Genomic DNA, 57,671 nt, shown 5'->3' with positions numbered 1-57,671 from the left:
TGGTGTCGACCCAGGGGGAAATGAGCCCGTGCAACATGAAACTCAAGGACCTGGCCGAGCAGGCTAAGTTCGGCATCTATGGCAACGGTGGTACGCCGCGTGAATTCAATACCATCTCCGTCTCCGACGGCCTGGTGAATGGTCACAGCGGCATGCACTACTCACTGATCTCACGGGAAATCATCGCCGACAGTGTCGAAGTGGTGGTGCGCGGGCATCAGTACGATGCCCTCTATTGCATCGGCGCCTGTGACAAAAACTTTCCCGCCATGATGATGGCGATGGTGCGTCTGAACGTGCCGGCCATCTTCCTCAATGGGGGTACCGCCATTCCCGGGACTCACAAGGGTGAGCGGGTGGAAATCAAAACCATGGCCGAAGGTCTGGGACGCTATGTGAAACAGGAAATGAGCGCCGAGGCGCTGGAAGCCGTCTCCCGGGATGCGTGGCCGGCACCGGGCTGCTGTCCGGGACAGTTCACCGCCAATACCATGGGCATGGTGGCCGAAATCCTGGGCTTGTCGCTGTTGGGTTCATCGGCCATTCCTGCGGTTTACTCGCAGCGGTTGGCGGTCGCCCGCCAGAGTGGTCAGGTGTTGATGCAGGTGGTCAACGGCAATGGTCCGCTGCCGCGCGAGCTGGTGACACGCAAGAGCCTGGAAAACGCCTGCGCGGCCGTGGCGGCCACGGGCGGCTCCACCAATGCGGTGCTGCACATTCCGGCCATTGCCAACGAAGCGGGTATTGAATTCGATATTGACGACATCGCCGAAGTGTTTGCCCGCACCCCATTGATTGCCAACCTCAGTCCGACCGGTCCTTACCTGATCAAAGACCTGCACGACGTGGGTGGTTTTCCGGTGGTTTTCAAGGAGCTGCTGCGCGGCGGCTACCTGCACGGCGATTGTCTGACCATCACCGGTGACACTCTCGCCGAGGCCCTCGCGGACGCGCCGGCGCCCGACGGTGAGGTGGTGCTGACCCTGGATAAGCCCCGTTCCGAAAGCGGCGGTCTGGTGGTGCTGAAAGGCAACCTGTGTCCAGAAGGTTCTGTTCTCAAGTGCGCCGGCATGGAGGTTACTCACCAAACCGGTATTGCCAAAGTGTTCACGTCTGAAGAGGCGTGTATCAAAGCGCTGTTGGGCGGTGAAATCAAACCGGGCATGGCCGTCATCATTCGCGGTGAAGGGCCCAAAGGCAGTCCCGGCATGCGTGAGCTGGTGACGGTTACCGCGCTGATTTGCGGTCTGGGCATGGAGCAGAGCGTCTTTTTGTTGACCGATGGTCGTTTTTCGGGAGCTTCACGCGGTTTCTGCATTGGCTATGTCACCCCGGAAGCCGCACTCGGTGGCCCCATTGCCCTGATTGAGGACGGCGATACGGTGGAAGTGGATCTGCTGGCGTGCGAAGTCAATCTGCGCATCTCCGCTGAGGAGTGGCAACAGCGGGACGCGGCACTGCAACAGCAGCCGGTCCAGCCGAACCTGATTGCCACCACCGGTGTGGCCAGCAAATACGTGCAAGCGGTCGGACCCGCCAGCAAGGGTGCGGTGACACACCAGGGTGGTAAGCCGTGGGCACTCGAAGAGAGCGCGCTGTAATGGCGACTCCACTGTTGTGTTTTCGTGCTACAGCAAGGCCGTAAAACAAGCCCACATGCAAAATGACGAGAGGAAAACGGTATGAGTAATTCGATGGTAAAAGCCCTGCAGGGCGATAAGCCCCTGATAGGCTCCTGGTGTGCCATTGCCAACAGCCTGACGGCGGAAATTACCGCTCGCAGTGGCTTTGACTTTATCGTGATCGATATGCAGCACGGACTGTTGGATTATCAGGACACGGTCTCCATGATGCAGGCCATGGATGTTTCCACTACCCCGCCGGTGGTGCGCGTCCCGTGGAACGATACCGCCATGATTGGCAAGGTACTGGACGCCGGCGCCATGACCGTGATTGTCCCCATGATCAACACCGTCGAGGACGTCAAAGCGGCGGTGGCTGCTTGTCGCTACGCCCCGGAAGGCGTGCGCAGTTTTGGCCCGATGCGTGCCATGTTGTCAGAAGGTGCCGATTACCCGCTGCGCGCCAATAAAGAAATTTCGCTGTTCGCCATGATCGAAACCCAGGAAGCGCTGGACAATGTCGAAGCGATTGCGGCGGTGCCCGGTGTGGCCGGCCTGTTTTTGGGGCCTTTCGATTTGTCCCTGAGTTTGGGCCTGGCACCTGGCAACAACGACGGCGAGCAGGTGTTCGATGAAGCCCTGCAGCGCGTGCTGAAAGCGGCCAAAGCCAACAACCTGTCGACCGGTATCCTGGCCAATGAGGCGCTGGCGGTACAGCGTGTGCAGCAGGGCTTTGATTTCGTGGTGATGTCCACCGACTTTATGACCCTGGCTGGCGGCCTGCAAATGAACCTGGCGAAAGTTCGCACCGAGCTTGACGGCGATGCGGCTGCATCCAGTCAGGGCGGTGGCTACGGCGCTTAATAGCCGCGCGGTCAGCCCGTTCAGACTTTTCAGAAAATCACAGAATTAATGAGGGAAATCCAATGTTGTCAGATGCTACTCGCAAAGAAATCGCCGCTAAACTGATTGAGTGTTTGCAGGAGAAAAAACAAATCGGCCTGCTCACCAAAGACTACCCCGAAATCGAGGTGGAGGACTCCTACCGCATTCAGGAATTCATCATCGATTCTTTCAAGCAGCAGGGTGACGCGGTGAAAGGCTACAAAATCGGCCTCACGTCCAAAGTGATGCAGGAAATGGTCGGCACCCACGAGCCCGATTTCGCCACCATGACCGACCGCATGTTCGAGTTGGAAGCCAGCACTCTGCAGTACGCCGACTGGATTGCGCCACACGTCGAAGTGGAAGTGGCGTTTGTCATGAAAGACGAACTGCGCGGACCGAAAGTGAATGCTGCGGATGTGATTCGTGCGACGGATTTTATCCTGCCTTCCATTGAACTGGTTGACCTTCGCGTGGCCATGGCCCCGGGCATGGACGTGCGCGATACCATCGCCGATCTGGCGGCTGTTGGCGCGGTGGTGCTGGGCGGCAACCCGGTGCGCCTGGACGATGTGGATGTGCGTCAAATCGGTGGTCAGCTGATCATCAATGATGAGGTGAAAGAAGAGGGTATGTCGTCGGCGGTTCTGGGTAACCCGGTGAATGCGGTGGTGTGGCTGGTGAACAAACTGTCCGAGTTCGGTGTCGGCTTCAAACCCGGTGATGTCATTTTGTCGGGCTCGTTTGTCCGTGCTTTGCCGGTGTCTCCGGGTGACCGGGTGGTGGCGCGCTTTGACAATGGACTGGGTGACGTTGCGATCGACTTCGCTTAACCAACCGGGTAACTGAGGATTTTATTTTGAACTATCGCAAAGTCTTGATCACCGGTGCCGGTGGTGACCTTGGAACAGAACTCTGTCGACAATTCGCCCAACAGGGGACGGCCATCGTGGCCGTTAACCGCTCGCGACAACCGATTGAAACATTATCGCAATCACTGCCTGCAACGGCAGAGTTTCATCCCTATTTTGTCGATCAATCGGATTGTGAGGCGACGGATGCGCTGCTGCCGACCATTCTGGCCGAGCACAGTGACATTGATCTGGTGTTGCTGAATGCCGGCATTGATAAGCCGCAAAAGCTGACCGACTTTGACTGGCGTTTGGCCAAGCAACATTTTGATATCAATGTGATCTCCAATTATGTGTTCCTGGCTCATCTGGTGCCTTATTTCCTCCGTCGTGGCCAAGGCCACATCGCCGCGGTGTCGAGCCTGGCCGGTTACGCGGGCTTTCCCTATGAGCATGTCTATAACGGCTCCAAGGCGGCGGTGCGTATGATGGTGGACGGCATCCGGATTGAATTGCAGGGCAGCGGTATTGCGGTAACCGGAATTTACCCGGGCTTTCTCGAAGGCCGCATGGCTGAAGGTAACGCCTGGCAGGTCGATGGCTACCTTTCTCAGACTGAAGCGGCCGCGACCATCATCGCCGGACTGCAGCAGGGCAGTGCCGAGATTGCGTTCCCCGCCGCTCAGGCCGAACAGGTCGCCCAGGTACTGGCGTTGCCACAGGAGGAACGAGACTCACTTATTGCCCAAATGATGGCGATGGACTGACGACGGTTCAGCGCCCACCCACACACTTGTCATGGCTTAAGGAAAAACACCCATGCTCCACACTCTGTTCGTCAGGTCTTTGCGTCAATCACCCGCAGCTTTGCTGGGGGCGATGTGTCTGTTGTTGTCGGCCTCTGTGACCGCCGCTGCGTCGGAAAAGCCCAATATTTTGGTCATCATGGGGGATGATATTGGTCACACCAACATCAGCTACCTGAGTTTTGGTATGATGGGGTATCGCACGCCCAACATCGATCGTATCGCCAAAGAGGGGATGTACTTCACGGATTATTACGGCGAACAGAGTTGTACCGCCGGGCGCTCGGCGTTCATCACCGGCCAGAGTCCGGTGCGCACCGGGCTGACCAAGGTCGGTATTCCCGGTTCGCCATTGGGCATCCAAAAAGAAGACCCGACGCTGGCGGAACTGCTCAAACCTTACGGTTATGCCACCGGCCAGTTCGGCAAGAATCATCTGGGCGATCGCGACGAATATCTGCCCACCAACCACGGCTTTGACGAGTTCTTTGGCAATCTGTACCACCTGAATGCCGAAGAAGAGCCGGAAAAGCCTCACTACTTTAAAGATCCCAAGCTGGTCAAAATGTTTTCCCCGCGGGGGGTGATTCACTCCTACGCCGATGGCCGTGTGGAAGACAGTGGTCCGCTGACCAAAAAGCGCATGGAAACCGTGGACGAAGAGTTTCTGGATGCCAGCCTTAACTTCATCGACAAAGCGGTGGCCGCCGATAAGCCCTTCTTTGTCTGGTTCAATTCCAGTCGTATGCACTACAACACCCATGTGCCGGACGAGTACAGCGGTCGCTCTGGCCTCAACTTTTACGCCGATGGCATGTTGCAGCACGACGACCACGTCGGTGTGCTGCTGAATAAGCTGGATCAGTTGGGTGTTACTGACAACACCATTGTGATTTACACCACCGACAACGGTCCGCAGCTAAATGAGTGGCCCGATGCCGGTATTTCGCCTTTCCGCGGTGAGAAAAACACCAACTGGGAAGCGGCCTATCGCGTGGTGTCGTTTATCCGTTGGCCCCACAAAATTGCCGCCGGTTCGGTGTCCAACGACGTGGTTGCGCATTTGGACTGGGTGCCGACACTGATGGCCGCGGCGGGTAACGATAAGATCAAGGCAGAGCTCAAGCGCGGCAAGCGCATCGGTGACCGCACTTACAAGGTGCACCTGGACGGTTACAACATGCTGCCCTACATCACCGGCAAAACCCAAGAGGGACCTCGCAAAAACTTCTTCTACTTCAGTGATGACGGTCTGCTCACCGGCCTGCGCTACGACGGTCGCTGGAAGCTGGTGTTTGCCGAACAGCGCGCGACGCAAATGCAGGTGTGGCGTGAGCCGTTCGTGAAATTGCGCATCCCGCTGATTTTCGACCTGCGTATGGATCCTTACGAGCGGGCCCATCACAACTCAAACCAGTTCAATCACTGGCAAACCCAAAACCAGTATCTGGCCATGCCGGCTTTCCCGGTCGTCGGTGAGTTCATCAGCACCTTTAAAGAATTTCCGCCGCGCCAAAAACCGGCGAAATTTAATGTCGATGACATTACCGCCGCCATGTACCAGACCATGCAAAAGTAGCGGGCTTGCCCGTTGGGCAGGGGCGGTCATCATGGCCGCCGCTGTTGTGTTTGGCCCCCGTTATTGACGCGGGCTGCACGGACTTTCGCCGCGAATTGTGGACTTGGGACTGTCTTCAATCCGACAGTCAGCGGTGCAGCAATACGCTACTCTTACCCACTAAAATAGATAAGTTGATGAGGTATGCCCTATGACTCAGCCCGTAATTATTGCCAGCCAGCACTTGCCCGAGGCTCTGCTGGGGCTGCTTGCCCAGTTTGGCGATGTTCGTCGTGCCGGTAACGACAATATGAACGACGCGGTGGTGTATCTCACCAGCGCACTGGAGCCGGTATCAGCCGCCATGATTGAGTCTTTTCCCGACAGTTTGGGGCTGATTGCCAACCTCGGTGTGGGCACGGACAACATCGATCTGGCCGCAGCCCAGGCGCGCTCAATTCTGGTCAGCAACACACCGGTGGTGACGGAAGATACCGCCGATCTGGCCATGGCTTTGCTGCTGGCGACCTGTCGCCGGCTGACGGTCAGTGAGCGTCTGTTGCGCGAGGGCGATTGGGCCGGTTCCAAGGCGCATTTGGGCAACCGCGTGCACGGCAAGACCCTGGGGATTGTGGGTTTCGGAGCCATTGGCCAGGCGGTTGCCCGCCGCGCCCGCGGCTTTGACATGGACATTCTCTACCATGGGCCGTCCGCCAAACCCGAAGCTGAGCAGGCCCTGGGCGCCCGCTATTGTGAGAGCTTGAGCGACCTGCTGCAGCAGGCCGATGTGGTGTCATTGCACTGTCCCCTGAGCGACGCCAGTCGTCACCTGATGAACGCTGCCACCCTGGCGCAAATGAAACCGGGCGCCGTATTGGTGAATACCGGTCGTGGCCCCCTGGTGGATGAAGCGGCTCTGGTGGCGTCGCTGGAAAGCGGTCATTTGGGCGGGGCGGGGCTGGACGTGTTTGAGTTTGAGCCGCAGGTCACTCCGGCACTGTTAGGCTTTGATAACGTCACGCTGTTGCCGCACATTGGCAGTGCCACCGGGGAGTGTCGCCAGGATATCGCCCTGCGGGGGCTGGCCAACATTCGCGAGTTTTTGGCCTCGGGCAACGTCATTGACCGAGTGGGGTCTTAACCCAGGCCGTGGCATCGAACCCTCAGTACAGCCACCGGGCAGTTGCTGTACTGAACGGGCATGGGTGGTAGTTCCACAGATGTAAACGATTGCCACAGATACAAAATAGTTCTACAGATAAAAAAGTGCCACAGATACAAAATTCAGTGGTTCAAAGTGTGTTGATCAAATACGTGTGTTGATCGAATAAAAATTTAAACCGATAAGACTAAGCAGACGGATGGAGAGCGATGATGAACGGTGCAGAATCCTTATTAAAAACCTTGATTGATGCCGGCGTGGAAGTGTGTTTTTCCAACCCGGGGACCTCAGAAATGCAATTTGTGGCCGCGATCGATAACTGCGAAGGTATGCAGCCTGTATTGGCGTTGTTCGAAGGGGTCGCTACCGGTGCCGCCGATGGTTACGGTCGCATGGCGGAAAAGCCCGCGGCGACCCTGCTGCACCTCGGACCAGGGCTGGCTAATGGTATGGCCAACCTGCACAACGCCAACCGTGCTGGTACCCCAATTGTCAATATTGTCGGTGATCACGCCACCTACCACCTGCCCTTCGACGCACCGTTGACCTCGGACGTGAATGGCTATTCCAACCTGGTTTCCAGCTGGGTTCGAGTGAGTGACTCCGCCGATGATCTGGCCGCTGCGGGCGCCGAAGCGGTGGTGGCCGCGATGGAAAAGGCTGGCCAAATTGCCACCCTCATTGCCCCGGCCGACCACGCCTGGGAAGAGTCCCAGGGACCTGCCGCTGTGCTGCCGCAACCGACCCTGGAACAGGCTTCGGATGAGGTGATACAGCAGGCCGCCGACGCTCTGCGTTCGGGTGAGGAAACCGCCATCTTCCTGGGGGGCAAGGCCCTGCTGGAGCCCGCTTTGACCGTTGCCGGCCGCATTGCCGAAGCCACGGGCGTGCGTTTGGTGTGCGAAACCTTCCCCGCCCGTATGCAGCGCGGTGCCGGTCGAGTGATGGTGGAACGTCTGCCTTACTTTGGTGAGATGGCGGCCGATTTCCTCAAGGATTTCAAGCGCATCATCTTGGTGGGCAGCAAGTCACCGGTGTCGTTTTTCGCCTACCCGGGCAAGCCCAGTTGGCTGAGCCCTGACGATTGCGAAACCACCAATCTGGCGGCGCCGGGCATGGATGTGCTGACCGCACTGGAAGCCCTGGCGGCCGCTCTGGACGTGCCGGCGGAGCCAGCGCGCATTCAGCCTGCAGCGGTACCGCCGATCCCCGAGGACGGTAAACTGGACCCGATGGGCATCGGCGCGGTGGTGGCGAACCTGATGCCGGAGCAGGCGGTGGTGTCTGATGAAGCGGCCACCTGTGGCCTGACGCTGTTTCCGTGCACGGCGGGTGCCGCCCCCCACGACTGGATGATGCTGACCGGTGGCGCCATTGGCCAGGGCCTGCCGCTGGCGGTGGGTGCCGCCGTGGCCTGTCCGGATCGCAAGGTGCTGGCATTACAGGCCGACGGCAGTGCCATGTACACCGTCCAGGCACTGTGGACCATGGTGCGCGAAGACCTCGACATCACCACCGTCATCATCAACAACGGCAGCTACGCCATTTTGAACATCGAACTGCAGCGTGTGGGGGTGGAAAACGCCGGCCCTAAAGCCTTGTCGATGCTGGATCTGACCAACCCCGTGATCGACTGGGTGTCACTGGCCGAAGGCATGGGCGTGCCCTCCACCCGTGCGACCACGGTGCAGGAATTCCACGACCAGCTGCGCGACGCCATCAATCACAAGGGTCCACGCCTGATCGAAGCGATTATTTGATCGGACGTGGCATGCTTGGGGGCTGTCCCGGGACCGCCTCGTTGATAATTATTAAAGGATATTCTCATGCCTACTTACAACTTGGCGCCGGTGACGACTCTGGATTATCGGCGTTTGGCGGAGCGGCGACTGCCCCGTTTTTTGTTCGACTACATTGATGGCGGCTGTAATCAGGAACAGACCATGGCCGCCAACTGCAATGACTTCGCCCGTATCGGTCTGAAGCAGCGGGTCATGGTCAATGTCGAGAGCGTGTCGACGCAAACCACACTGTTGGGGCAGGATATGTCCATGCCCATCATGCTGGCGCCGGTGGGCATGGCCGGTATGATGGCACGGCGCGGTGAAGTGCAAGCCGCGCGCGCGGCGGAAAAGGCCCGGGTACCCTACACGCTGTCGACCATGGGGGTCTGTACCCTGGAGGAAATTAACGCCCAGGTGGACAAGCCCATCTGGTTCCAGTTGTATATGCTGCGCGATCGCTCGGCGGTGGAAACCTTGTTGAAAAAGGCGCTGGATAACGGTTGTAACACCCTGGTGTTTACCGTGGACCTGGCCGTTCCGGGTGCGCGTCACCGGGACTATCGCAACGGCATGGTGGGCAAGGTGACGCCTAAAGTGGCGGTTGGCAAGGCCTGGCAACTGCTGACGCGTCCGCAATGGGTGTACAACGTCGGCCTCAAGGGCCAGCCCCACGGCATTGGCAATCTGCGCGAGCTGGTGCCCAATCCCAACAGCCTGAGCGACACCAAAGACTGGATTGACGATCAGTTCGATCCCTCGGTGACCTGGAAAGACATCGAATGGCTGCGCAAGATCTGGCCGGGCAAACTGATCATCAAGGGGGTAATGGAAGTTGACGATGCCCGCGCCGCGGTGGACGTTGGCGCTGATGCCCTGGTGGTGTCCAACCACGGCGGTCGTCAACTGGATGGGGTGGCCTCATCGATCCGCAAGCTGCCCGACGTGGCTCGTGCGGTAGGTTCACAAGCCGAAGTGTACGTCGATGGCGGCATCCGTGATGGTGTGGATGTGTTTAAGGCGCTGGCCCTGGGGGCCAAAGGTGTCATGATCGGTCGCCCCTGGATTTGGGCTGCCGCCGGTGCCGGCGAGCAGGGTGTCTACGATTTGTTGCAGGTCTTTCAGTGGGAGCTGGAAACGGCCATGAAGCTCGCCGGTGTGGTCAGCCTGGATCAGATCAACGCCGATGTGCTGGATGGCGAAGTATTTCGGGCCATCGGTGATTGAGCCGCGCTCGATCGCTCATTGACGGGCAACGCCCTCCGGGTCGCTGGTTCACTTCACGGCGGCCCGTTTGTTCTTTTCTTCTTCTCTTTACTTCTCTTCCGCTTCTCCCCGCTTCCCTTCCCTCTGTCTTGAAAAAAGCTGGCGCAACGCAGAAAAAAGCCAGCGGCACTCCGCCGCCGGTTAGCCGGGCGCACCGTCAGGTCGGGGGGAAAACAACACCGGTGCATAGGCGATGACAAACATGCCATAAGCCGCTGCCCAGAGCCCGCCGGACGCCAGAATACTGATGGCGATAGCGTCGAATACCAAAGGGGCCAGCACGCGCATCAAAAATGCCAGGACGATGATGAGCAGCGACAGGGTGACCCACGCGTTGGCCGCAATCAGACGGCCGGTGTGGCCCAGCGACACCCGCGACATCATCGATAATATCATCACGCCCATGCCGCCGACGGTGATGGCATGGTAAGCCGCCGAGGTGTGACTGAAGATACCCAACTCGACCAGCCCCAACAGCGCGAGTCCCAGCGACACGGCCCAATAACTGAGGTGCAGTGACCAGACCAGCGGCACCTGCAGGGTGACCCAGATGCGCCAGCGCAGCGCGCGAGCCGCGTTGGCGATACCGGCCAGCAGAAAGACACTGCCCTTGAGGGTGGCGGGAACGTCAACAACCTGCAGACTTAACAGAACGCACAGGGCGGTGGTCAGGATGGCCAGCTTTTCCAGCCACGGCCAGGGCGCTACCCGCGCGGTGTGGGTGCCATTGGCGGTAAACATGGGGAATACCCGGCCGCCCATGATACACATCACCAGGGCCACCAACAGGATCATGGTGTGGGCCACTGCGGTGAAGCTCAGTGATGTCGGCTGCGTCAAGCTGGCGTGCATCATACCGTTGAGAGCCGCCATGCACAGCAGGATCGGCACGAACAGCAGGTTGCGCCACAGGCGTGCCTTGATAATGGGGCGCGCGAGAAACATGGCCGCCAGAGGTAAAAACAGCAAGTCGGTGGTGCTGATGAGCTGAGCGGGCAGCCAGTGCGGCAACAGCATGAACAGCCGGGCCAGCAGCCAGAGTGCCACCAGTGCTATTAAGGGTTTGCCTTTGAGGCCGGGGACCTTGGTCCAGGTCTGCACCGCCGTCAACAAAAAGCCCACGATGATGGCCGTGACAAACCCAAACAGCATTTCGTGGAGGTGCCAAAAGTAACTGCCGCCGTAGGGTGTCAGAGGCATGCCGAGGCTGTAGTGGGCTGACCACAGGGTGAGGCTGATGCTGCTAAAGAGCGCACCGAGCCAAAAAAACGGGCGAAACGCCAAGCGGAAAAACGGCCACGATCGGTCAGTTGACGCAGCCTTTACTGAGACGTCGGGTGACGGGCTATTGGGCGCTGAAACTTGCGCGAGTCGGTTGTTCATTGGCGTTACCTGTTGGGCTGGCCCTCGGTGGAAAGGCCAGCCGCGTGTTGCGGGCTGATTAGGCCGGTGCGTCTTCGGTCCCGCTGGCAGAGGTGGTAGTGACTGAGCTAGTACTGGCAGAGCTAGCACTGGCGGGCGTCAGTATTTCCGCCGGACCGAAAAATTCATAGTGCAGCTGGCTGGGCGCAATCTGCAACTCGTTGGCCAGTTCATTCACCGCGTTCATGAACGGCTTGGGTCCCAGAAAATAAAAGTCCACATTGCGATCGGCCGGTAACAAGTCCTTAAGTATGGCTGCATTAATGAAGCCGGTGGCATCCGGTGTGTCATCCGCCAAAGGTTTTTCATGGATGGTGAAGGTGCGCAAGTTGTCGTGCTGCTGGGCCAGCGTGTGCACATGCTCGGCAAACGCCTGGTGACGGCTGTCGATGGCGGCGTGAATGAAGGTGATGGGGCGTCCACTGGCGACGCAGCTGTTGAGCATGCTCATCGCCGGAGTGATGCCGACGCCACCAGTCACCAAAAATAGGGGTCGTTGCGGGGCGCCGGGTGAGGTGTCGAGCACAAAATCGCCGCAGGGTGCCGTCAGTGTCAGGGTGTCGCCCACCTGCGCCTGAGAGTGCAGAAAATCGGACACCTGGCCGCCGGGTTCGCGCTTGATGCTGATCCGCAGTCCGGCTTTGCCCGGTGCATCGGAGAGACTGTAGTTGCGACGCACACATTGCCCGTCAATGGTGAGTATCACACCGACATACTGACCGGGGATAAAATCAATCACCGTCTCGCCTTCACAGGGGAGCAAATAAAAAGACGTAATCACGTCGCTTTCCTGAACCCGGTCGGTGATGCGGAACTGTCGCTCGCCACGCCAGCCGCCGCGCCGTTGCGTGTTGCCCTGATACAGTTGCTCTTCGACACCGATGAGAATGTCCGCCAGTTGTTGGTAGGCCGCCCCCCAGGCATCGGCGATTTCCGCCGTGACGGCATCCCCCAGCACCGCACCAATGGCCGCCATCAGGCACTCGCCAACAATCGGGTAGTGCTCGGGCTGAATGTCCAGCGAACAGTGTTTGTGGGCAATCAGGCCGACGGCATCGCCCAGTTTCTCAAGTTGGTCGATGTGGGTGGCGTAGGCGACCAGGGCGTTGGCCAGCGCCTGGCGCTGGGTGCCCTGCTGCTGATGGGCCTGGTTGAAAAAGGCTTTGACCTCCGGGTAGCGCTCGAACATCAACGGGTAGAAATGTTCCGTGATGTCGCGCGCATGGGCGCCGACAACGGGCGCGGTGGCTTTGATGATGGCAGTTTGTTCGGGGCTGAGCATGATGAATTCCTTTGTTATCGGTTTGAGGGTAGACCATGGTCGTGTTCTCCGGCCGTGCACCAGGGCTTTCAGCGGGAAAAGTATGGTTGAGCCACAGGGGGTCTTACCGTGGGAGATATACCAAGATACGTGCCAACTGTTAACTTATTGAAAACAAAGAATAATTTATTTTTTGTGGTCAATATGACACGTTCCCGAGGCTGTCATATTGACGGCAATGTGGTAGATTTGACTGCATGACACTGGAACACTACATCCCCGTTATTGAAGACCTGAGTCGCGACCTGCCGGCCGAGGTGCGCTACCGACGTTTGCTGGATGCGATTCGCCGCTCCATTCCCTGCGACGCGATTGCTTTATTGCGCCTGGATGGCGATCAGTTGCGGCCGGTGGTATTCATCGGGCTGCGTGAAGAGACGCGCGGGCGCCGCTTTCGGCTCAGCCAGCACCCGCGCCTGAACGCCATCGTTAACAGCCGTCAGCTGGTGCGCTTTGATGCCGATTCAGAGCTGCCAGATCCCTACGACGGACTCATGTACGTACCCGATGGCGGCTTGCACGTCCATGACTGCATGGGGGTGTCCATCTACATTGAAGAGCAGCCCTGGGGTGTGATCACGCTGGATGCGGTGCGGCCCGGCCAGTTTGACGACGTGGTTCCCCGCCAGCAGGAGTTGGCGATCTCCCTGACGAGCGCAGTGATTACCGCCGCTGAGCGTATCGTGCAATTGCAGCAACAGTTGCGGCACGGCCATCAGGTCACGGCCGAGCTCAATCGTGAGTTGGCCACGGCCGAAATGATTGGCAGCGGTGCGATAATGCAGCGGTTGCTGGAGGAGGTGGACGTGGTGGCGGCCACTCCTCTGACGGTGTTGATTGAAGGCGAGACTGGCGTGGGTAAAGAGCTGATTGCCCGCCGGTTGCACCTCAAGTCGGATCGCTTTGATCAGCCGTTGATACAGATTAACTGTGCGGCGTTGCCAGAATCCCTGGCGGAGGCCGAGCTGTTTGGTCACACCCGCGGCGCCTTCACCGGGGCCATTGAGGCCCGAGCCGGGCGCTTCGAACTGGCCGACGGCGGCACCCTGTTTTTGGATGAAGTGGGTGAGCTGCCGCTGGCCCTGCAGGCGAAATTACTGCGCGCGCTGCAGGAGGGGGAAGTGCAGCGCATGGGCAGCGATCATGCGATCAAGGTCAATGTCAGAATCATTGCCGCCACCAACCGCGACCTGGCCGAAGAGGTGGGCGCAGGGCGCTTTCGTTCCGATCTCTATCACCGTTTGAGTGTGTTCCCGGTAACGGTGCCGCCTCTGCGCGACCGCGGGCAAGACATCTTGCAGCTGGCTGAGTTTTTTCTGGAGCGTGATCAGCATCGTTTGAATATTCAAAAGCTGTTGCTCGATGACGGCGCGAGGCAGGCATTGCTCCATTACCGTTGGCCGGGCAATGTGCGCGAGCTGGAGCATCTGCTTAGCCGCGCGGCACTGAAGGCCGGTCAGGAGCGGTCGCGCAGCGGCTGGGTGCGCATCGGTACCCGGCATCTGGACTTGCTGGACTCGGTTCCGTCGAGAGCAGCCCCGCTCGCCGTGGCTGATGACGCGCCGGCCGGATCCCTCAATGCACTGACCCGATCTTTTCAGGCACAACTGATCGCGGCCGTATTGAAAAAACACCGCTTTAATGTTGCTGCCGCCGCCAGGGAGCTGGAAGTGGACCGCAGCAATTTACTGCGTCTGATCAAGCGATTGGGGATCGACGCAGGGCGTTGATCGTTGGGGGGTTGTGCGCGGCTATCCCTCTGTCGCCACGGACCCTATACCTTTTCCCGTCACGGCTCTCCCGTCCCGGGCTTTGCAGCTCTTCCTGTCATGGCTCTATAGCTCTTCCCGTCACGGGCTTGGCAGCTCTTGCGGTCACACCGGCCATGGACTCCTGTCGCCGGTAGCTGGGCGCCTCGCCCGCAGGCAAAACTTGATGTTGATCAATCACCCCTGAAAAATCGCAACGCCACCCGCGGTTGCAATATTTTCTGCACCCTCGGCCTGCTATAAACAGACCATTTCGGCAGCTCCTGCCTGCGCCGCTGCTTGCCACTCGCCGTCCGGGTGAGGGGGCTTACCGGTTCGGCCCACATTCAAAATTGCAGGCTGCGACAGGCTGACCCATGCTTAAGGCTAGGTTTCTAGGTTTGCAATGCTTAAGACTAGGTTTTGCAATGCTTAAGGTTGGGGTTTGCATTGCTGAAGGTTTGGGGTTTGTCATCTGGCCCGGCGATGGATCAAGGGGTAAAGGCGGTTGTTCGACAGGTATTGTGACTTAACGCGTCAAGTTGGCCCGAACTTTGTTTGCAGATTCAACAACATTACTGGCAGGGTGGTGCAGTGAATCATCTGGAAAGGTTGATGTACCTCAGTGGCATAGCTGCGGATTATCTGGACTATGGCGGCCACCATATCACGGTTCCCTGGGAAGACCGGCTGCAGGTATTGCAGTTGATGGGCTTTGACATCGACTCACCCGAGGCGGTCGAGGCCGAGGTGTTCCGGCTTGATCCCGGTACCTGGCTGCGGTGGCTGAAACCCGTGCATATTGCCCGCTTACAGTCACCGGCGCTGGAGTTTCGCTGTCACCCGGATGAGTTGGCGCAAGTCCTGACTTACCGCATCACCTCTGAACATGGGGAGGTCATCAGCGGCACGGTGATACCGGGTCAGTGCCCGGAGGCCGGCGAATACTATCTGGAAGGCGTGCGCTACTCGGCGCGCGCTCATGAGCCGGGCGACCTGCCTATGGGCTATTACACGCTGCAGCTCAGTGACGGTGAGCGCCAGGAGAGTGGCTGTCTGGTGGTCGCACCCGAGCGCTGTTTTGAAGCAGAAACCCTGCTGTCCGAGACTGCCAGTGCCTCAAAAGTGAGCACGCCGGCGCGGCGGTCCGACAAATTCTGGGGCGTCAGTTGTCAGCTCTACACGCTGCGTTCACAGCGCAGCTGGGGGGTGGGTGATTTTGCTGACCTGAAAGAGCTGATTGAAGCGGCGGCGGCCCAGGGGGCAGACCTCATCGGGCTCAACCCGCTGCATGCGCCACGCACTGACAGTCAGGACTGCGCCAGTCCCTATTCGCCATCTGACCGGCGTTTCCTCAATCCGATTTATATTGCCCCCGATCTGCTGCCCGAATTTTCTCAGTCGGGCGCCATTGCCGAGCTCCTGGCCAGCCCCGACTTTGGCCAACAACTGCAGAGTCTCAGGGCCGCGGAATGGGTCGATTACGAGGCGGTCCAACCGCTGAAATATCGGCTCTACGAACTGCTTTATCGGCAGTTTCTGGCCAACCAGCAGGCCGGTGTCTGCGATCGCAGTCGCGCCTTCAGCGATTACGTGGCGCATGAAGGCGAGCCTTTGCAGCAGTTGGCCGAATACGAATGCCACCATAACATCCACGCCCGCAGCTATCGCAGTGAGACCGGTTTTTACTGTTTCCTGCAGTGGGTTGCCCAGCAGCAGCTGGAGGATTGCCAGCAGCGCGCCGGCCAGGTAGGGATGCGAGTCGGCATCATGGGCGACCTGGCCGTGGGGGCCATTCCCGGCGGTTGTGAGGTGAGCCAGAACAGCCATCTCTATGTGCCTGAAGTCTTTGTCGGGGCGCCACCCGACCCGTTCAGTGACGATGGCCAGAACTGGGGGTTGCCGGTGCTTAACCCGGTGGCGCTGCGCGAAAGCCACTACCGGCATTTGATCAACCTGTTGCGCGAAAACATGGAGCATGTCGGCGCTCTGCGCATGGATCATGCCATGTCGCTGATGCGGCTGTGGTGGTGTTTGCCCCGCACTGACCCAGAGGAAAAGGCGCACGGGCTTTACGTTTACTATCGTATTGAGGACATACTGCCAATACTGGCGCTGGAGAGTCAGCGCAACCGCTGTCTGGTGATTGGTGAGGACCTGGGGGTGGTGCCCGATGAGTTCCGCCAGGCCATGGGTGAGACCGGGGTGTACGGCAACGATATTTTCTACTTCACCCAGCACTGGGATGGCCGTTTCCGGGCCCCCCACGAGCTGCGCCCCAATGCCTTGCTCTCCATTACCAATCACGATGTGCCCACCCTGTCGGATTGGTGGAGTGAAGACGACATTGGTCGCCGTCTCGACGTGGGGGTGATTGTCGACGAGGCGGCTGCCCAGCCGGTGCGCGAGCAGCGTCGTCGCGACAAGCGCTGCCTGCTGCAGTGGTTGCAGGACAACCGCGAGCTGCCGTCTGACTGGCAGCTCGAGGACCTGGATAAACCCTTTGATTTCAATCTGTGCCGTCAGATCCACAGGCTGACAGCGCGCAGTGCCTCAAAGTTTGTCTTGTTACAGTTGGAAGATCTGCAGATGATGAAACTACCGGTCAACATCCCGGCCACCAGTCGCGAGTACCCCAACTGGCGGCGCAAGCAGGCTGCCAATACCGATGAGATTTTTGCCCGTCCGGAAGTGATCCAGCTGCTGGCGCAAATACACCAGGAGCGTCAGCGGTCCGCGGACACACAGCACGAGGATAGCATGACGTGACCAAACAGCCGGCGACGAACCCCGCCCCCGCCACCCTTGGCCCGGAAACGATCGCCACCTTGGTGGCGGGCCATTATGACGATGTCTTTGGGGTGCTAGGCATGCACGATCACCCCGACGGGGGGCTGGTGGTGCGCTGCCTGTTGCCCTGGGCAGAGAGTGTCGAGCTGCTGGATGGCAAGAGCGGCCGCAAGTTGGGCGACCTGCAAAAAGTGCACAAGTCGGGCCTGTACGAGTTGTCCTTCAAGCGCCGCAGGAACCGTTTTGCCTACCGCTTTCGAGCCACTGGCTGGCAAGCGAGCGTGGAGCTGGAGGATCCCTACCGCTTTTCATCCTGCCTGGCGGAGTCCGATCTTTATCTGTTCAACGAAGGGACTCAAGAGAAGACCTACCGCTGGATGGGCTCACACGCCAAGTGCCTCGACGGCGTTGACGGTGTGCATTTTGTGGTCTGGGCGCCGGCCGCCAGGCGGGTGTCGGTGGTGGGGGATTTCAATGGCTGGGATGGCCGCCAGCACATGATGCGCAAGCACCCGGCCGCGGGCGTGTGGGATATTTTCATTCCCGGGGTGCAAGACTTCGCCCTTTACAAGTATGAGATTCTTGATGGCGACGGCCATCTGCTGCCACTCAAGGCCGACCCCTACGCACGCTCCATGCAGCACCCGCCGGAGACCGCCTCGCGGGTGCTCAAGTCCGAGAGTTTTCCCTGGTGTGACAGTGAGTGGCTGGCGTGCCGTGAACGCGGCGGTCAACTGCAGCAACCGGTGAGTATCTATGAGGTCAACCTGGCCTCCTGGCGGCGGGTGCCGGAAGAGGGCAACCGCTACCTCAGCTACGCCGAGCTGGCCGACCAGCTGATTCCCTATGTGCTCGACATGGATTTTACCCATATCCAGTTGATGCCCGTGTCCGAATTCCCCTTTGATGGCTCCTGGGGGTATCAGCCCATCGGTCTCTATGCGCCGTCGATCCGTTTTGGGACACCCGATGAATTCAAGGGCTTTATCAATCAGTGCCACAAGCGCGGGCTGGGGGTACTGCTCGACTGGGTGCCCGGGCACTTTCCCACCGACATTCACGGCCTGGGTCGCTTTGATGGCACCTGCCTGTACGAGCACATGGACAAGCGCAAGGGCTTTCACCCCGACTGGAACACCCTGATCTACAATTACGGTCGCCGCGAGGTGATCAGTTACCTGCTCAGCAACGCCAATTTCTGGATTGAGGAGTACCACATTGATGGTCTGCGGGTGGATGCCGTGGCCTCGATGCTGTACCTCGATTACAGCCGCGAACACGGCGAGTGGGAGCCCAATGAGCAGGGCGGCCGTGAGAATCTGGAAGCGATCGAGTTTCTGCGCACGGTCAACACCCGTCTCTATCAAAGTCACCCCGGCATCCTGATGATTGCCGAAGAGTCCACCGCCTGGCCGGGGGTTTCCAAGCCCGTCGACCAGGGCGGACTGGGCTTCGGCCTCAAGTGGAACATGGGCTGGATGAACGACACCCTGCGCTATATGGAGCGCGACCCCATTTATCGCCAGCACCATCAGAACGAGATGACCTTCGGCATCATGTACGCCTGGAGCGAGCACTTTATTCTGCCACTCAGTCACGACGAGGTGGTGCATGGCAAACACTCGCTGATCGACAAGATGCCTGGCGATGACTGGCAGAAGTTTGCCAACCTGCGCGCCTACCTCGGTTTTATGTGGGCGCACCCCGGCAAAAAACTGCTGTTCATGGGCGGAGAATTCGGCCAGTACCACGAGTGGAATCACGACAAGAGTCTGGACTGGCACCTGCTGCGTGAGCAGAAACATCGCGGGGTGCAGTCGCTGGTGCGCGATCTCAACCGGACTTACCGCTCGCTGTCCGCGCTGTACCGGCTCGACAGCGACCCCGCCGGGTTCCAGTGGCTGCAGCTCAATAACCACCAGCTGTCGATTCTGGCGTGGATTCGCTGGGGGGGCGAGAGCACCCCGCCGGTGGTGATCATCAGTAATTTTACGCCCGAAACCTATCGCGACTATCGCGCTGGCGTGCCCTGGCCGGGGCGCTACATCGAGCGCCTCAATACCGATGGCTGCGAATACGGCGGCAGTGGCCAGGGCAATGGTGGCGCAGTGGTCACCCGTGACACGCCCTGGGACGATCAGCCCCAGTCGCTGCAGCTGACGCTGCCGCCGCTGGCCACACTGGTGCTGGAGTGGCAGTCGCCTGATACCGGGAGCATATCGTGATTCCGATCGAGCCCGGCTACCCCACGCCGCTGGGGGCGACCTTTGATGGTGAAGGCACCAATTTTGCTATTTTTTCCGCCAACGCCACCGGCATTGAATTGTGTCTTTACGACGAACAGGGACAGGCGGAGTCGGGCCGTTACTGGCTGCCGGAGAAAACCCAGGATGTCTGGCACGGTTACCTGCCCGGCGTCCGGCGGGGACAGGTGTATGGGTATCGGGTGCACGGCCCTTACGATCCTGCGGCCGGGCACCGTTTTAACCCCAACAAGCTGCTGCTCGACCCTTACACCCGCCAGATGCACGGCGCCTTTCAATGGCACTCGGCCCATTTTGGCTACCGCCCCGACGATCATGCCGCGGACTTGTCGTTTGATGACCGCGATAATGCCCCGTGGGTGGCAAAATCGCTGGTGACCGAAATCGCGCCGTCCTGCACACCGGGCCACTGGCATCTGGTGCCCTGGCAGGAGACCGTCATTTACGAAACCCATGTGCGCGGTTTTACCTTGCTCAACCCCGAGGTGCCGCCCGAAATGCGCGGCACCTTTGCCGGTATGGCCCAGCCCAAAGTGATCGACTACCTCAAGTCGCTGGGCATTACCACAGTCGAGCTGATGCCCATTCATTCGTACCTGGACGAATACTTCCTGCACCAGCGGGGGCTGAAAAATTACTGGGGCTACAATACCTGTTCTTTCTTTGTGCCGCACCGCAACTACCTGTTCAAGCGCGGCAGCAACGAATTCCGCGAGATGGTGGACCGCTTCCACGACGCCGGGCTGGAGGTGGTTCTGGATGTGGTCTACAACCACACTTGCGAAGGCAATCAACTGGGACCGACGCTGAGCTTCAGGGGCATCGACAATGCCTCCTACTACCAGCTCATGCCCCGTGACAAACGCAGTTATGTGAACGATACCGGCTGTGGCAATACGCTCAATCTGCGCCACCCGCGTGTCGCTCAGCTGGTGATGGACAGCCTGCGTTACTGGGCAGGGGACATGGGCGTCGACGGCTTCCGCTTCGATCTGGCCACCATCATGGGGCGCGAGGAAAACGGTTTCAGTGACCGCGCGCCGCTGTTGCAAATGATCGCTCAGGATCCGTTGCTGTCGACCCGCAAGATGATTGCCGAGCCTTGGGACCTTGGGCCCGGGGGCTATCAGCTGGGGCATTTTCCCACCGGCTGGGCCGAGTGGAACGACCGCTACCGCGACACCGTGCGGCGTTTCTGGCGCGGTGATAAAGGCATTGCTCCGGAGCTGGCGCGGCGCCTGCACGGCTCCAGCGATATTTTTGAACAGCGCGGTCGTCGTCCCTACGCCAGCATCAACTTCATCACCAGTCACGACGGCTTTACGCTGCGCGATCTGGTCAGCTACAGCCGGCGCCATAACGAAGCCAATCTGGAAAACAACAACGACGGCCACTGTGAAAATCACAGCAGCAATCACGGCGCCGAGGGGCTGAGCAATGATCCGCACATTGAAAGTTTGCGTCGCCGTCAGCAGCGCAACTTTCTCGCCACCCTGATGCTGTCACAGGGCGTGCCGATGCTCCTTGCCGGGGACGAGATGGGTCGCACCCAGCTGGGTAACAACAACGCCTACTGTCAGGATAACGAGATCAACTGGCTCGACTGGCGGTTGCGCGATTCGCCCCAGTCACTGGTGCCTTTTGTGCAAAAACTGCTGGCCATGCGCCGTCGCTTTCATGTGTTGCAGCCTAATCGCTACCGCCATCAGCCCAACCACAACACCCCCGAGGGCATCCAGTGGCTCAATGCCGAAGGCAAACTGATGCGCGATGAGCACTGGCACGAGTCCCACAATCAATTACTGGGGTACATGCTCAGTGAGTGGCATGAAACCGCCGGCAAGCGCATGCTGCTGGTGATTTTTAATGCCAGTGATCTGGAGCGTCCCTTTACGCTGCCGCTGTTCGGCAAGGGCAAGTGGAGCCACTTGTTGAACACCGCCATGGAACCGGTGGATCCCGACCAGCCGGAGTTGATGGCGGGCAGCAAGCTGGACGTCACTGAACATTCGTTGCAGGTACTGGTGACGGAGTGGTTGCCATCTGCATTAACGGTTGGGGCTAATGCCTAACAGGGCCCAATAGGAGATCTGCCGTGATCAACACATCTGCCAGTCACAGTGCACACGCCCCCATCAGCAAAGAGCTGAGACGCTATCTCGACCTGACGCTGGGTAAAGACGAAGGGGATGATTCTCACCACTACCTCTATCGCGCTCTGGTGCACACAGTGCGTGACCAGCTGCTGGCACGCTGGCGCGAAACCCGCCGCCAGAGTCTGGAAAGTCCGCACCGCATCGGTTATCTGTCGCTGGAATTTCTGGTGGGGCGCAGCCTGCACAACGCCATCCTCAATCTGGATCTGGAAGAGCCGGTGCGCGAGGCACTGAAAGAGTACGCCTGTGGCCTGGAGCAAATCGAAAGCGAAGAGATGGACGCCGGTTTGGGCAACGGCGGTCTCGGCCGTCTGGCCGCCTGCTTCCTCGACAGCTGCGCCAGCATGGACATTCCGGTGGTGGGGTATGGCATCCGTTACCAGTACGGCATGTTTCACCAGCAGATTGAGGACGGCTATCAGGTGGAAAGCCCCGACCTCTGGCTGCGCAAGGGCAACCCCTGGGAGATCGAAGCGCCGGAGCACACCCGTCGCATCAAGTTCATGGGTCGCAGTGAACATTTCTACGATGCCGGTGGACAGCTGAAGGCACGCTGGGTCGACACCCAGGATGTGCTGGCCGTGCCTTACGACATGCCGGTACCGGGCTATCAAAACGCGCGGGTGAACACCCTGCGGCTGTGGAAGTCGGAAGCCACCGACGAGTTTAATTTGGAAGAATTTAACGCCGGCGATTACTCCGATGCGGTCGCCGCCAAGAACCTCGCCGAGCAGATCAGTATGGTGCTCTACCCCAACGACTACAGCGTGCAGGGTAAAGAGCTGCGCCTGCGGCAGCAATATTTTTTGGCGTCTGCCAGCCTGCAGGACACCCTGTGTTTCTGGGCCAGGCACTTTGATGGTGACTTCGCCGGTTTTGCCGAGACCAACAGCTTTCAGTTGAACGACACCCACCCGGCCATCGCCGTGGCAGAGCTGATGCGGCTGTTGCTGGACGAGTACGACAAGGACTGGACTGAAGCCTGGTCGATCACCACCCAGACCATGGCCTACACTAACCACACCCTGTTGCCCGAGGCCCTGGAAACCTGGTCGGTGGAGCTGATGGGATGCCTGCTGCCGCGCTTGATGGAAATTATTTACGAGATCAACGCTCGCTTCCTGACCCAGGTGGCAGAGCGTTGGCCCGGCGATACCGAGCGTCAGCGGCGCATGTCGATCATTGCCGAAGGCAATCACCGCCATGTGCGCATGGCCCATCTGGCGATCGTCGGCAGCTATTCCATTAACGGCGTGGCCGCACTGCACACCGAGCTGCTGGAGAAAAATCTGTTCCACGATTTTTATGAGTTGTGGCCACATAAATTCAACAACAAAACCAACGGTGTCACTCCGCGCCGATAGCTGGCGCACTGCAATCCCGGCCTGAAATCGCTGCTGGTAGAAACCATCGGTGATGGTTGGGTGAAAGACCTGAGTCAGCTGGAAAAACTCAAGCCCTTCGCTCAAGACCGCAGCTTCACTGAAAAATTCATGCTGGTTAAAAGAGTCAATAAAGAGCGGTTGGCGAAGATGGTGACGAAGTCATGTTGTGTCGATTTCGACCCCGACATGATCTTTGATGTACAGGTCAAACGCATTCACGAATACAAGCGGCAGCTGCTCAATGTGTTGCACGTGATTCACCTCTACATCCGCATACTGCAGGGTGAAACCCATGGCATGCACCCGCGCTGCGTGCTGATTGGCGGCAAGGCGGCACCCGGATACCACACGGCCAAGTTGATCATCAAACTGGTCAACAATGTGGCCGCGGTGGTCAATCGCGATCCGCGGGTGCGTAACTGGTTGCGGGTGGCTTTTTTCCCGGACTACCGGGTCACCGCGATGGAAGTGATTTGTCCGGGCACCGATCTGTCCGAACAGATTTCCACCGCCGGTAAAGAAGCGTCCGGCACCGGCAACATGAAGTTCATGATGAGCGGCGCGGTCACCATTGGCACCCTTGACGGTGCCAACATCGAGATTCGCGATGCGGTGGGGGCGGATAATTACTTTCTGTTCGGAATGGACGCCAGCGAAGTGGAACTGGCGCGCGTGAACTACGACCCCAATTATGTCATCGCCCACGATGAAAGACTGATGCAGGTGATGCACCTGCTGGAGTCCGGGCACTTCAATCTGTTCGAGGCCGGACTCTTCAAGCCCATTGTCGATGCCATCCGCAGTGCCACGGATCCGTGGATGACGGCGGCCGATTTTCACAGTTATGTGGAAGCCCAGCAGCGGGTCAGCGAAACCTTTCAGGACACGTCGCGCTGGTCGCGGATCAGCGTGCTCAACACGGCCAGCAGCGGCTTCTTTTCCAGTGATCGCACCATCGCCGAATACCGCGATCAGATCTGGATGAAAAATAAAAAATAAGGGCAGATGAAAAAGCGCAGAATAAAACGTAGAGCAGACAGCAGGGCACCAGCGAGGGCATAAAAATGGATCAGGACAAAGATAAAGATAAAGGTACACGTTACGTCAGCCGGTTAACCAAAAGTACCGTGGCGCTGATTCTGGCCGGTGGTCGCGGATCGCGGCTGTATGAACTGACGCAGTGGCGGGCCAAACCGGCGCTTTATTTTGGTGGCAAATACCGAATCATCGATTTCCCGCTGTCGAACTGCATCAACTCCGGTATCCGCAACATCGGCGTACTGACCCAGTATAAAGCCCACTCGCTGGTGCGCCATGTAATGCGCGGCTGGGGCCACTTCAAGCGTGAGCTGGGTGAGTCGGTGGAGATTCTGCCCGCGTCGCAGCGCTACTCCGACCAGTGGTATCTGGGCACCGCCGACGCCATTTGGCAGAACATGGACATCATCCGCGCCGAGCGCCCCGAGTATATTTTGGTGCTTTCCGGCGACCACATCTACAAAATGGATTACGGTGAAATGCTGGTGGCCCACGTGGAGAGTGGAGCCGACATGACCGTTTGCTGTATGGAAGTTCCGGTCGAAGAAGCGGCGGGCGCATTCGGTGTGATGCAGGTCGATGTCACGGATCGCGTTGTCGACTTTCAAGAGAAGCCCGAACAGCCCGCTGAAATTCCCGACAAGCCGGGCATGACGCTGGCGTCGATGGGCAACTACATTTTTAATACCGAATTTCTGTTCGACGTACTGACCCGCGATGCGGACAACAAATCCTCGTCGCACGACTTTGGCCACGACCTGATCCCCAAACTGATTAAGACCAACCACGTGCAGGCGCACCGCTTTCGCAGCATGGAAGAGGGCAAGCCAACCTACTGGCGCGACGTGGGTACCCTCGATTCCTTCTGGCAGGCCAACATGGAACTGGCAGGCACCACGCCGCCACTCGATCTGTACGACCCCTATTGGCCGCTGTGGACATACCAGGAACAGCTGCCACCGGCCAAGTTCGTGTTCGACGATGACAATCGCCGCGGCATGGCGGTGGACTCGCTGGTGTCAGGTGGCTGCATTGTCTCGGGCAGTCTGGTGCGACGCTCGGTGTTGTTTTCCAGTGTGCGGGTGAACTCATTCTGTACCGTGCAGGAATCCGTGATCCTGCCCAACGTTGAGATTGGTCGCAACTGCAAGCTGCGCAAATGCATTATCGATCGCAACTGTATCATTCCCAAAGGTACGGTGATCGGCCTCGACCACAATCAGGACAGGAGCAATGGCTTTCGCGTCACCGAAAGCGGCGTGGTGCTGGTCACTCGCGGTATGCTCGGCCAGCCGGAAAGTGTGGTTTAATCGTTCACCAATTGACGAATAATAAAAAGCGCGGCCACAGGCCGTATGACTGGCTGATGGTTTTATGAAAATTTTGATGGTAGCAGCGGAAAACGGTGCACTGCCCGGCGGCAAGGTGGGTGGTATCGGCGACGTGATCCGTGACATTCCCCAGGCCCTGGCGAAACAGGGGCATGAAGTGGATGTGGTGATACCCGGTTATCAGCGTTTTTCCCACATGCCCGAGGCCATTCGTGTGGGCTCGGTTGATGTGACTTTCGGCGGGGTGAGTGAACATGTCGAACTGTTCCATATTGCCCGCCATCCGGTGCATAACAACTTGCGCTGCTGGGTGCTGGATCACCCCTTGTTTTCACCTTGCGAGCCGGGCCGAATCTACTGTGACGATCCCGCCGACAGCCCCTTTGCCCGCGATGCTTCCAAGTTCGCCCTGTTCTGTGCCGCGGTGGCACAGGGACTGAAAGAGCAGCTGTGGGGCGATCTGGATGTGGTGCACCTGCACGATTGGCACACGGCGCTGGTCGCCTTGCTGTTGCGCTGCCATCCCGAGTTCAGGGCCCAGGCGAAAACCCGGTTGGTCTACACCATTCACAACCTGTCGTTGCAGGGCATTCGGCCGCAGGCGGGTCACGACTCCTCGCTGCAAAGCTGGTTCCCGGAGTTGACGGCCGGCACGCTCGAAGGCTTCGCCGTACAGGATCCCCGCTACGGCGACTGCATCAACCCCATGCGCATCGGCATCAATTTGTGTGACAAGGTGCAGGCGGTCTCGCCCACCTACGCCCGTGAAATCCAGGCCCCCAGTAACAGCCAGTACGGCTTTGTGGGGGGCGAGGGGCTAGAGGATGATTTGCGTTCCGCGGCGGCCAGCCATCGGCTGGTGGGTATCCTCAACGGTTGCGATTACCCCTCAACCGCCGCTGCCCCGACCCAGCTGGAAGCCCTCACCGCCCTGATCGACCAGCAGCTGCAACAGTGGCTGGTGCAGACTCCCTTTGTGGACAGCGGCTACTTTATGGCTCTGCGCCGACTCGATCAGTGGCGCAACAGCTGGCTGACACAGCCACCGGATATGGTGGTCACCTCGGTCGGTCGACTGACCGACCAGAAGGTCAGCCTGCTGTTTGGCCGCAAAGACGGGCGTTATATCCTTGAATACCTGCTCGAACAGTTGCACGGTTTTGGGGTGCTGGTGGTGCTGGGCAGTGGCGATCCCGTACACGAGCAGCAGATGACCGAAGTCATGGCCAGCTACGACAACCTGCTGTTCCTGCGCGGTTACTCCGAAGGGTTACCGGACGCCATTTACAGCTGTGGTGATCTGTTCCTGATGCCGAGCTCCTTCGAGCCCTGTGGCATCAGTCAGATGCTGGCGATGCGTGCCGGGCAGCCCTGTCTGGTGCACCATGTGGGTGGTCTGGTGGACACCGTGACCGATGGCTACAACGGTTTTGCTTTTAACGGCCCCAACACCGAAGCCAAACAGGATGGCCTGATCCAGCGCTTTGCCGATGCCTTGCAGCTGTTCCGCAGCGATGCCGAAAAGTGGCAGCAGTTGTGCGAGCAGGCCGCCAGCACCCGTTTTTTGTGGTCGACCATTGCCAGGGAGTACGTCGAAAAACTCTATCGGTAAGTCTTTAACAAAGAGGACGGCTCTGTCGGCCAGGGACTTTGAGATTCGCCGACGGGCGCGTTCATAGTGTCTATGCTGATAGCAGCCGTGCAGTTTCCAGAGTTGAATGAACAACTTATTTAAGGGCATAAAGACAAAGACAGAAAAAGATTTTAGGCTGATCAACAAAGCACGGATGGGATAACCACTGGCAACCAGCTCGGCAGCAATGCCGAGAAGTCGGCTTTAGGCAACACGTGCGAAAACACCAGGCGCAGACACTTGATTCAGGCGTTCTATCGTCGATGCCAGCGACGGGCACTGCGAGACACGCAGTGGTAATAAGGCGTGGCTTGAGTGGTAATGCATTGAACTCTTCGAGAGCTGGAAAAGAATTTGGGCGCAGATCCACGCTGAGCGCTTTGAGGTTACCCGGTGGATCGTCAGCTGCATTGGATAGCTCACGCCAGTACGATGGCATGCAGGTTTTATTAATGGCCTGGCGCATCGACATTGTTTGTGGGCATGACATAAATTGTGCTGTAAGCCCTGCCATTGTCCAGGCCCCACAAATTGTCTTTTTTGGACATGGCGATGGCGGAAAAATTTTTGGTGGCGACCTCAGACCACTCTTTCTCTCCCGCAATACAGCGGTAGACTTTCCCACTGTTAGACGCTCCCATCAGACAGCCGTCAGCCCCCACCGACACGGCTTTGAACCTGATGTCGCCTTTTGGTTTGATAAAATCAGAGCGCCAGTTTTGATCGTCGTCTTTTGTTCTCACTTTGCGAAAGGCATCGCCATCCTTATTTAAAACCACCAGGGTGTCCATCCCTTCCGGGGTGACGGAGGCGTCAATGTCTACAATTTCAGCGAGAAAAAAACGGTCAATGCTGAGGTCCAGGCTGCCACTTTCCCCGACCACAATCTTGGCCAGTTTGCCATTGTCCGTGATCGCCCAGACCACTTCACCGGTCGCGGCGGCCTTCACAACGTTGAAATTAACATCAATAGTGTGTTGTTCTTTTTTGGTGTGATCGTAAATCAGAATTTTATTGGCATTGTTCACTAAAACCACACACATCGCACTGATACAGCTTATGTCTTTAATGTTATGGATTCCGGTGCCAAAAAACCAGGTTGTTTTGTCGTCCTGATACGTCACATGGTACGAAGAAAACAACCCCAACTCACCCTTTTCGTTAACCGCCCAAATCGAATCGTCGTTACCAATCGAAATCTTTTTAAGGTGTTCACCACCCCGATCAAACCAGTTGATTTTGTTGTTTTTCAAAAAATACTCAGAAAAGAATTTGGGGTAAATTTTGATGAGAGACTGCATGTCTTCTTGAGGTAACGACTTGGTGTGCCAGTTCACCTGTCTGTCATAGTCCAGGTTCTCGTACATAATGGAATTCTTGCCGCCTACATGGTGGAGGCCAAGCACATGACCTATTTCGTGCACCGCCACAGAATATAAATCAGCTCGGGATTTATCCAGTTGGTCAACCAGTTCCCAAATGCCACGTGCTGCCAATGTCAGTAAAGTAAATGCAGATGCAGCGACAAGGCTCCAGTTTTTGGCCTTATACAGATCGTGAAAGTCCAGCCATGTGATGTTGTTTGAAAACGTGATGTCGGTGCCTTTCTTTTCGGCAGCCACATCTTCCTTGTTGGACCCTACGCCTCCAAATCGAAGGACAATGTCCGCTTTTCTGCCATTGATCGCTCCCTGCTTAAATTCAAACGGTGAAATCGCTGACCACTTGGCAAACGCCCGGGAAAAAATATTGCGGACTTGCTCATGGGTGAAGCTGGTTTTGTTGGGGAAATTTTCTATTTCGTAATACAGTTGAGTGCGTTTGAAGGGGGCTGGCTTATCCATTGTTGCGCTTCCTTATTGACTGCGTATCAATGTCATCGATCTGATGGTTTTAATGGTTCCTATGCCGTCTGCGTTCTTCCGCTACTAACTAAGAGACTATCCATGCATTAACCTTTGAACAATACGGTCGGCGGGCGTGGGGTAAGCGACGCAGTACACAACAGTATCTCGTCAACATGAGGCGCGGCATTCAGGTTCTTCACCGTTATTGAAGGTCTGATAAAGCCATGACTGTTGCAAGTCGTGTATGGCACATGGCTACGACAGCTTGAATAAGGCCACAAGCACGGAATAGGGCTTAAACCACAAAGCCGAGTCACCGCTCAAGTGCAATACTCCCGCTGCCGGCCTTCATCTGCTGGGTTTCAATCAAGGCTCAACATCAGGCGGTTCGAAGCACGCTTGGGCATCACCTGTACTATCAACACAGCAACAGCCACGGCAAAACTCCTTGCGTTAGCGTGGCCTCAAAAAAAGCTTCGCGCAAATTTTGTGCCACCTCAATAAAATCAGAAGGTTAGCGATTGGTGGATGGAGATTTTTCGATCGTTGTAAAAAATATTGACAGTGAATCGTTAAAAAACCGATCAATGGGGACAGGGGTATTGAAATCTTCGTGAGCTTGAAACAGCCACTGAGCGAAGTTCCAGGCAGCGCAAAAGGGGATCGGGCGGCGGAAAGCGTTAGGGGGAAAGACGGGGGGGGGGCAAAATACGGTCACCTTTAATTGTAACGAACCATCGGCAGCTGCAAACAGTTCGCCTCAATCGGTCCGACCCCGTTATTTGGTTCCAGCCATAGCCTTCGACGTTCCTCAGATACAAGTAACAGAGCCCAAAACCCCAGTGGTACTGATTATGGGTTAGTCGGGTTAACCGGCCGGTAATCTCAGCATTCTCGCTATTGAGTTTAGACTGATAGCGGTAACAGGTCTCACTGATTTCAGCAGTCCGCCGTTTCAACATCAATATGCAGCACCACATGATAGTGGATGGTCATCACTGCATAGGCACAGATGCCAAGAGCGAATACTTCTGACAATTGCAGAATCCGGTCTTCGCTATACTGCCTGCGATGTTCGTAGTTATTTCCCCCAGTTCATCCCGGCCATACTTGTAACTGCAGCGGACACTGCGAGACACGCAGTGGTAATAAGGTGTGGCTTGAGAGGAAGTGAGCTGTTTGCGAGGCGTTGGCAGGCCTCAGTCCTTGAGTGCAATCAACAACCTTTTATAACGAAAATTACGGTGCGGAACAATTGGCTAAGCTCTACATGCAGGGTGCGGAAAATCGCCTGAGCGAAGACATTTGCCTAGCCAATCGCCGTCACGGCTGTTTCAAGAAACAGTGTCCTGATGAGGGGGTTTGATTTTCTGGTTAGTTCTGGGTTTCTGTGTTATCAATCTATCAAGATAATAATAACAACAGCAATTTCAACAATAAGCAGAACAACAGGAGCACAGAATGAAAAAACTGGGTATCGAACTGCTGAGTATTTTTGATTTGCCACCGGTTGAATTTATTCAATTGGCTGCGGATCTGAATTGTTTGAATATTTCTCTGGGCCTGTCTCAGTTTCCCGTGCCTGTGTATAACTTTGAGCCCTGGTCGTTAAGAGACAATAAAAAACTGCGCACGGAAGTTAAAGCCGCATTGCAGGATACCGGTGTCACAATTTCATTGGGCGAAGGTTTTGGTATTCGCGAAGGCCGCCATGTGTCCGCGTTTGCGCAAGATCTGGAACTCATGGCCGAGCTGGGGGCAACTCGGGTTAATACCGTTGGCATGGACCCGAATTTGAAGGCATGTGTTGAACAGCTAGGGTGTTTTGCCGAGATGGCAGCCGCGCAAGGCATGGCTGCCACGGTCGAGTTTGCGCCCGGGCTCACCATCGACAGCCTGGAGACGGCTCTGGAAGTGGTTGAGCAGATTGCGCACCCGAATTTACGGCTGCTGGTTGACAGTATGCATTTTTTTCGCTCTGGCGGCAGTGCGGAGCAGTTGGCTGCTGTCGACAAACATTTGATTGGCTATGTGCAGTTGAGTGACGCACTGGCCGTGGCACAGAATCCGGATTACATGCGCGAAGCCACCTTCGAGCGAAAAATGCCTGGCGCAGGCGAACTGCCTCTGCAAGAATTTCTGGCAGCTGTTCCCGACGAGGGGGTGGTGAGTCTGGAAATTCCCAATCTGGCTCAGGCCAAATTGGATGGCCACCCCGCTGCGTGGCTGCAGCAATGCGTTGAGGCTGCCAGAGCCTTAATGAGCCCGTGACGGAAAAAACGACCAGCCGCTTTCATCCGACAGGAACCTGTCGATAGGTTGTCCTTCTCAGAACGTATAGATACTTTTTCCAGGAAGGGATAGCTGCTTTTCCCATGAACGAAGAGTGGTTGGTTGCTCAAGAACGTAGTGAGGTGGGTTAAGATATGCGGGCGCGGCAGGCTTCGCGGAATTCTCGTGGGGATTTGCCAAAAGCCCGCCGGAACGCGGTGGAGAATGCCGCCGCGTTCATAAACCCAACATCGTGGGCAATGCTGGCAATGTGGTGGTTTGTAAAGCGCAATAAATAGGCGGCTTTGTCCATCATCACCTGTTTGATATAGGCACCGATGGTCTGGCTGGTCTCCTCGCGAAAGGCACGCATTAAGTGACGTTGGCTGAGTTGACACAGCGAGGCCAGTTCGCTCAACGACGGTGCCCCCTTGCCGTCCATAACCCGCTCCTTAATCAGGCGCATGGCCCTGGGGGATAAGCGTCCCCGGCCTTCAACCGGGTCATGCTGATGGTGCAATTGCCGCACTAGCTCGGCCAGCAAAATGGCGCCCATCCCCTCCTGAATCAGCTCCGAGGCAAAATCCGGTTGGTAGAGTTCGCGCGCGATCTGCTTCATCAGATAACGGATGCGCACGTTGCGCAGGTCGAGAAAATCACGCAGTACGGTGGGCGTTATCTGCTTTGCAAAAAACTCACTTTCATCGGCGTGCTGGCCGGCTTTGAGAAACACAAACAGGTTGCGCTGTGTGCCCGTGCCACCATTACCCAGGTAGCGTTGACCACAGGGAACAAAGAGAATTTCACCCATGGGCAGGTATTCATCGTGGCCGTTTTCAAAGCAGCCACGGGAGGCTTGAGGACGTACGTCCAGGCGCATATCCAGAAAGTGGACGGCACTGGAATGCCAACTGCCGGTGATGGCCGCGGAGCGCTCATAGCTACCGCTGACCGCGGAAAAGTTTTGTGTGTGAATTTCTCGCCTGTCTAGCCAGTTTCCGGGGTTGAAACGGGAGGTGAGTTCGGCCGGCCTCATGGTTTGCACAAGGGCGCGGTCGGCATTGGCTTGCGGTTGTCCAGTCACATTGATGATGCTCTGTGTCATGCCCGGTTGTCCGGACTTATTATTAGCGGCTGGTGCCTCACCGGGGCACAGCCAGTGTCTTGTGCAGCTCTTTGTGATATTGCAATGAAGCTGGCGAGTCCACCAGGGCAGGATCACAACACCACTATAAAGAAAATGTCAGGCAAAGCAAAGAATGGCGTTTTTACAAAACTATCTGACTTGAGCGCTGTGGCATTCCGCCATAATCTGACAGACGTCTATGGATATTCTAAGAGAACCTCCTGAACGCTGCGGCATTCAGGAGGAAATAGACGACCGGCCTGGATCTATCAGATCTGCAATGAGAAAAATCACCCGGTCTGCAATGAGAATAAAAATAATGTTCAGAAATTTACTGGCCAAAACTTCCCTGGCGCTGTTGTTGTCGTTGGGATTCGCTGCGGAGGAGCTGCACGCTCAATCCGAGGCGCAGCCCGTCGCCATACCCGGCTGGAACGCACTGATTCAACAGTTGCAGGCGTTGCCCGTTGCCGCGTTGAATAAGTTGCCGGCTGAGCTGCGCAATGATCCTCAGGTGCAGCAGGAAGTGGCACGTTTGATTCTGCAGGCCCTGACCATGTCCGCCATCAGCACTCTGGGCGCGGATGGCGATCATCCGGTTTTTCTGCCCAGTATTGGCGAACTGATCAATGTGGGCCAACCCAATGCGGATACGATATACAAGGCTGCGGAGATTGCGCCCGGCGGTGTTTATCGTTTGCGAGGTTATCCCGGCACCTTGACGATGAGTGTGATTGGTCAGGTCGGACCGTCTCCGGCAGACCCGGGCAGTGAAGGTGATCACCCGGGGCCGACACGTAACTACTTGTATCTGGACACGCTGAAAACCCATGACGACGGTCAGTTCGATGTGCTGCTGAGTGTTGATAAGCCGCAAGGCTATCGCGGCGACTGGTGGCCATTGCACCCGAAAACCTATCGCCTCATGTTGCGTCAGGTGAGCTCAGACTGGCAGGCGCAGATCGACCCGGCGATTACCATCGAACGCATCGACATCCCGGTGGGGCGAACCAGACCATCCGCCGAGACCATGGAAGCGAGATTGCGCCGTCTGCCCATGATGACGGCGTTCATGTCTACCATGTTTGTAGACCAGGCGAGCAAGCTGCGGGCGCAGGGCTACGTGAATAAACTCAAGGTGTTGGACGTGTCCACAAGCGGTGGCCTGGACGGACAGTTTTATTACGAAGGGGCTTTTGATCTGCAGGATGATGAGGCGCTGATCATCGAAGCCACTCAACCGGAACATTGCCAGTACCGTTCTGTGATTCTCACCAACGATATATACCAAACCCTCGACTGGTACAACAATCAAAGCAGCCTGAATGAGTCGCAGGCTGCTGCGGATGCAGATGGTGTCTTGCGCGTGGTGATCTCCAGATTAGATCCCGGGGTGCCAAATTGGCTGGATACCGGTGGTTATCAACGCGGCGTGGTGCAGGGACGCTGGACCCATTGCAACTATCAGCCCATGCCAGTGGTGAAAAAAGTCGCAGTGGAAAAGGTACGTGATTACTTGCCGCCTGAAACACTCGTTGTGACGGCGGCGGAGCGCCAGCGAATAGTTCGTGAACGACGTGCTGCGTATCAGCTAAGACGACATTGGTAATGAAATGCCATGGGCTGGCTCGGTCCAACATGGCTCATGTTTAAGCGTGGAATGCTGTGAGGAGGTAAGGAGTATTTTTATGGCTATGTAATCCAGAACGTCAAAATTTAGATATAAAAATAATAAAATTTGAGGATTGACCAATGAAAAAGCAATACGATTTTATAGTACCACTCAAGCGCAATGCACTATCTCTTGCGATCGGGGCCGCTTCAATGGCTTTGATTCCGGCAATGGCATTAGCTCAGGAAACCGAGACCGTCACTGACGGAAAATCTCGACAAACCATCGAAGAAGTCATTGTGACCGGTACCTTTATTCGGGGTATTAAACCTACCGGATCAATGCCCATCGGTGTGGACAGTAGTGACATCACCGCCAGTGGTGCTGTCACCACCAATGAAATTTTGGCCACTATTCCCCAGGTCAACAATTACTTTAATACCCGTGCGGAACTGGATCCTCGGGGGGCTGCGCAAACGGTCATTAACCGCCCCAACCTTCGTGGCCTGCCGGGCTTTAACTCGGCTTCGGGTTCCACCACACTGATTCTGGTCGATGGCCACCGAATCACACCGATTGGTCTGGATCAGGCATCGATAGATCCCGATATCATCCCTGGCGCGATTATCGAGCGCGTCGAAGTCATTACCGATGGTGGTTCGTCACTGTACGGCGCCGATGCGGTCGGTGGTGTGATGAACTTCATTACCAAGAAAGAATACAATGGCGTCGAGATTGATCTCAATTATGGTGGCGGTGATGATTACGACACAGCGGACCTCTCCTTGACCGGAGGAACCAATTGGGAAAACGGCTCAGCGTTGCTGTCAATAAGTCATAACGAGCGCGAAGGCCTTGTCAATGGCGATCGTGACTGGGCCCGTCGGGGTGAGTGGACGACGTCTGGCGTAATTCCCAACGACACAGAGTGTCTGGTTCCGGTCGGCGCCGTTACCACTTGGGCCAGTTATGGCGCAGGTTGGACGGACAATCCCCTGGCATCATCGCTCGGCGTCAAGGTTACGCCCGTGGGTGAGCCGTGCGCTGCGAAAGATGCGAGTACGTTACTGCCCGAGCAGGATAGGAACAACATTTGGTTCAGCATCAGTCAGAACTTGAATGATAACGTCGCGTTTAATATGCAAAGCTATTATTCCGAACGAACCACTGTCTTCACCAGCTATCCTCTGGGTGACTCTATTGAGGGCGATAGCCCGACAGCTTTAGGCATACCGCCAGGGGCACTTGGCAATACCTATGATGTTCCCGCTGTCGGTTTTTCCTATGGTGCTAACTCAGCCTATAGCAATCGGGATATGGAAATTGAGTTTAAAACCTGGGGTTTTTCCCCGGAATTTATCGTCAATATGGAAAATGGCTGGCAGTTGCGCCAGACATTCCACTACGGACGATCCGAAACGACGTCGGTTGATCCTCTGAGCAATCGCGCGACCATGCTGGACTATTACGCCAGCGGTGACTTTGACCCGGCGAATGTGGCCGCCGCAGACCCTGATGTAATCCGTGACATTCTGGATTATGAGTTTGGGGCTAAAACCGTGCAAGAACTGTTTATGGCTCGTATTATTGCCGATGGTGCGGTGCTGCAACTGCCTGCCGGAGAGGTGCGCATGGCGGTAGGTGCAGAATACTCTCAGGACACTGCCCGCAAACATCAGGGTGAAACGGCGATTGGCGAGCTCGGTTCAATTGACTATCGGCATGCCAGCCGTGACATCAAGGCGTTCTTTGCTGAAGTGCAAGTTCCTGTGCTAGACATGTTAGACCTGTCACTGTCGGTACGCACAGATGATTACAGTGACTTTGGCAAAACCACCAATCCCAATATTGGTTTTAGCTTTAGGCCGTTTGAATGGGCCACGGTGTTTGGTCACTGGGGCAAGTCTTTTAATGCGCCAACGGCGGTTGATGGACTCTCTCAGGCGACGGTTCGCAACCTGACGTACAATACCGCTGTAGGTGTTCCTGACCCGCTTGGTGTGAGAGATCCGGGGCGCAGTAACGTATTACAGATCACCGGAGCGTCTGCCGGGACTTTGCAACCACAAACGGCAGAAACCTGGGCGGCTGGTTTTGAGATTACTCCGCTGGAAGGTTTGCGTTTGAGTGCAACCTACTATGACATCAAGTTTGATCAGATTTTGGGGGCGCCTGATCCACAGCTGGCATCCGCAGTTCTGGCCAACCCTGATAAGTTTATCTTCAACCCCACTCAGGCTGACGTGGATGCTTTCCTGGCTATCGTCGACAATGCTGATCAATATGCTGACCTGGACGTTACCCAGCTGGGTGTTATCGTAGATCGTCGTTCGACCAACACCGATCAGGCGTTATTGCAAGGCATCGATTTCTCGGTCAGCTATGAGCACAGTACCAATATTGGTGTTTGGGCTTACGGTGTGTCCGGTAACTATCAGACCAAACTCGATATCAACGATGGCAATGGCTGGATAGACAATCTGGAAGAAGGCGTCTCTGACCTGGCGGTGGCCGGTACCGTATCCTGGGCCAGAGACAATATTCAGGCGAGAGTGTCTCTGAAATACACCAATGGATTCGATGTGTCGGGTGCTGAGTTGGGTCAAACATCGGTGGACAGTTTCTTGACGACCGATTTGTTTGTCGGTTACGACTTTGACGATAGCCTGTCGCTGCGGTTCAATGTAGACAACGTGTTGGACGAAGAGCCCCCGATTTGGCGCCAGGGTGGGCAGAACCTGCCTTACTCAGGCTTCACCATCGGGCGCGTGTTCAAAGTGGGCCTGACCAAGTCATTCTTTTAACACGTAATCCACCATAAACCGGGCCTTTTCTGGCTCGGTCAAACCTCAACAAGAACCCCGGCTTTCATTGGCCGGGGTTCTTTTTTCATTGATTTTTTATCGAGGGTGACTGCATCGTGTCCCTGAAGGCAAACAGACACACGGCAACGTCTTGGCATGTCGTTGGGGTGCAGTTGGAAGAAAAGTTTTGGGGCTTTGATGAAGGGTTGGGCGGCGCGGTTGCAGCGGCCCGCCAATACCCTGCAGCCGATATGTTCGAGGTCAATTCAAGCACAGGAGCATTTATGTCAAACGACGAAACCGCACTGGAATTACCGCCACAATCTATCCCCGTGCCCAAGTCGATCAGCCCGCAAGGGCAGGCCTATCTTGCAGCGGCGGCAAGTCGCGTAGCCGTGCAAGCTGGCACTGGAAAAACGTCGCAATCGGATTCAGTTACAGAAGGCGCAAGCCAAGCACTTGAATTTTTACGGCCACTCGCCGCCGGCTTCCAGGGAAGTATCGAAATCATTGATTTGCCAGGCGACGCCAAGCTCTACCGGGTAACGCCTGAGAGCCGGCTCGGACGTCGTGCTGAAGTCGCGTATCTGGACATTCACGGTGGTGGCTTTATCACCGGTGGCGGCGAGATGTGCCGCTTACTGGCGGTGTTGAGAGCCATGGAATATGGCACCGAAGTTTTTGCCGTGGACTACCGCTTGATGCCTCAGCATCCTTACCCTGCCGCGCTGGATGACTGTGTGGCGGCGTATCGGCAAGTGTTATCGCAGTACTCCGCATCGGACCTTGTGGTCGGGGGTTCGTCGGCTGGCGGTAACCTCGCTGCGGCGTTGATGTTGCGGGCCCGCGACGAAAGATTACCGCCGCCGGCGGCCCTGTTGTTGTTGACGCCAGCCGTTGATATAACGCTCTCGGGTGACAGTTGTCAGACTAACCGCTACCTCGATGTGAACCTGTACGGTGGGGGAAGTGAGCTCGCTCAATACGCGGGCAAGGAAGATCCGACCACGGCCTATGTCTCACCCCTCTTTGGTGAGTTTACCGCGGCTTGGCCGCCCACGTTTTTAATGACCGGGACCAGGGATTTATTGCTCTCCGACACCGTGCGAATGCACCGGGCACTGCGTCGCGCCGGCGTGGCGGCCGAATTGCATGTGAATGAGGCCAGTCCGCACGGCGGCTTTATGGGAGCCGGAGCCCCCGAAGACGCGGAGATCATGGCCGAGTGCCGGCGGTTTACCCTTTGTGCTTGGGGGATTGAAGACCACCCATCGAGTTCCTAACAAGACCCACAAGAGTACTAATGTGGGTGTCTCTTTAGAAAGACTCTTTAAAAGACCTTAATTTCTTTAGAAGAATTGAATGCTGCTGGGGCAAGGTGCGTACCCTTCCCATATGGGAATAGGCAGTATCTTCACCGCTGTGCCATTCTGTTATTTGCCTGTTGGCAGGTGTTAACGGCTGAGAGGTAAGAATTTCACCAATAATAACTGAAGCGAGAGAGGCAGCATGGATTTACAACTGAAAGGGCGGCGTGCGCTGGTGACCGGCAGTAGCAGTGGGATCGGTGAGGCCACCGCCCGTATGTTGAGTGAAGAAGGTGCGGTAGTGGTGGTGCATGGCCGCAACCGTGAAAGAGCCGAGCAAGTGGCAGAGCGTATTGGCGCCGCCGGGGTTGCTATTGGTGATCTCTCCACTGACGAAGGAGCGGCTCAAGTGCATGCCGGGGCGCGAAAGGTACTGGGCGGCAATATAGAAATCCTGATCAATAACGCGGGCGGCAGTTCGACCGGCAATACGTCAAAACCGCCATTGGATATCAGCGCGAAAGATTTTGTCTCGAATTATCACGCTAATGCACTGGGTGCTGTGCGCATGGTGCACGAGGCTGCACGGGAGATGGTGGACGCGAAATTTGGTCGCATTATCAATGTATCGAGTGCGGTTGCGCTTCAGCCGAATAACCTGGGGACTGACTACTCTGCGGCAAAATCAGCACTCAATAATTATACCGTCAGTCTGGCGGGTTCGCTTAAAGGGGTGGGCGTTACCGTCAATACCATCACGCCGGGGGTGATCATGGTGGATGGATTGATTCGCTTTGCACGCGGCCGCTACAACGACCCCAATATGTCCATTGAAGAGATCACCCAGCGTCTGGCCAACGAAAAAGTGTTCGATCTGCCGCCGGTTGGTCGCCTGGGTATGCCGGATGAAGTCGCTATGGTGGCTTGTATGTTGGCCAGTCCGGGGCTGGGATTTGTCACCGGTTCCAATTACCGGGTTGACGGTGGTCAGGTCCGTGCGGTCTTGTAAAGATCGTCAAACGTTTGTGTCAATTTCGCGTATCCGTTGATGAATAATAATCGTGAAACACAACAAGCGAAAAGCATAAGAACGCACAACTAAAAATAGAGAGGCCTTATGACTCATAAAACCTATCGGGTGATCCAGTGGTGCACCGGCGTGGTTGGTAAAACGGCGCTGCGACATTTTATTGAAAACCCAGTGTTCGAGTTGGTCGGGGTGCTGGTGACCAATCCGGATAAAGACGGTAAAGACGCCGGTGATCTTGCCGGCTTGGCCGCCACCGGCGTGACCGCCACCAGCGATGTAGAAAAAATCATGGCTCTCGACGCCGACTGTGTGTTGTTTGCGCCGATTGTGACGGATGTGGATATGATCTGCCGCCTGCTGCGTTCCGGTAAAAATGTGGTGTCACCGGCCGGGCCTTTTGTGCCCAATAAATATTTTCCCGACGAGTCCAAAAAAATTGAAGCCGCCTGTCTTGAGGCTGGTGTTTCTTTTCACGGTTGCGGCATTCACCCGGGATTCTCCGGCGACATTTTGCCGTTAACCTTGTCGCGCTTGATGAACCGAATTGATCGTATCCAGATCATTGAGTTCATCGATAAAGACAAGAACCCCATGGTATACACCGAAATGATGGGGTTTGGCGCGGATCCGCAAGAGCTGCTGGCCAAGCCACGTCGCGCTCCGGATACCTGGCGTCATTTCTATCAATCCCTGGCCATGGTTGCCGAGGGGCTGGGTCAAGAGATTGAAAAAGTCACCAGCCATTTTGAGGTTGCCAGCGCCACACAGGATATTCCCTATACGCTGGGGGAGGGACGCAGTGGCGGCGGTGTGATCAAAACCGGTACTGTGGGTGGCCAGCATTATGAATGGACGGCGTGGGTGGATGGCGTTCCGCTGATCAGTTATCACTTCTACTGGACCATGGGGGAGCATGTCGAGCCCCGGTGGGACATCGACAGTCGCTACCAGGTGGTGATTGAAGGCGATCCGGGTATGGAAGTTCGTCTGATGAGTCCGCCCGATGCCGATGGCAAACGCCCGTTCCTGGGGTTGCCCTGGACCGGTTTGGTGGGTGCCACAGCCCTGCCGGCGGTGTGTGATGCGCAGCCAGGCCTGATTACCCATCTCGACCTGGGCGTGGTTCAACCCCGCGGTCTGGTGCGCGCCAAATAGCGTGGTGTGTATCGCCAAGATAGGGGGGCCTTCTACAGCCCCCCCTTTTTCTGTTACAGCGTTTACCGATTTTGTTACAGTGCTTTACCGGATTTTTTTGCACGATGTAAAGTGATGGGGCAGTGCGCTGCCGGATAAAACACCGTCTTGAAGAGGCTGGCCCTTAAACTGCGGATTGCAATGCGACTGTAAGGTGTAACACCCATGGTGAAATCTGCCAAGCCCGAAGATTTGCTGCTGGCTCTGTTGAATGGGCCTTTTGAGTCGCCATTGTGGTCGACCTTTCTCGACGGCCTGCGACAGCGCACTCGGGCGGATTATTCCAGCCTGGTGTTTCGCCCGCCGGGGCTGCCCGAAAATACGGTGTTCCATCTTTTCTCGGGTAATCTGTGTCCGCCTGTCATACAACAGCTCTACCGTGACAGCTTTTACAAACAGGATCCCACCCCCTACCACGACATGCAGGAGGGGCGTGTCTACACCCTCAAGGAGCTGTTGCAAAACGATAATCCCGCTCACGAGGCGTACCTCAATGCGATCATGTTTCCCAGTGGCATGAACTGCGCACGGATGGTGCGGGTCGAAGAGCCCGGCGGCGTGAGCGCCTGGTTGACCATCACTCGCAGCCAGCGTGACTTTAGCGCCGCCGATGGCAAACTGCTGAGTGACCTGGTGCCCTATCTGCGCAGCGTGCTGCGCAGCTACATGGCATTGGAGCAGGAAAGAACCAACGCCCTACTGGCCGGTGATGCCATCCGGCGGCTCAGCTATGGCTGGATCACTTTGGATGCCTGCGGTCATATATTGGAAACCAATGAGCATGGCCGCGACATGTTGGAAAATACGGGCCCCCTGCGCAGGGATGAGCAGGGAGGGTTGAAAGGGGCGTCAATGCAGCAGAGCCGCGAGATTCTGGACGCGGTGCGGCAACTGGCCACGACCGACAAAGCCAAACCGAGCGCCATCATCGTCAGCCGTGATCCGTGGCTGGATATGCTGCTGGTGCCCGCCAGTCGTAAGGCCATCTCCGCCAAAGCAGTTCCTGCCGTTGTGGCTTACATTCACGGTGACAGCTCCCTGTCAGCCGACCGTCGCGAACAGCTGCGGCAGTTGTTTGGGTTGTCCCCCAGCGAAGCGAGGCTGGCACTGGCCCTCGGACGTGGCATGAGTATTTCGGAAGCGGCAGGCGAGCTGAACCTGACCGTGGAATCCGCCCGCACCTATTCCAAAAAAGTGTACGCCAAAATGGGCGCCAGGGGCCAAACGGACCTGGTGCTGTTTATTCAGCGCAGTGTGCTGCAAATCGCTTAACGACGTCAGTGGGTTTTGATCTGGCGGCTGCCATTCGAGACTTCGTCATCTCTGTCCAGAGCGGTGTCCGACACTCTTTCTTTGCCATAGCCCCGGACCCCAATCCGATGTAGTTTGAAATAGGATATATTCTTGCGTAGGGTAGAATGCATTTTTATGCATGCTTTTGAGTAAGAGCATGTTAAAGCATCGCTGGATGTTTTGACTTAAGAGAACACTATGACGCAATTATCCATACTCGAACTGGGCCGTGTGCGCGAAGGCTCCGATCGCCGCGCGGCCCTGAACGAAGCCCGCGACCTGGCTGTTCACGCCGAGCAATTGGGCTATCAGCGTTTCTGGGTTGCCGAACATCACAATATGGCGGCAGTCACCACCGCCGCGACGTCGCTGGTGATCCAGCACATTGCCGCCGCCACCAAAACCCTGCGGGTGGGTGCCGGTGGTGTGATGCTGCCCAATCACGCGCCCTACATCATTGCCGAGCAGTTTGGCACCCTGGCCACCTTGTACCCCAACCGGATTGATCTGGGGTTGGGGCGCGCGCCCGGAACCGACCCGATGACGCTGCGGGCCCTGCGACGCAACCCCGCCAGCTCTGACCACTTCCCCCAGGACGTGTTGGAACTGCAGGGCTATCTGGGGCCCGTGCAACCCGGCCAGAGCATCGAGGCGGTGCCGGGCTCCAACACCAACGTACCGCTGTGGATACTGGGCTCCAGCCTGTTCGGTGCCCAGCTGGCCGCCGAGCTGGGGCTGCCCTATGGCTTTGCCTCCCACTTTGCGCCGCAGGCCCTCGACGGTGCCCTGCGCATTTACCGCGAACGCTTCAAGCCCTCGGCACAACTGTCTGAACCCTACGTGCTGATTGGCACCAACGTTATCGCCGCCGAGACCGACGCCGAAGCCCGCTGGCTGCACACCTCTCAGCAGATGTCCTTCGCCAATCTGGTGCGCGGCCAGCGCAATCTGATGCTGCCGCCCATCGACAATATCGACGACTACTGGAGCCCCATGGAAAAAGCCCAGGCGTCACAAATGCTCGCATGCAGTGTCGTCGGCAGCCCCGCCACCGTTAAAGCCGGGCTCGACAAACTGATCGACAGAACCCAGGCGGATGAACTGATGATCGTGTCGGATATGTTTGACCCACTGAAGCGCTTTCGGTCGGTGGAAATTATCAGCCAAGTAATGGAGTAAGCCATGAAAGCCATATTGTTACCTGTTTTGATCTTGTGGTCGTTGCAAGGCCTTGCGGCCAGCGATCAGGCTGACTACCGGCTGGAAACCGTGGTGAAAGACATTGATCTCCCCTGGGGCATGGTCTGGCTGGACAACGGCGATATGCTGGTCAGCAGTCGCAATGGGGAGATGCGCCGAATCAATGCAGAGGGTGAACAAACTCTCATTGAAGGGGTGCCCAAAGTGCACGTCAACGGGCAGGGTGGGTTGATGGATCTGGAGCGCCACCCGCAGTACGACCTGAATGGCTGGCTGTACCTGTCATACGCCAGTCGCGAAGGTGAGGGTGACGGCAGCCATACCGCGATCATGCGGGCCAGGCTCGAGGGTAATCGGCTGACCGATAAGCAAGTGCTTTACAAGGCCGTGCCCAATACCACCAGCGGTCGGCACTACGGCAGTCGCATCGAGTTTGACCGCGAAGGCTATCTGTATTTTTCCATTGGCGATCGCGGTGACCGCGATCGCAACCCTCAAAACCCGGGGCGCGACGGGGGGAAGATTTATCGTTTGACGGATCTTGGCTGGGTGCCCAGCGACAACCCCTTTGCCGATCAGGACGGTGCGATACCGGCCGTGTATTCCCTCGGGCATCGCAATCCGCAGGGTATGGCCATGCATCCCTTGAGTGGCGATATCTGGGTGCACGAGCACGGCCCACGCGGGGGTGATGAGGTTAACCTGATCAAGGCGGGCGCCAACTATGGCTGGCCCATTCTGAGCTACGGCGTCAACTACAGCGGCAGCCAGTTTGCCGAGGCGCAAGAGCGCGACGGTTACGAGTCTCCGGTGCACTACTGGGATCCGTCCATCGCGCCATCGGGCATGGTGTTTATCACCAGTGAGCGTTATCCCGAGTGGCGTGGCGACCTGATTGTTGGCTCGCTCAAGTTCCGCCAGCTGGTGTTCTGCGAGGTGGCCGGAGACCGCATTACCGCCACCCGTGTGCTGTTTGAAGACATTGGTCGCGTGCGCACTCTGCGGCAGGGACCGGATGGGTATCTGTATGTGGCGACTGAGGATAAGGGGATAATCCGCATTGTGCCGCAAAAGGAAAATGTGCCGTAAGAGCAAAAAGCGCGGCAAGAGTGAAAGTAGTCAAAGGTTCTGCTGCTTTTCATTTTAATTTCATTGTCAGTGGGTAGCGTGAGTCGAGTAAGAGAGCCACAGCCTGGTGTATTTCAGCTGTGGCGAATAAGAGTTAATCCATAGAGGTATATGTTGGTTATGTCTGTTAAAAATGTCAGTACTTTTCGAAAGTATCACCGCCTGCTGGGCTTTTTTATGGCCGGGGTCATGATGATTTATGCCAGCAGTGGGGTGTTGCTGATTTTCCGTACCACTGACTTCCTCAAGTATGAACAAACCACCCAGCGACAGTTGGACGCGGGCCTGACAGGGGAGCAGCTGGGCCAACAATTACGCCTCAAGAATTTCCGCTTGAAGCAGGAAAATGACACCGACATTGTGTTTGAGCAGGGGCGTTATTCCAAACAAAGCGGCACGGCAACGCTTACCAGCAAAGATTATCCGCCGCTGGTGCAAAAACTGGTGCACCTGCATAAGGCCACCCCAAACAGCCCGCTGTTTTTTATGAACGTGTTTTTCGGCTTTGGCCTGCTGTTTCTGGCGGTGTCCTCCTTTTTCATGTTCCTGCGTCAGGCGCCATCGTATAAATCCGGGATGAAATTTGCGTTGGCGGGTTTGGTGGTGGCTTTGGTAATGGTGTTTGCGGCCTAGGGGTTGCGGCGGCATCGATACCATTGATGCCGCGGCTATGTCTCCATGCATTACAGCAGTGTGCCACCCTCGACGGCCCATACCTGGCCGGTGACAAAGCTCGCTCGCTCTGAGGCGAGATAAGCGACCAGACCTGACATTTCATCGGGTTGTGCAAACGGTTTGCCAACCAGCGTCTTTCGCTGGCGCATGGCTTTGTCGTAATCGCATAGCGATTGCGAGTAGGCACTGAAAAATTCCAGGTTATCGGGATGAAAGCGACTGCCATTGCTGAAGTCTTCCGGTGTCTGGCCAAAAGTGGCATAGGGCGCGATGGCATTGACTCTGACGCCGTGCTGACCGACTTCCTTGGCCAACACTTTGGTAAAGCTGTGGATGGCGCCCTTCATGGCCGAGTACACCGGCAACATATAATCACCGACCAAACCGGCGGTTGAGCCAAGATTGATGATGCTGCCCGCGCCTTCTTTAATCATGAGGGGGAGCACGGCCCGGGTCATACGCAAAACGGTACCAAAATTGATATCGATATCTGCCATCCACTTGTCCGGATCCGATTCGGCGAAAAAGCCCTGGTCTATATTGCCACCCACACCATTAACCAGAATCGAAACGGGCCCGAACTTCTCTGCGGCCTGAAGGACGGTTTGGGGGGCGGTGGGGTCAAGCAAATCGGCCGCCACAAAAACCGCCGCGGCAGCACCGCGTGCTTTCGCCAAATCCACCAGGCGTGTGCCAGCCTCCATATCGCGTCCCACGGCAATCAGGCTAACTCCTTCGGTTGCCAGTTCAAGGGCAATGGCCCGACCAATATTGGCGGTTGCGCCGGTGACGATGGCGACTTTACCTTGCAGGTGTAAGTTCATGGCGAGATGACCTCTAACGTTAATCATGTCTCGTCGCGCGTTGATGCGCGAGTATGGATTGAAGTGACAGTGTGTTTAGTCTTGGCAGGTAATGTTGAAGCGCTGGCAGTAGTCGGCGAAGCGTTCACGCACAATCTGCCGGGTTAAGCCGTACTCCTCCAGATTGTATTCGTGCTTGCCGAATTGTCCTTTGGGGTTGTTGTTCAAATACGTGGTCATGGCGGACTCCGCAGTTGCGCTCCAGGGTTCATCAAGGGCGGCATACATTTTTTTGATTTCGCCAATCGGATCGCGCATGACATCGACGTACTGCAGATCGTAGATGGCATCCCAGCCATGCTTTTCTTTATAGGCCAGAGTGCGTTCAACCATGAGGGTAAACGTATCCATCATGGTTTCGCCGATAGAGTGCAAGTCGACGTTATCGCTAAGCATCATTCTGACGTTTTTGATCAGGCTGCAGCAGGAGCCAACGACTTCCACCGGGTCCCTGTGTGTCATCACCAGTTGCGCATCGGGATAAACCTGGGTGAGGTCATCCAGAAATAGGGGGTGCCAGGGGTTTTTCAGCGTCCAGCGTCCCGGCGCCTCCGTCTGCAGCAGCTGCAGCAAGCGCTTCTGGTATTGGAAGGCCGGTAAGTAGCTTGTGTTCAGGAACCACTCGCGATAACCGGGCACTTCTGCAATGGCGTCAAAGTACTGGGCGCAAAATGATTGTGACATCGCGAACTGGCATTCTGTGGGACTGTCGGCATTTTCATAGTGGATGGCAGCAATTTGTGGTGCGTATTTTAGCGACAGCTCGGTCAGTTTTTGCGATTCTACGCAGCGTGGGTCGGTACTGAGTTCAGCGGCTTTGGGCGGGGGTACCGAGTTAAGCGACTCCCAGCGGAGAAAACAGCGTCTGGCGGAATCCTCGTTAAGCAGATTGATCACCAGCGTGGTGCCGGTTCTGGGTAAGCCAAACACGAACAACGGCCGTTCGATGGGGGTTTGCAAAATCTCAGGGTGTTTGTCCAAGTAGTGTTCGACGCGCAAACGGTTCGCCAGGGTTGTGGTGAGCGTATTCCGGATGCTGCCCCAGCCCCTTTCCGACAGCGGAGCTTCGGTATTAAGGGCATTGACCAGTTGTGCCAGGCCTTGTGCCACCAGCGGTTCCAGCTGTGCTTTCATTCCGGTTTGTGTCTCAGCAGCTCTGATAATATCGAAAGTAGATATCATGTTGTTGTCATCACCTTAAGAAAAAATGGGTATTGGTACGTCGCATTGGCAATCACCGAGACACTCGTGCCGTTCGCAGTGTTTCGCACGTTCAATGACCCGGCTGGCAAAATACAGCCAACTTGTTGCCGTCCAGATCGCGAAAGTATGCTGCATACATGGCGCCACCAAGGCGTTCACCGGGCTCGCCTTCGCAGCGGCCGCCGAGCTCCAGTGCCTTGCGGTAGACGGCGTCAACCTGGTTTGTGTCCACGGCACCGAGAGCAACCATTGAGCCATTGCCGGTGGTGGCCGGATTACCATCAAAGGGGGTATTGATGGCGAGGTTGGCGCCATTGCCTTCGCCGAGGGTGAAATAAACAGTCCGCTCGCTTTTAAATGTCTGCTTGCCGCCAAACAGGGATAACAGCTCGTTATAGAAGGCCTCGGCGGCCTCAAGGTTGTTGCTGCCTAAATTAATGTGAGTGATCACGGGAGTGCTCCTTGCGCTCTTGGTGGTTATGTTTCATTGACTGGTGGTTATGTTTCATCGACGGCTGCCTGAATGCTTCTGGCGAGCCATTCAACCATGTGTGGATCGACGGCTTTGTTGTCAGTGGTATTGAGCTGCATGGTGTACAGGGCGAAGCCGGCGCACAGGGCAATAATTTCCCGCGCCCGGCTTTCAGCGTTGGGTGGGCCGAGCCATTCCATCATCGGAGTAATGGTGCGTTCCTTTAACACCCGAATAGCGATTTCTCTCGCTTCTTCATTGCCGGTGGCCAAGACGCTCATGGCGTGCGGGCAGTTGGGCTGGGAGGGATCGGCAAGCATGTCGGCAACGTATTGCCCAAAATTTTCCCGGTCATCGGGGGGGGTTGGGGTACCCAGGGCATCCGTCAGGGCTGCCTCGAACAGATTGGCTTTAGTACCGAAATGCCTGAACAAAATGGTCGGTGCGACGCCCACGGCATCGGCGATTTTACGGATGCCGGCTTCGGAATAGCCGATGGTGGAAAATATTTGTTGCGCGGCGGTGATAATTTTCGCCTTGATCTCAGAGTTTGTAGTTTCATTGCGCGCTACGGCTGACGACTTGTTGGTCGGGCTTTTCGTTTCAGCAAGGCGGACGTTCAAATACTGGCGTGAATCAAACCGCCACTCGCCGTCCTGCCTGACCAGCCGATCCAGGGTCTGACCGGACTCCGACAGTTGCAGTGGTTGGGGGCCGCCGAGTTGCATAATGCAGTAGTTGCTGTGGCAGGTGGCGGTGCCCTGTTCGGCGTCAATCTCTATGATCGGGTTTGTGATCAGGTGACGTGTACTCGGAGAACCGTCTTCTGTGGCGGGAAATTGGATTTGCCACACGGACAACAGGTCCTGGTGGTCTATCCAGGAAGCGTTATCACTTAATTGTATCTGTGCCTGCCGAAACAATGCCGCGGCGCAGGTCAGGTCACCGCTGTCGATAAGTGCCGCTGGGCGGTAAACCAGATTGGTAATTTTCGATGCTTCCATAGTCTCTTCCAAATAGTTGCTACTGATGGCTTGCTCACCGGGGTGATTACTGAGCACGAGTGTTTGTTTTCTGCATTCACGCTGAAGTCCCATGGGTGAGAACTCCGTGTCCCAGCCTAATCACCAGAGTGGTTGCGCATGCTAGCGGCTTGAGCCGTTGCGTAACAAGTGTGTCGAGCTCCGGTGTTGAAAACAGCCAGGTTTGTATTCGATTGATCCTGTGTTATCGTTTGATCACATGTTACCATTCGATCCAGATGGTACCAAGTGGTAGAGGATGGGTTGGTATTTTTCTCGGTGGAAGTGTTTCGGGCCCCTTTCTGAGGGGATGGTCAGCGGCTGAAATGGGGGGCATATGTCACAGGTCGAAAATCGTAAAGTGGCATTGGTTACAGGGGCGGCCTCAGGAGTTGGGTTGGCCGTGGCGAGGCAGCTTGCTGAAACTGGTTTTGATCTCTGCCTGGTGGATGTAGATGCAAATGGGCTGGAGCAGGCAGAGAAACAAGTGGTTGAGTTGGGTGCCAAGGCACTGGTTCAGGTTGTGGATCTGGCGGTTCCCGATGCATGCACGACGGTGGTTTCGGCGACGGTTAAGGCGTTTGCCCGGTTGGATGCGTTGTGTAACGTGGCGGCAGTGATGTTGCCAGGCCATTCTACCGAGGTGTCGGTAACTGCTTTTCAAACAACCCTGGCGGTTAATTTGTCGGCGCCATTTTTTCTGGCTCAGGCGGCGATCCCGCATCTGTTAGAGGTGGATGGGGCCATTGTTAATGTGGCCTCTGCAGTGGGGGTGACGGCTCAGGCTTATAACGCCGCCTATTGCGCCAGTAAAGCCGGTTTGATCCATATGACCAAGTCCCTGGCTATGGAGTATATCAGTCAGTCTATTCGTATTAATGCCGTTGCGCCCGGAGGCATGATGACGCCGCTGGCGATGAACATGGCGGCGTTGCAAGGCGCCGACCCGAAGATCATGGGGCGGACTACGCCACTGCGGGGATTGGTGGAAGTGAAAGATGTGGCCGAGATGGTGGTTCTGCTGGCAACCGATGCGGGGCGTGGCTATCACGGTGCTTGTGTTGTTATTGATAAGGGCATGTGTGCCGGTTGAGTCAGTTGAAAGGCCGTCATACGCACATAAAAGAAACAGAAATTAGGCAGAGAGGGAAAGATCATGAGGCGAGAACCCCATCCGTTTAGCGGCGCGATTTACGAAGAAGAGGCTAATGGTCTTGTTCGTATTACCGATGAAAAAAAAGGTAAAACCGGACTGTTCACCTGGGAAGGGACTTGGGTCGAGGGTGATATTACCTACGCCGATCCGCATATGTTGTACCTGGTGGGTGCCCCTGATTTGCCACCGGAGAAAGATATTTTCTGGACCATGTTGCCACCACATGAAACGAGTCCGAAACCCTCGTTTACCGGCAATTTCAGTCGTGGTACTGAAGCGCGCCCCAAGGTGGTGGGCAAGTATGTGGGTGACCCCGGCATGGAGACAGACGAGGGGATGCGTTCAGCGGCGCATCTGCCGCAGTCCTTTTTCCTGGACAATGATCGCAAGCCGGAGCTGATTCCGGAGGTGTACAAGCTCAGTTCCCCGATGCCAGGAGGCCCGGTCAAAATTCCTACAGACCGCTTCTATAAACAGGAATACCACGATCTCGAAGTTGAGAAGATCTGGAAGAAAACCTGGCAGATGGCATGCCGTGAAGACGATATTACTGAGATCGGGGATTACCATCTGTACGACATCGCTCATTTGCAATTCATTGTCGTGCGCAAGGCGGAAGATGAATTTGCCGCTTACCCCAATGCCTGTTTGCACCGTGGTCGACGGTTGCGTGAATGCAGCGGCAAGGGCGCCCGGGAGTTTCGCTGCCCTTATCACGGCTGGAGCTGGAATCTTGATGGCTCGCTGAAGGAATTGCCTGCGGAATGGGATTTTCCCGGAGTGCGTGACGATGTCTGCGAGATGCCAAAGGTTAAAGTGGCGACCTGGAATGGCTTTGTGTTTATCAACCCTGACCCCGATGCCATTTCGCTGGAAGAGTACATGGGGCCTGAGATGTTGCAGCACTACGCCAAAACCAAGCTGCAAAACCGCTATAAACAGGCCGACGTGGTCAAGGTGATACGCTGCAACTGGAAGATCGCCATGGAAGCCTTTATGGAGGCCTACCACACGATCGCCACCCACCCACAGTTGCTGTTGTCCGGTGGGGACCTTTCGGATACTCGCTCGGATGTGTTTGGTAACTGGTCACGCTTGGGGCATGCGGGGCTAAGTACTTGCAGTCCTCATCGCGGCATTATGGTGCCGAAGGAACATACCTTGGCGGCGTATCACCAGGTGGCTGATTTTAATCGCGATTACCTGCGCGACCACATCGGCGACGAGGTCGAACAGTTCTCTGATACGGAGCTGGTTGAGCAGACGTTTAACAACCTGTTTCCAAACTTCAGCCCTTGGGGTGGGTGGGCGCGCATTGTGTATCGCTTCCGTCCCCACGGCGACAACCCTGACGAGTGTTTGATGCAGGCCATGCTGTTGGCGCCCTGGGCCGAAGGCAAGCCCAAGCCGCCGCCAGCACCTACCCGCTATCTGCAGGCGGATGATCTGTGGGTCGAGGCGCAGGAGTTGGGTACGCTGGCGAAAATTTTCGATCAGGATTGCGGCAATATTCCTCAAGTTCAGCTCGGCCTTAAAACCAAACAACCGGCTTACATTTGGTATTCGCAATACCAGGAAGGCGTGATTCGCAATTTTCATAAAAACTACGAGCGTGCGCTTGGACTGAAAGAGTCACAATAAGGCGGGATAACGATGAAGAAAACACTGGAACAACTCTGTGCAGCAGCGTTATTGCGCGCGGCGGAACAGCCTGCCGTTATGTTCGAGGAGGAGTGGACCAGCTGGGGCCAGATGCGTCAGGTGGCGGACTCTGTGCGGCAATTGTTGCGGGAAAGTGGTGCTGCGGATACTGCCGCGGTCACTTTTGTGCCGCGTAACCGGCCGTCGGCGCTGGCCACCTTGTTGGCGCTGATGGCACAGGGGCGGCATATTCGTATGCTCTATCCATTTCAATCTGCGTCCAGCCTGGCCCGACAGATTGAGCAACAAAAGCCGCCGGTGGTGATCGCGGCGGCGCGCGATTTTCCCCCGGAAGTGATGGCCGTCATGCGGGATCAGGGAAGTGCAGGCATCGTCATCGACGAAATGGGGGCCAGGCTGGTGGAGGGATGCGAGCGCAGTACGGTTCCTGGAGCCGCTGTCCCGGTACGCCAACAGATCGATATTCTCACCAGTGGCACCACGGGTACTCCCAAGTCATTTCCTGTCAGTTACGCCATGATTGCCCAGTTTATGGTGGGAGAGAAATGGCTTTCCGGCGCAGCCTATGACAGTGATAACGAACCAGCGGCGTTGCTGTATTTCCCCATCGGTAATATCACCGGCATTCACACCACCGTACCCGCGTTGATTAAAGGTCAGCGCATTGTACTGCTGGATCGCTTCTCACTGGAGCGCTGGCACGAGTTTATCGTGCGTTTCCGGCCGCCCACTTCTGGTATTCCGCCCACGGCTATGGGTCAATTGCTGGATGCGAATATTCCGCGGCAAGACCTGTCATCGCTCAAGAGCATGGGGTCCGGCGCGGCGCCACTGGACCCGGCGTTGCACAAAGCTTTTGAGCAGCGTTACGGCATACCCATTTTACTGTCTTACGGCGCCACCGAATTTGGTGGGCCGGTGTCGGCCATGACCATTGAGAGCCATCAGTGCTGGGGTGACGAAAAATTTGGCAGTGTCGGTCGCGCTTTTCCCGGTTTTCAGCTGCGTGTTGTGGATCCGGATTCGGGAGAGCCGTTGACGGCAGGGCAGGAGGGTGTGTTGGAGGTTGTGTCCCCGCGCATCGGCAGCGACTGGATTCGCACTTCGGATATAGCGCTTATCGACAGTGATGGGTTTTTATATCTCAAGGGGCGGGCCGATGGTGCCATTATGCGTGGCGGTTTCAAGGTGTTACCTGAAACCATCGAGCGCGCGCTATTACTGCACCCCTCTGTTGCAGCGGTCAGTGTTGTCGCAGTAGCCGATGAGCGGGTTAAGGAAGTGCCGGGTGCGGCAATTCAATGCAGACCAGGCGTTGAGTTGCCCGACGAAAAAACACTCGAAGCGCATCTGCGCGAAAGTCTGCTGGCAACGCATATCCCGGTGCATTGGCGTTTTGTCGACTCTCTGCCGAAAACACCTTCCTTCAAAATTGATCGCCCGGCTGTTGAGCGTCTGTTCTTGCCGCCACAATAACTCGATTTGTAGTGAACACATTCTAACCACAGACCGCCGCAAGAGATTGTTTGAAAAATGACATTAAATACTGAGTTTTTGGAAGACGTCGAAGGCACGTCCACGAAAGTAGAGCCCCACCTGGTCGTTGATGACGTTGACAGCTTTCACTGGGATGAACAGTGCGATGTGCTGGTTGTCGGCGCGGGTCTGGCGGGTGCTGCCACTACACTGCGTGTGGCAGAAGAAGCCCGTTACAAAGTGATCGCCATTGACCGCGGCATGGGCGGCGGCGCCAGCAAGATGAGTGGCGGAGTGATCTACATGGGTGGTGGTACTCCGGCTCAGCAGGAATGCGGAATTGAAGACAGTCCGGAAAACATGGCGAACTACCTGCAATTTGAAGTCGGCGATATCGTCCGCCCAGAAACGCTACAACGCTTTGCGTATGCCAGCAAACAGTTTCAGCCCTGGCTGGAAACTCACGGTGCGCGCTTTGGTGGACCGGTTACCGACGCTAAAACGTCCTATCCCAATGATGCCTGCCTGTATTTTTCCGGCAACGAGGTAACCCCCGCCGGGGTGAGTCGAGCCAATCCGGTTCCGCGCGGGCACCGAGCCAAGCCTGCCGCGGGTGGTGAACCTGCCAAATTGAGCGGTGCCTACCTGTTGCCGCCATTGCTTGATGCCATGGATCGGCAAGCCAATATCCATTTTTATCGTCAAACGCGGGCCAAGCGCATGATCCTCAACGCCGATGGCGACATTGTGGGCGTCGAGGTGTTGCGTGTGCCTGGTGGATTTTCCGCGCGCTGGCACGCGTGGTGTTATGCGCTTGGCGCCAACATGATCATGGCCATGTTGAAGCTGACCGACGCGTTTCAGCGCGCGGTGCTCAGGATGGAAAGTAAGGCTGAATTAGTGCGCATTCGTGTGCACAAAGGCGTGGTGTTGTCGGCCGGTGGTTTTACTTACAACCGCAAAATGATGGCGAAAACAGCGCCGCAATATCTGAGTTCTGCCCCACTGGGTACCATTGCTGATGACGGCTCCGGTATCAAACTGGGTATGACCGTCGGCGCTGGTGTAGACAAGTTGGATCGAATTTCTGCCTGGAAATTTCTCTACCCACCGGCTGCCTGGACCCGATCTTGTTCGATCGGACCGTCGGGTGAGCGCCTGGTCAGCGAAGAATTTTACGGTGCCCGCACGGGGGAGGCGGTCTTCAAAACCGGTGGCGGTAAAGGCTGGTTAATTCTGGATGCGCCACTTCAGGCAATGGCCGAGGAAGAAATCCAGAAGATGAAGAAAATGCTGTTCCAGAAAGTGCAGTTCAAAGCCATCCTGAATGATTACACCGTATCCGCAGACACCTTGCCGGAGCTTGCCGCGAAACTTGGCGTTCCGGCGCAGGCCCTGATGGCGACCATTGAGACTTACAACCGGCATGTAGACGAGGGCAGGCCTGACCCTTTCGGTAAAACCGAAAAGCTGCGGCAAACGCTGAAAACCGGGCCGTTTTACGCCACCGATATTGGCGCAGCACCAAAGCTTGCGCCCATTCCTGCGCTGACCATGGGCGGTTTGGTGTGCGATGAAATCAGCGGTCAAGTGCTTGATGGTGATGGCGAGCCCATTAAAGGCCTGTTTGCCGCCGGTCGTACGGCGGTGGGTATTTGCTCCAATTACTACGTCAGCGGTTTATCCCTTGCCGATTGCGTGTGGTCGGGTTGGCGTGCGGCCGAAACCCTCAAAGGGAATGAGGGGGCGAAAACGCTAGCACCACATATCTAACGCACAATATACAGGGCAGACGCCTCTAGCGATAATTTCTGCAGTTATCATCTCATTTACGATAGCCGCTGCCACGATAGCCGCTGCCACGAGGGGCGCCTTGCACTAAGGTTTTGCGTTTCAGGCAGTTGTGCGCACCTTGCGGGTTTTCCGGGAGTACTTCAAAGCCTCGGCGCAATGGCCTGATCATTCTTTGCTGAACCTTTTGTGTTGAACCATACCGGCATTAGTACCATCGCCGCCGACACCGAATCTCCATGGGATTTTTTTAAACCTATGCAGCTTTGGCCAGTTATTACCTTTAAGGGTTGGTGCTCATGAACAATACTGACAAAGTGATTCCATAGCCGTCCATGCCAACGACAGACAACGCCATGAATCACTTGCGTGATGAGCCATTTGCTCGGCTAACCATTAGCTCGACTAACCATTAGCTCGACTAACGACATGCTTCAAAAACAGCGTATTCTCACAATAATTAAAGCGCTCCTTCCATGAGAGGAGCCAACCATCAGAGAAGAGATTATGGCCATTTCTGTTACGCCCACTGAGGGTGCCTGCGGTGCTTTTATTACCGGGCTCGATCTGAGCCAGCCCTTGTCCTCTGCAACGGTCCATTCGATCCGCCAGGCCTGGCTGCAACACCATGTGGTGGTGTTTCCCGAACAGCAGATCGATGACGATGATCTGGAGCGGTTCAGTCGTTATTTTGGCGACTTTGCCGGCGACCCCTACATTGCGCCGATGCCTGGGCGCAAGAACGTGATTGAATTGCGTCGCGCCGCCCACGAAACCACACCCATCTTTGCCGACGCCTGGCACACAGATTGGAGCTTTGGGGCGACACCGCCCGCCGCGACGCTACTCTATGGCATCACCATCCCGCCCCACGGCGGCAATACCGATTTTATCAATCAACACAAAGTCCTGGCACATATGCCCGCCGACATGCGGCAGAGGCTGGAGGGCAAAGTGGCCCGTCATTCGGCGCGACTGGCGTATGCGCCGGACGGCATGTATGGCCAGCAGGATAAAGACCGCGGTCGCGGCTTTACCATTCTCACCGACGACAGCGCCTATCAAGAACAACCCCACCCGTTGATACGCCGCCACCCGGAAACCGGAGCAGAGGCCGTGTTCGGCTGTTTTGGCTATATCGTTGGCATCGCGGATGTCAGTGCCGAAGAAGAACAGCAGTTGCTGACCGACCTCTACCACTGGCAAACGCGGGAAGTGTTCCAGTACCACCACCAGTGGCAAGCGGGCATGCTGGTGATGTGGGACAACCGCTCGGTGCTGCACAAGGCCAACGGTGGTTACGAGGGCTATGAGCGGGTGTTACACCGCACGGTGATTGCTTAAGGATTAAGGATTAAGGGTTAAAAGGGTTGTCAGGTTTTCATCAACGGCTCTTACTCAAAAGCGCTGAGTCCTTTAGTCACCCCTATAGTTTCTCAATAGTTTCTAAGCCTTCGGCTCCGAGGTCGAATCCGACTGATTAAAACGGACAAGGGCTGCGCAAATGGAGGCGCTGACCCGTCAACGGATGATCAAAAGCCAGTTCACTGGCGTGCAACAGCAAGCGCGCCGCCTGATGCTGTGATCCGTGCGCGTGGTACAGATCACAGCCCAGGATCGGATGGCCAAACTCGCGGCTGTGTATGCGAAGCTGATGGGTTCTGCCCGTCATGGGCTCAAACGCCACGCGACTATTCTTCCCCTCATGTTGCAACAACTGATAGCGACTCTGCGCCGGCTTGCCGCTCAACGAACAGATCTTTTGATAGGGGAAGTGACTCTTATCCTTGGCGATGGGATAGTCGATCACGCCCGCTGGCTCGTGGAGGTGACCCTGCAACAGAGCGATGTAGGTTTTGGTCACGGTGCGCGCCTGAAACTGTGCACACAGCTGAGCATTCACACTTTTGTTCAAGGCCAGTAACAACAGCCCAGACGTACCAAAATCCAGCCGATGCACCATGAGTGCCGTAGGGTGACTCTGCACCATGCGATGGTGTACCGAATCTTTATTGGCTGGGTTTTTCCCCGACAAGCTCAGCAACCCACTGGGTTTGTTGATCACCAGCAACTGCGCATCTTCATAGACGACGTCAATCTGCTCATCGCAAGGTGGGGCGATAAAATCATCGCCGCTATTGTGTGTCGCTGTGCTCAACGGCCTGGCCTGGGTGGGTGAATTCAGGCCGAAGCTTAGAGGATTTTGGGGTTGAAGTCTTGTGATGGCTGGCTTCTCAACATTTAAGGGGGCCTTGGGGCCGATTTTATAGGTTTTGCCTTGCCCAGCCGCGGGAATGCCGGTATAAAATCAACTGAAGCTAATAAAATCAATGAGTTACAGGGAAGTGTCGTCTGGCTTGGGTGATGTTGATGCACCAAAGTATGCCGGGCGGGAGTTTTTCTACAGTTGACATAGGGAACTGTCATTCATGAATGCGGTGATACGATTGGCCTCCATGATTATGGGGGTTGGTTTGGGGTTGATGTTGTTGGCCGTGATTGGGCTTGGCGTATTCAATGCGGGCAAAATCTCCGAGCGAGAAAAGCCGGTTGTGAAAGCACAGATAGAAGACTCTTTGTTGGGGGATCCTGTCGGATTCGATGATTCCCGTTACAACGGCGTTCAGCAACCGACCGCCGAGCCTGAACACACAGTAAGCGCAGCTACGCAGGTCAAGAAGCTACCGGCAAGTAACTGGGTAAGCTTAAATAGTTCTGGTTCTGCCCGAATTCAGAGTAGTCAGGATGAAAATAAGCGCGTCGAAGTAAAATCCTCTACTTCAAATAGCAACGCAAGTTCATATAGTAAAGCAGCCTCTAATAACACAGCTGCTCTTAAAAAGAAGGCCGCGACGGAATACCGGAAACATCAACAGGTTTATGCGGCGTTACAAAAAACCTGTAATAACTGGACTGGTTGGTACAACCGGGACCGAACCCAAAGCGCCGCTTTTCAAATGAATGTGTCCTGTAAAGATGCCGCCAATTACTCTGCAAAACATTTGAATGTCCGTGTCACCCCTAACCACGTTGTCTTGAATTCGCCTGCCAATACATCCCGGTCTGGGAATCGAGCCATTCTCATTGGTGATGAGGCAAATCACGAAGCCAACGCTTATTGTGAGAGTCTTGAACGTGAGAAGAGAGCGATTCGGGCGAAAAGGCGAGCCGGATATACCGCCAGTGAGGATAATTATCTTCGTGCGCGATTGAGGAAGGTGTCTGAATTGATAAATGAAAATTGCTGATCGTGAAGTATTGAAAGTAAGTATTTATGAGTGTGGGCTCATTTAAAGGGCTCTGACCCACTGCTGTCCCAGTTATTTTCATGTTTTAAGAAGCTCCATCTGATACCCCTCTTGAATCGGGATGTCAGTTGGTGCAATTAAGTCTCGCAGGCTCTTCTTGGAGAAAGCATTTACCTGAATTAATCGCAGAACTTTCTGGAAACTATACTCCGCCTTGCTTTGAAATCTTATGAATGCGAGTAACATATAAACGCAAAGCGCCGAGAATATTT

General features: G+C 56.3%; 40 protein-coding genes and 3 pseudogenes (1 of these 43 running past the window's edge). 31 read left to right on the top strand and 12 right to left on the bottom strand.

The genetic code is table 11. The features are described from left to right. The 8 genes from G8770_RS18210 to G8770_RS18175 form a co-directional block, all read left to right on the top strand. On the top strand, positions 1-1,601 hold the 3' portion of the coding sequence (locus G8770_RS18210; protein WP_167190260.1) for a dihydroxy-acid dehydratase. Its footprint begins 136 nt before the window's first position; 1,601 of the gene's 1,737 nt are visible here — the last part of the coding sequence; its start codon lies beyond the left edge, outside the window; its stop codon occupies positions 1,599-1,601. An 81-nt stretch (positions 1,602-1,682) separates the two neighbouring features. After that, positions 1,683-2,486, top strand: coding sequence for an HpcH/HpaI aldolase family protein (locus tag G8770_RS18205; RefSeq protein ID WP_167190257.1), 804 nt, complete (start codon positions 1,683-1,685; stop codon positions 2,484-2,486). 62 nt (positions 2,487-2,548) lie between these two features. Beyond that, positions 2,549-3,340 carry a 2-keto-4-pentenoate hydratase gene (locus tag G8770_RS18200; protein ID WP_167190254.1) on the top strand — a complete coding sequence of 264 codons (792 nt, stop codon included), beginning with the start codon at positions 2,549-2,551 and terminating at the stop codon, positions 3,338-3,340. Positions 3,341-3,366: 26 nt separating this feature from the next. Then, positions 3,367-4,125: an SDR family NAD(P)-dependent oxidoreductase gene (locus G8770_RS18195; RefSeq protein WP_167190251.1), complete on the top strand. Its 759-nt coding sequence runs from the start codon at positions 3,367-3,369 to the stop codon at positions 4,123-4,125. Between the two features lie 52 nt (positions 4,126-4,177). Then, positions 4,178-5,743: an arylsulfatase gene (locus G8770_RS18190; RefSeq protein WP_167190248.1), complete on the top strand. Its 1,566-nt coding sequence runs from the start codon at positions 4,178-4,180 to the stop codon at positions 5,741-5,743. A gap of 190 nt (positions 5,744-5,933) precedes the next feature. Further along, a complete protein-coding gene (locus G8770_RS18185; RefSeq protein WP_167190246.1) occupies positions 5,934-6,863 on the top strand; it encodes a 2-hydroxyacid dehydrogenase in 930 nt (309 codons plus the stop codon). Between the two features lie 230 nt (positions 6,864-7,093). Next, entirely contained in the window at positions 7,094-8,644 is a 1,551-nt protein-coding gene (locus G8770_RS18180) for an acetolactate synthase large subunit (RefSeq protein WP_208022359.1), read from the top strand. A 66-nt stretch (positions 8,645-8,710) separates the two neighbouring features. Then, the gene (locus G8770_RS18175) at positions 8,711-9,892 is read left to right on the top strand and encodes an L-lactate dehydrogenase (RefSeq protein WP_167190243.1); all 1,182 of its coding nucleotides are present in this window, start codon (positions 8,711-8,713) and stop codon (positions 9,890-9,892) included. Between the two features lie 180 nt (positions 9,893-10,072). Here the strand turns inward: G8770_RS18175 and G8770_RS18170 are convergent, their stop codons facing one another. Both G8770_RS18170 and hmpA read right to left on the bottom strand, forming a co-directional pair. Beyond that, positions 10,073-11,215, bottom strand: coding sequence for an NnrS family protein (locus G8770_RS18170; RefSeq protein WP_243760565.1), 1,143 nt, complete (start codon positions 11,213-11,215; stop codon positions 10,073-10,075). A 157-nt stretch (positions 11,216-11,372) separates the two neighbouring features. Further along, on the bottom strand, positions 11,373-12,635 hold the full coding sequence (gene hmpA / locus G8770_RS18165; RefSeq protein ID WP_167190238.1) for an NO-inducible flavohemoprotein: 1,263 nt from the start codon (positions 12,633-12,635) through the stop codon (positions 11,373-11,375). Between the two features lie 236 nt (positions 12,636-12,871). Between hmpA and norR the strand changes: the two genes are divergently transcribed. From norR to G8770_RS18130, 7 genes and pseudogenes are all read left to right on the top strand, one after another. Beyond that, positions 12,872-14,404, top strand: coding sequence for a nitric oxide reductase transcriptional regulator NorR (gene norR / locus G8770_RS18160; protein ID WP_167190234.1), 1,533 nt, complete (start codon positions 12,872-12,874; stop codon positions 14,402-14,404). Positions 14,405-14,980: 576 nt separating this feature from the next. Further along, on the top strand, positions 14,981-17,191 hold the full coding sequence (gene malQ / locus G8770_RS18155) for a 4-alpha-glucanotransferase (protein WP_167190231.1): 2,211 nt from the start codon (positions 14,981-14,983) through the stop codon (positions 17,189-17,191). Continuing rightward, on the top strand, positions 17,188-19,437 hold the full coding sequence (gene glgB / locus G8770_RS18150; RefSeq protein WP_425050742.1) for a 1,4-alpha-glucan branching protein GlgB: 2,250 nt from the start codon (positions 17,188-17,190) through the stop codon (positions 19,435-19,437). The genes malQ and glgB overlap by 4 nt, the downstream gene beginning before the upstream one ends. Further along, positions 19,434-21,548 carry a glycogen debranching protein GlgX gene (gene glgX, locus G8770_RS18145; protein ID WP_208022358.1) on the top strand — a complete coding sequence of 705 codons (2,115 nt, stop codon included), beginning with the start codon at positions 19,434-19,436 and terminating at the stop codon, positions 21,546-21,548. Before glgB ends, glgX begins: the two co-directional genes overlap by 4 nt. A 23-nt stretch (positions 21,549-21,571) precedes the next feature. Then, a pseudogene (locus G8770_RS18140) lies at positions 21,572-24,016 on the top strand (glycogen/starch/alpha-glucan phosphorylase). A 65-nt stretch (positions 24,017-24,081) separates the two neighbouring features. After that, positions 24,082-25,365, top strand: coding sequence for a glucose-1-phosphate adenylyltransferase (gene glgC / locus G8770_RS18135; protein WP_167190228.1), 1,284 nt, complete (start codon positions 24,082-24,084; stop codon positions 25,363-25,365). A 64-nt stretch (positions 25,366-25,429) separates the two neighbouring features. Next, a complete protein-coding gene (locus G8770_RS18130; RefSeq protein ID WP_167190225.1) occupies positions 25,430-26,998 on the top strand; it encodes a glycogen synthase in 1,569 nt (522 codons plus the stop codon). Between the two features lie 470 nt (positions 26,999-27,468). Here G8770_RS18130 and G8770_RS18125 read toward each other — a convergent pair whose 3' ends face one another. Together G8770_RS18125 and G8770_RS24245 are read right to left on the bottom strand one after the other, a co-directional pair. Continuing rightward, the gene (locus G8770_RS18125; protein WP_167190222.1) at positions 27,469-28,863 is read right to left on the bottom strand and encodes a matrixin family metalloprotease; all 1,395 of its coding nucleotides are present in this window, start codon (positions 28,861-28,863) and stop codon (positions 27,469-27,471) included. Positions 28,864-29,651: 788 nt separating this feature from the next. After that, positions 29,652-29,807: pseudogene (locus tag G8770_RS24245) on the bottom strand (IS3 family transposase); the annotation flags it as partial. Between the two features lie 520 nt (positions 29,808-30,327). Here G8770_RS24245 and G8770_RS18120 point away from each other — a divergent pair. Further along, positions 30,328-31,137 carry a sugar phosphate isomerase/epimerase family protein gene (locus tag G8770_RS18120; protein ID WP_167190220.1) on the top strand — a complete coding sequence of 270 codons (810 nt, stop codon included), beginning with the start codon at positions 30,328-30,330 and terminating at the stop codon, positions 31,135-31,137. Between the two features lie 148 nt (positions 31,138-31,285). Here G8770_RS18120 and G8770_RS18115 read toward each other — a convergent pair whose 3' ends face one another. Next, complete coding sequence (locus G8770_RS18115; protein ID WP_167190217.1) at positions 31,286-32,242, bottom strand: helix-turn-helix domain-containing protein; 957 nt, start codon at positions 32,240-32,242, stop codon at positions 31,286-31,288. A gap of 340 nt (positions 32,243-32,582) precedes the next feature. Here G8770_RS18115 and G8770_RS18110 point away from each other — a divergent pair, with 340 nt between their 5' ends. From G8770_RS18110 to G8770_RS18070, 9 genes are all read left to right on the top strand, one after another. Beyond that, positions 32,583-33,872, top strand: a complete 1,290-nt coding sequence (locus tag G8770_RS18110) for a DUF1214 domain-containing protein (protein WP_167190214.1) — start codon at positions 32,583-32,585, stop codon at positions 33,870-33,872. Between the two features lie 143 nt (positions 33,873-34,015). After that, positions 34,016-36,679 (top strand): TonB-dependent receptor domain-containing protein, encoded by a 2,664-nt coding sequence (locus tag G8770_RS18105; RefSeq protein ID WP_167190211.1) that lies wholly within the window; start codon positions 34,016-34,018, stop codon positions 36,677-36,679. A 284-nt stretch (positions 36,680-36,963) separates the two neighbouring features. Next, entirely contained in the window at positions 36,964-37,962 is a 999-nt protein-coding gene (locus G8770_RS18100) for an alpha/beta hydrolase (RefSeq protein ID WP_167190208.1), read from the top strand. Between the two features lie 226 nt (positions 37,963-38,188). Continuing rightward, positions 38,189-38,995 carry an SDR family NAD(P)-dependent oxidoreductase gene (locus G8770_RS18095; protein ID WP_167190205.1) on the top strand — a complete coding sequence of 269 codons (807 nt, stop codon included), beginning with the start codon at positions 38,189-38,191 and terminating at the stop codon, positions 38,993-38,995. 108 nt (positions 38,996-39,103) lie between these two features. Continuing rightward, positions 39,104-40,171 (top strand): NAD(P)H-dependent amine dehydrogenase family protein, encoded by a 1,068-nt coding sequence (locus G8770_RS18090; protein WP_167190202.1) that lies wholly within the window; start codon positions 39,104-39,106, stop codon positions 40,169-40,171. A gap of 204 nt (positions 40,172-40,375) precedes the next feature. After that, complete coding sequence (locus tag G8770_RS18085) at positions 40,376-41,482, top strand: helix-turn-helix transcriptional regulator (protein WP_167190200.1); 1,107 nt, start codon at positions 40,376-40,378, stop codon at positions 41,480-41,482. A 219-nt stretch (positions 41,483-41,701) separates the two neighbouring features. Next, positions 41,702-42,682 carry an LLM class flavin-dependent oxidoreductase gene (locus tag G8770_RS18080; RefSeq protein WP_167190197.1) on the top strand — a complete coding sequence of 327 codons (981 nt, stop codon included), beginning with the start codon at positions 41,702-41,704 and terminating at the stop codon, positions 42,680-42,682. Positions 42,683-42,685: 3 nt separating this feature from the next. Then, positions 42,686-43,792 carry a PQQ-dependent sugar dehydrogenase gene (locus G8770_RS18075; protein WP_167190194.1) on the top strand — a complete coding sequence of 369 codons (1,107 nt, stop codon included), beginning with the start codon at positions 42,686-42,688 and terminating at the stop codon, positions 43,790-43,792. Between the two features lie 159 nt (positions 43,793-43,951). Then, complete coding sequence (locus G8770_RS18070) at positions 43,952-44,464, top strand: hypothetical protein (RefSeq protein WP_167190191.1); 513 nt, start codon at positions 43,952-43,954, stop codon at positions 44,462-44,464. A gap of 50 nt (positions 44,465-44,514) precedes the next feature. On the opposite strand, the gene G8770_RS18065 is transcribed toward G8770_RS18070, so the two are convergent. The 4 genes from G8770_RS18065 to G8770_RS18050 form a co-directional block, all read right to left on the bottom strand. Further along, on the bottom strand, positions 44,515-45,330 hold the full coding sequence (locus G8770_RS18065) for an SDR family NAD(P)-dependent oxidoreductase (protein WP_167190188.1): 816 nt from the start codon (positions 45,328-45,330) through the stop codon (positions 44,515-44,517). A gap of 75 nt (positions 45,331-45,405) precedes the next feature. Next, positions 45,406-46,551: a sulfotransferase family protein gene (locus tag G8770_RS18060; protein WP_167190185.1), complete on the bottom strand. Its 1,146-nt coding sequence runs from the start codon at positions 46,549-46,551 to the stop codon at positions 45,406-45,408. A 91-nt stretch (positions 46,552-46,642) separates the two neighbouring features. Then, positions 46,643-47,023 carry a VOC family protein gene (locus tag G8770_RS18055; RefSeq protein ID WP_167190182.1) on the bottom strand — a complete coding sequence of 127 codons (381 nt, stop codon included), beginning with the start codon at positions 47,021-47,023 and terminating at the stop codon, positions 46,643-46,645. Between the two features lie 47 nt (positions 47,024-47,070). Further along, positions 47,071-48,141 carry a nuclear transport factor 2 family protein gene (locus tag G8770_RS18050; RefSeq protein WP_167190179.1) on the bottom strand — a complete coding sequence of 357 codons (1,071 nt, stop codon included), beginning with the start codon at positions 48,139-48,141 and terminating at the stop codon, positions 47,071-47,073. A gap of 262 nt (positions 48,142-48,403) precedes the next feature. Here G8770_RS18050 and G8770_RS18045 point away from each other — a divergent pair, with 262 nt between their 5' ends. From G8770_RS18045 to G8770_RS18030, 4 genes are all read left to right on the top strand, one after another. Next, on the top strand, positions 48,404-49,159 hold the full coding sequence (locus G8770_RS18045) for an SDR family NAD(P)-dependent oxidoreductase (RefSeq protein ID WP_167190176.1): 756 nt from the start codon (positions 48,404-48,406) through the stop codon (positions 49,157-49,159). A gap of 63 nt (positions 49,160-49,222) precedes the next feature. Next, positions 49,223-50,863 carry an aromatic ring-hydroxylating oxygenase subunit alpha gene (locus G8770_RS18040; protein WP_167190173.1) on the top strand — a complete coding sequence of 547 codons (1,641 nt, stop codon included), beginning with the start codon at positions 49,223-49,225 and terminating at the stop codon, positions 50,861-50,863. A gap of 12 nt (positions 50,864-50,875) precedes the next feature. Then, positions 50,876-52,360: a class I adenylate-forming enzyme family protein gene (locus G8770_RS18035; protein WP_167190170.1), complete on the top strand. Its 1,485-nt coding sequence runs from the start codon at positions 50,876-50,878 to the stop codon at positions 52,358-52,360. A gap of 57 nt (positions 52,361-52,417) precedes the next feature. Further along, the gene (locus G8770_RS18030; protein WP_167190167.1) at positions 52,418-54,133 is read left to right on the top strand and encodes an FAD-binding protein; all 1,716 of its coding nucleotides are present in this window, start codon (positions 52,418-52,420) and stop codon (positions 54,131-54,133) included. 52 nt (positions 54,134-54,185) lie between these two features. Here the strand turns inward: G8770_RS18030 and G8770_RS18025 are convergent, their stop codons facing one another. Beyond that, positions 54,186-54,323, bottom strand: coding sequence for a hypothetical protein (locus G8770_RS18025; RefSeq protein ID WP_167190164.1), 138 nt, complete (start codon positions 54,321-54,323; stop codon positions 54,186-54,188). Positions 54,324-54,658: 335 nt separating this feature from the next. Here G8770_RS18025 and G8770_RS18020 point away from each other — a divergent pair, with 335 nt between their 5' ends. Continuing rightward, positions 54,659-55,495, top strand: a complete 837-nt coding sequence (locus G8770_RS18020) for a TauD/TfdA dioxygenase family protein (RefSeq protein ID WP_167190161.1) — start codon at positions 54,659-54,661, stop codon at positions 55,493-55,495. Positions 55,496-55,631: 136 nt separating this feature from the next. On the opposite strand, the gene G8770_RS18015 is transcribed toward G8770_RS18020, so the two are convergent. Next, positions 55,632-56,309 (bottom strand): RluA family pseudouridine synthase, encoded by a 678-nt coding sequence (locus G8770_RS18015; RefSeq protein WP_167190158.1) that lies wholly within the window; start codon positions 56,307-56,309, stop codon positions 55,632-55,634. Positions 56,310-56,580: 271 nt separating this feature from the next. On the opposite strand from G8770_RS18015, the gene G8770_RS18010 reads away from it, so the two are divergent. Further along, entirely contained in the window at positions 56,581-57,399 is an 819-nt protein-coding gene (locus tag G8770_RS18010) for a hypothetical protein (RefSeq protein WP_167190155.1), read from the top strand. A 78-nt stretch (positions 57,400-57,477) separates the two neighbouring features. On the opposite strand, the pseudogene G8770_RS23950 reads toward G8770_RS18010, so the two are convergent. Next, positions 57,478-57,671 (bottom strand): annotated as a pseudogene (locus G8770_RS23950) (hypothetical protein); the annotation flags it as partial.

Source organism: Pseudomaricurvus hydrocarbonicus, assembly GCF_011602365.1.
In the GTDB taxonomy this organism is placed as follows: Bacteria; Pseudomonadota; Gammaproteobacteria; order Pseudomonadales; family Cellvibrionaceae; genus Pseudomaricurvus; species Pseudomaricurvus hydrocarbonicus.
Note: the sequence above shows the minus strand (reverse complement) of the source record. Positions and strands in the feature narration are given on the sequence as shown.

Bases quoted from the DNA above. Each gene is read 5' to 3' on its own strand.
- G8770_RS18125 (WP_167190222.1), bottom strand. From the start codon at position 28,863: ATGGATAAGCCAGCCCCCTTCAAACGCACTCAACTGTATTACGAAATA.
- G8770_RS18045 (WP_167190176.1), top strand. From the start codon at position 48,404: ATGTCACAGGTCGAAAATCGTAAAGTGGCATTGGTTACAGGGGCGGCC.
- G8770_RS18105 (WP_167190211.1), top strand. From the start codon at position 34,016: ATGAAAAAGCAATACGATTTTATAGTACCACTCAAGCGCAATGCACTA.
- G8770_RS18100 (WP_167190208.1), top strand. From the start codon at position 36,964: ATGTCAAACGACGAAACCGCACTGGAATTACCGCCACAATCTATCCCC.
- G8770_RS18175 (WP_167190243.1), top strand. From the start codon at position 8,711: ATGCCTACTTACAACTTGGCGCCGGTGACGACTCTGGATTATCGGCGT.
- G8770_RS18060 (WP_167190185.1), bottom strand. From the start codon at position 46,551: ATGATATCTACTTTCGATATTATCAGAGCTGCTGAGACACAAACCGGA.
- G8770_RS18030 (WP_167190167.1), top strand. From the start codon at position 52,418: ATGACATTAAATACTGAGTTTTTGGAAGACGTCGAAGGCACGTCCACG.
- G8770_RS18080 (WP_167190197.1), top strand. From the start codon at position 41,702: ATGACGCAATTATCCATACTCGAACTGGGCCGTGTGCGCGAAGGCTCC.
- G8770_RS18205 (WP_167190257.1), top strand. From the start codon at position 1,683: ATGAGTAATTCGATGGTAAAAGCCCTGCAGGGCGATAAGCCCCTGATA.
- G8770_RS18115 (WP_167190217.1), bottom strand. From the start codon at position 32,242: ATGACACAGAGCATCATCAATGTGACTGGACAACCGCAAGCCAATGCC.
- norR (WP_167190234.1), top strand. From the start codon at position 12,872: ATGACACTGGAACACTACATCCCCGTTATTGAAGACCTGAGTCGCGAC.
- G8770_RS18180 (WP_208022359.1), top strand. From the start codon at position 7,094: ATGATGAACGGTGCAGAATCCTTATTAAAAACCTTGATTGATGCCGGC.
- G8770_RS18190 (WP_167190248.1), top strand. From the start codon at position 4,178: ATGCTCCACACTCTGTTCGTCAGGTCTTTGCGTCAATCACCCGCAGCT.
- G8770_RS18050 (WP_167190179.1), bottom strand. From the start codon at position 48,141: ATGGGACTTCAGCGTGAATGCAGAAAACAAACACTCGTGCTCAGTAAT.
- G8770_RS18070 (WP_167190191.1), top strand. From the start codon at position 43,952: ATGTCTGTTAAAAATGTCAGTACTTTTCGAAAGTATCACCGCCTGCTG.
- G8770_RS18130 (WP_167190225.1), top strand. From the start codon at position 25,430: ATGAAAATTTTGATGGTAGCAGCGGAAAACGGTGCACTGCCCGGCGGC.
- hmpA (WP_167190238.1), bottom strand. From the start codon at position 12,635: ATGCTCAGCCCCGAACAAACTGCCATCATCAAAGCCACCGCGCCCGTT.
- G8770_RS18200 (WP_167190254.1), top strand. From the start codon at position 2,549: ATGTTGTCAGATGCTACTCGCAAAGAAATCGCCGCTAAACTGATTGAG.
- G8770_RS18035 (WP_167190170.1), top strand. From the start codon at position 50,876: ATGAAGAAAACACTGGAACAACTCTGTGCAGCAGCGTTATTGCGCGCG.
- G8770_RS18040 (WP_167190173.1), top strand. From the start codon at position 49,223: ATGAGGCGAGAACCCCATCCGTTTAGCGGCGCGATTTACGAAGAAGAG.
- G8770_RS18110 (WP_167190214.1), top strand. From the start codon at position 32,583: ATGTTCAGAAATTTACTGGCCAAAACTTCCCTGGCGCTGTTGTTGTCG.
- G8770_RS18185 (WP_167190246.1), top strand. From the start codon at position 5,934: ATGACTCAGCCCGTAATTATTGCCAGCCAGCACTTGCCCGAGGCTCTG.
- G8770_RS18085 (WP_167190200.1), top strand. From the start codon at position 40,376: ATGGTGAAATCTGCCAAGCCCGAAGATTTGCTGCTGGCTCTGTTGAAT.
- G8770_RS18075 (WP_167190194.1), top strand. From the start codon at position 42,686: ATGAAAGCCATATTGTTACCTGTTTTGATCTTGTGGTCGTTGCAAGGC.
- G8770_RS18120 (WP_167190220.1), top strand. From the start codon at position 30,328: ATGAAAAAACTGGGTATCGAACTGCTGAGTATTTTTGATTTGCCACCG.
- G8770_RS18010 (WP_167190155.1), top strand. From the start codon at position 56,581: ATGAATGCGGTGATACGATTGGCCTCCATGATTATGGGGGTTGGTTTG.
- G8770_RS18090 (WP_167190202.1), top strand. From the start codon at position 39,104: ATGACTCATAAAACCTATCGGGTGATCCAGTGGTGCACCGGCGTGGTT.
- glgC (WP_167190228.1), top strand. From the start codon at position 24,082: ATGGATCAGGACAAAGATAAAGATAAAGGTACACGTTACGTCAGCCGG.
- G8770_RS18095 (WP_167190205.1), top strand. From the start codon at position 38,189: ATGGATTTACAACTGAAAGGGCGGCGTGCGCTGGTGACCGGCAGTAGC.
- G8770_RS18025 (WP_167190164.1), bottom strand. From the start codon at position 54,323: ATGATCAGGCCATTGCGCCGAGGCTTTGAAGTACTCCCGGAAAACCCG.
- G8770_RS18065 (WP_167190188.1), bottom strand. From the start codon at position 45,330: ATGAACTTACACCTGCAAGGTAAAGTCGCCATCGTCACCGGCGCAACC.
- G8770_RS18020 (WP_167190161.1), top strand. From the start codon at position 54,659: ATGGCCATTTCTGTTACGCCCACTGAGGGTGCCTGCGGTGCTTTTATT.